Genomic DNA, 56,701 nt, shown 5'->3' on the forward strand with positions numbered 1-56,701 from the left:
GTGTTGCTGATCTTCGACGAGATCGCCACCGGCTTCGGCCGCACCGGCGAGCTCTTCGCGGCCGACCACGCCGGGGTGAGCCCGGACATCATGTGCGTCGGCAAGGCGTTGACCGGGGGATATGTCACCCTGGCGGCCACGCTGTGCAGCACCGACATCGCACACACCATCAGCACCGGCGAGGCCGGCGCGCTGATGCACGGGCCCACGTTCATGGCCAATCCGCTGGCCTGCGCGGTGTCGGCGGCCAGCGTCGAGCTGCTGCTCGAACAGGACTGGCGGGCGCGGGTCAACGAAATAGCCGGCGCCCTGGCGTCCGGACTCGAACCCGCCCGGGCGCTGCCCGGCGTGACCGACGTGCGGGTGCGCGGCGCGATCGGCGTCATCGAATGCGCCGGTCCGGTCGACCTGGCCGTCGCCACCCCGGCGGCGCTGGATCGCGGCGTCTGGCTGCGCCCCTTCCGCAACCTCGTCTATGCGATGCCGCCCTACATCTGTCCGGCCGGCGAGATCGCCCAGATCACCTCCGCGATGGTCGAGGTCGCGCGCCGCGTTGGCCAGCCGTGACGACCCGCAGCGCCCGGCTTCGCCGCGCGGGCGGTCGCCACTAGGTCAACGGTGACGACCCGCAGCGCCCGGCTTCGCCGCGCGGGCGGTCGCCACTAGGCTGATCGGCGATGAGGGCACCGATCGAGACGTCACCCCTGGCCTGGCTGGAGGCGGTGGAAAGCCAGCGCCGCGAGGCCGGGCTGCGCCGGTCGTTGCGGCCGCGGCCCGCCGTCGCCACCGAGCTCGACCTGGCCTCCAACGACTACCTCGGGCTGTCCCAGCACCCCGACGTGATCGAGGGCGGCGTCGCGGCGCTGCGCATGTGGGGCGCCGGGGCCACCGGCTCGCGCCTGGTCACCGGCGACACCGAACTGCACCAGAAGTTCGAGGCCGAGCTCGCCGAGTGCGTCGGCGCCACCGCCGGCTTGCTGTTCTCGTCGGGATACGCGGCCAACCTCGGCGCGGTCGTCGGCCTGTCGGGCCGGGGCGCGCTGCTGGTGTCCGACGCCCTTTCGCACGCCTCCCTGGTCGACGCCTGCCGGCTGTCGCGATCTCGGGTGGTGGTCACGCCGCATCGCGACGTCGAGGCCGTGGAGGCCGCCCTGGCGGCCCGCGACGAGGAGCGCGCCGTCGTCATCACCGAGTCGGTGTTCAGCGCCGACGGCGCCTTGGCGCCGCTGCGCGAGCTGCACGACGTCTGCCGCCGCCATCGCGCGCTGCTGATCGTCGACGAGGCCCACGGCCTGGGCGTGCGCGGCGGGGGGCGCGGGCTGCTGCACGAGCTCGGGCTGGCGGGCGCCCCCGACGTCGTGATGACCACGACGCTGTCCAAGGCGCTGGGCAGTCAGGGCGGCGCGGTGCTCGGGCCGGCGGCGGTGCGGGCCCACCTGATCGACGCGGCGCGCACGTTCATCTTCGACACCGGCCTGGCGCCCGCGGCGGTGGGCGCCGCGCAGGCCGCGCTGAGCGTGCTGCGGGCCGAACCGTGGCGACCCGAGGCCGTGTTGCGGCACGCCCGCACCCTGGCCGAGGTGTGCGACGTGCCGGGCGTCCCGCAGTCGGCGGTGGTGTCGGTGATCCTGGGGGACCCCGAGGTGGCCCTGGCCGCCGCGACAGCCTGCCTGGACGCCGGCGTGAAGGTGGGCTGTTTCCGGCCCCCGACCGTGCCGGCCGGAACCTCCCGGCTGCGGCTGACCGCGCGCGCGTCGCTGGACGCGGCCGAACTCGAGATCGCCCGACGGGTGCTCACCGACGTGCTCGCCGTGACGCGCCCTTGACCGTCCTGGTCGTCACGGGCACCGGAACCGGGGTCGGCAAGACCGTCGTCACCGCGGCGTTGGCATGTCACGCCCGTCAGGCCGGCATCGACGTGGCGGTGTGCAAACCGGTCCAGACCGGCACCGATTCCGGCGACGACGACCTGGCCGAGGTCGCCCGGCTGTCCGGCGCGACCGAGCTGGCCGGGCTGGCCCGCTACCCGCAACCCCTCGCCCCGGCCGCCGCGGCCGAGCAGGCCGGCGCGGCGCTGCCCACCGGCGACCAGGTGCTGCGGCTCATCGCCGGCCTGGATTGCCCGGGGCGGCTGACGCTGGTCGAAGGGGCCGGCGGACTGCTCGTCGAGCTCGCCGCCGCGGGCGTCACCCTGCGCGATCTGGCCGTCGAGCTGGGTGCCGCGGCGCTGATCGCGGTCACCGCGGAACTCGGCACCCTCAACCACACCGCGCTGACACTGGAAGCGCTTGCCGCGCACCACGTTCCGTGCGCCGGGCTGGTCATCGGCAGCTGGCCGGCACGCCCCGGACCGGTGGAGACCTCGAACCGCTCTGCCCTGGACCGGCTGAGTCCGGTGCGGGCCGCGCTGCCCGCGGGGGCCGGATCGATGGACGCCGCGGCATTCGCGGCCATGAGCGCCGCGGCCTTCGACCGCGACTGGGTCACCGCGCTGGTCCGCTGATGGTGCACTCCATCGAGCTGCTCTTCGACGGCGACACCGAGGCGACGCTCCGGGGGCTCTGGGACGCGCTGGCCGGCGCCGGGATTCCCAGCCAGGCACCGGCCGGGCGGCCACACGTCACGCTCGCGGTCGCCGACCGCATCGCCGACGAAGCCGACGCCGCGCTGCGGCCGCTGACCAAGCGGCTGCCGCTGGGCTGTGTCGTCGGTGCGTCGTTGCTGCTGGGGCGGTCCAACGCGATCCTGGCCCGGCTCATCGTGCCGACGGCGGAGTTGCTGGATTTCCACGCGGAGGTGCACCGGCTGTGCGGCGAACACCTGGCCCCCGGCCCCGCCCCCACCAGCCTGCCCGGTCAATGGACACCGCACGTCACCCTGGCCCGCCGCGTCGGGGGACCTGCGCTGAGCCGGGCGCTGCGGATCTCCGGGCGGCCCCAGCTCGTCGAGGGCAGCTTCGCCGGCCTGCGGCACTGGAACGGGGAGAAGAAGGTCGACTACCTGATCGGCTAACCGCCGAACAGCAGGTACAAGCCGGTGAAGGTGTAGCCCACCATGACCAGCATCATCGTCAGCTGGCCGGTGAGCTGGTGGCCGCTCGGCAGCAGCCGCAGGGCCTTGTCGTGAGCCGCGATCACCGCGAGGATGTGGCCGGTCACCACGCACGCCACCTTGATCCCGGCCAGCACCGGGGGGTGGGTGGACAACACGTAGGCCACCTGTTGGTGTGCCAGCCCCAGCAAATTCCAGCCGCGGCCGAACGGGTCGGCCAGCGCGAACACGGCCTGTTGGCCGCGCTCGACGAGGTAGGTCAGGTAGTGGGCGAAGATGTAGCCGACCACGATCGGGATCAGGGAATGCGCCATCTGCCCGGGCAGGGCGCGGCGCCGCTCGGAGTCCACGCCGCCCGTCGCGCGTGCGGCGAGCGAAAACGTAACGGCGACAACCGAAATGAAAACGATCAGCCCGACCGTTCGCAGCAGCGACGACGCCGGCGTCGGCGCCAGTCCGATGCCGCGGGAGACGCGGTCGGCGAAGCCGCGCCACGTCGGGGACGACGAGAAGCTGTCGAACGCCGTGGACCCGAGCAACACCGCGAGCAGCACGACCACCCCGGGCCGCACGGGCAGCGACGGCAAATGGTCGAGGGGATTGACGACGACGATCTTCCCGCTGTCCGGGTTGCGGCGAAACGGGGACAGGCAGGACACCGCCATGCTGTAAACCCCGAACGGATCGGCCCGGGCCAGCCAGCGCTGGCCGCACAACCAGGCGCCCACCAGCATGACCACGGCATAGACGGCCAGCCACGCCCGCACCCACGGCAGCGACGCCGGGTTCGGGCTGGCCAGTTCCATCCAGACGAATGCGAACAGGCCCAGCGCGGCCGGCCGGTAGCCCCAGCCTTCGGGATAGGCCAGCCGGGGCCGGTGCAGGCGCTCCGGCGTCGCGCGTCGCAGCAACAGGTAGACCGTCCGCATCGGCGAAATGACCCGCCAAACCGGCCCGATCGCCAGCGACAGCGCCACCAACCCCACCCACAGCAGCACGTAGAACACGCCGAGCAGGGCATTGGTCTCCGACCGGGGGCCCCACACCCCGGCCGCCACGGCCCACGCCGCGAAGATCAGCGCCAGCCCGGCGGCCGTCCACCGCGTTGCCCGCGCATCGACCACGGTGGTCAGCACCGAAGGCAGCGCCCGGCCGGGCTTGAGCGGATCGAACCGCGGCCGCCGCCAGGCGAACGCGACCAGCGCGAAGGTGAACGTCAGCGCCCACGCCGCACCGACCATCGCGTACATGTAGGGCACCGGAAGGTCGCCGGATCCGCCGAGCCCGTGCGCGAGCACCACGGTCGCGCCGCCGGCCCTCACGGTTGGACTTGGATCGTCGCAATCGTGCGATCCAGGTGGTGCAACTCCACCTCGACGTTGCCGGGCACGTCGGCAGTGAACTGGAACGTCTGGTCGGGCGCGGCCGCCACCGCGAACTTGTGGTCGGGCGTCGAGTGCACGTGTAACTCGTCGGCGGAGTCGCTGGTCACCTTCACCGTGATCTGCTGGTGCACCTTGGCTTGTAGGGCGGCGTTGGTGGGAGTCACCTGCCCCTTGGCGATGGTGACATCGATCGTCGGGCCGGCGCCGGCCGACTGCGGCTGGTTATGCGAGCCGCCGCAAGCGATCAACGCCCACGCCAGAGCCCCCACCCACGCCGCGGCCAGGGCGCTACGCATCCTCATCGCTCACGCCGCCCTGGGCGTGCCGGGCACAGCGTGCTTTTCTTCCTCCGGCCGCTTCGGGAGGCTTTCGTGGTTGTTGATCCGGCCGGCGCCCCAGGTAAGGGCGGTGATCACCATCAGCGTCAGGAAGAGCACCACGATCCCACCGGCGGTGAACAGCCAGGCCGGCGCGCTCTGGTCGCGTTCACGCTGCAGGATGGTGACCTCCAGGACGAACGGCCGCGTACTGGAGGCCAGCGCGGGGACCTCGGGCGCGGGGATGGCGTCGTCCGCCGGCTCGTAGATCGGCACGGCCGTCATCGTGCGGCCGTCCTGCACGCGCAACAGGGTCTTCCAGTCGCCCCACACCGGGACCGGCTGGGTGGACCGGTAATGCCCCGGCCCGACCTTGGCGAGCGTGTCGATCATCAGGCCACGGTTGTTCTGCATCCGTCCCTGCCAGGACAGGATCGTCAGCCAGTCCGGATGGTCACTGACCATGGTGGTCGGTGAGATCATCACGTCGGCCGACACCATGCGCTGCCCGGGCGGGCTGGGCTGGTCCGTCAGCGTCACCGTGGCGGTGTTCTGCCGCGGCACGGTGATGTGCAACCCGTTGGCCACCGCGACGCCGATCACCAGCACCGTCAGCGCGACGACGGCGATGCCGAGCCGGCGACCCGGCAAGCGCCAGCCGGTGAGGACCAGGCCGAACAGCGCGCCGCACACCCCGGTCAGTGCCGCCACGGGCACCGCCATCGCCAGCGCCTCGCCCCACATGCTCGTCGGCCACGGGTAGTGGTACACCGCCCCGATCCACAGCGATTCCAGCCACAACCCCACCGTGGCGACCGCGATGCCGGAGACGGCGCCGAAGGCCACGGGGCGCTTGATCAAGGGGGTCAGCGCCACCAGCTCGACGACGAGGGCGGGACCCAGGTACAGCGGGAACCAGTTGATCGGGGCGCCCAGGATGGGGCCGACCAGCACCGCGACCGCGCCCCGCAGCGCGATGGCGAACACGGCCGCGATGATCGCGGCGCCGCGCCCCATCGTCAGGCGGGCGGCGACGGCCGCCAGCGCGGCCGCCGCGGCGATCAGCATCGGCTGAAACACCAGCCGGAACTGCGGCACACCGAAGTCGAACTCGATCTGGTAGACGGACAGGCCGATGAACAACCCGCCGAAAGACAGGTAACGCAGGAAGGTGATGAACGCCCCGTGGGTTACCTCTTCGGCGTCGTGCGCCTCGCCTTCACGCTCCAGCATCAGCACGGAGAAGAGCGAGAAACATGCCCCGCCGATCATCATCAAATGCGTTGGGCCCCAAAGCGTCACATCTTGGCCGAAGATCCGGTGCCAGATGTCGTCGAGCGGGAACCCGATCATCGCGTACATCCCGCAGCCCGCCATCAGGAGGCCGCCGACGGGGGCGTACCAGTTGCGCGTGATGCGCACCGCCGCGGGCCCCGGCTTGTCGAACGGCAGCACGACCGAGACCATGCCGGCGACGAAGATTCCGAACAGGCCGATGATGATGAAGTAGTGCGCGGGGTTGGCCAATGGGCCGGGGTCGCGTCCGTTGCCGATGTGCCAGCTCACGTCCCAGATGAACCCGAACAGGGCGCAGATGATGAATGTCGTGAAGATGAGGACTGGTAGCGCCACCCAATTGGGCCGGTGGAATTTTTCGCCCAGCTTGTCGGCGATCCGGGTCAACCACTGGATGCGGTGGGTGCGGTGGGCGTGGCCGACCCACAGCATGAGCGCGGCGATCACCACTGCGGCGACCGACAGCCCGATCACCTGGTTCAGACCGGCGCCGCGCGCCGGCGCCTCGGCAACGAATGTCAGTTCCGTCGAGTTCATCGTCAAAACCTCCGAACACAGCTGGGCACGAGCTGTGATCCAGCTCGCAGGAAGCGGAATGCCCAAATCGGCGGCCGGTCAATCACCGTTGTTCGTCGGTCCGGCTGCCGGCGTCCTCGGGCTCGCCGGGTGAACGGCGGTCTTTCAGCGCGACGTACAAGATCACGCCGACGACCACGATCGCCGGGAGGAACGCCGGGATCGCCAGCAGGATCATGTGGTGGGCCACGTACGTGACGTGCGGATCGGTCATGGTGGTGAGATACCCCGGCGGACGGCATGTACTGCGGCCGTTACCCTACTTTGAACACTTTTATCCAGGCCACCACGACACGTGGGGCAGGGCGGCCGCGTGCGCGGCGCCCGTTTGATGCAGGGGAGTACGGGTGACTCAAGCGGCGACTCGACCGGCCACCGGCGCCAACGACGCAGACATCTCGGCGGTTGCCCGCGAACAGGTGCTCGAGCGCGGCGAGGGACTGAGCCGGGACCAGGTGCTGCGGGTGCTGCAGCTGCCCGACGACCGGCTCGACGACCTACTGGCGCTGGCTCACGAGGTGCGGATGCGCTGGTGCGGGCCCGAGGTCGAGGTCGAGGGCATCATCAGCCTGAAGACCGGCGGCTGTCCGGAGGATTGTCATTTCTGCTCGCAGTCCGGGTTGTTCGCCTCGCCGGTGCGCAGCGCCCGGCTGGACATCCCCAGCCTGGTCGAGGCCGCCAAGCAGACCGCCAAGTCGGGTGCCACCGAGTTCTGCATCGTGGCCGCCGTCCGTGGGCCCGACGAGCGGTTGATGGCCCAGGTCGCGGCCGGCATCGAGGCGATCCGCAACGAAGTCGAGATCAACATCGCCTGCTCGCTGGGCATGCTGACCGCCGAGCAGGTCGAGCAGCTGTCGGCGATGGGGGTGCACCGCTACAACCACAACCTGGAGACCGCCCGCTCGTTCTTCACCAACGTGGTGACCACCCACACCTGGGAAGAGCGCTGGCAGACCCTGTCGATGGTGCGCGACGCCGGCATGGAGGTGTGCTGCGGCGGCATCCTGGGCATGGGCGAGACGCTGGAGCAGCGCGCGGAGTTCGCCGCCGAACTGGCCGAGCTGGGGCCCGACGAGGTGCCGTTGAACTTCCTCAACCCGCGTCCCGGCACGCCGTTCGGCGACCTCGAGGTGCTGCCGGTGGCCGAGGCGCTGAAGTCGGTGGCCGCTTTCCGCCTGGCCTTGCCGCGCGCGATGCTGCGGTTCGCCGGCGGCCGCGAGATCACCCTGGGCGACCTGGGCGCCAAGCAGGGCATCCTGGGCGGCATCAACGCCGTGATCGTCGGGAACTACCTGACCACGCTCGGCCGCCCGGCCGAAGCCGATCTGGAACTGCTCGACGACCTGCAGATGCCGATCAAGGCGCTCAACGCCACACTGTAGGAAACTTGGAGACTGTGGTTCGTGATCTGGGCGCTCCGGTCGGCGCCGGCGTCTACAACGTCTACACCGGGGAATTGGGGGGCACCGCAGTGCCGACGGCGGCGCAGTTAGGCCTCGAGCCGCCCCGGTTCTGTGCCGAATGCGGACGCCGGATGATCGTGCAGGTGCGCCCCGACGGCTGGCGGGCGCAATGCTCGCGACACGGTCAGGTCGACTCCGCCGACCTGGAGGACCAGCGGTGACCGAGCCCGCGAACACGCCGTCGCCCGCCACCGCCCCACGCAAGCCGCGGGCGCGCGCCCTCGTCGTCGCCGCGCTGGGGCCGGTCGTGGCCGGTGTGTTGTTCGGCGGGCTGTGGGCGTGGATCGCGCCGCCGATCCACGCCGTGGTGGCGCTCACGCGGGCGGGTGAACGGGTCCACGACTACCTCGGCAACGAATCGGAGCACTTCTTCGACGCGCCGTGCCTGATGCTGGGCCTGTTGACCGTGCTGGCGGTGGTGGCGCCCGTGCTGGGGTGGCAGTGGCGCAAGCACCGCGGGCCGGGGATGGTCGCCGCGCTGTCCACCGGCCTGGTGACCGCGGCCGCCGCCGCGACGGCGACCGGTACCGCGCTCGTCCGGGTCTTCTACGGCGCGTTGAACTTCGATGCGGTGCCGCTGTCCAAGGCCCCATCGGTGGCGTACGTCATCCAGGCGCCCCCGGTGTTCTTCGCCCAGAACCCGCCGCAGGTCGCGCTGACCCTGCTGTGGCCCGCCGCTATCGCCGCGCTGGTCTATGCGGTGCTGGCGGCCGCCGACGCCCGCGACGACCTGGGCGCGCTTCCGCCGGGCGACCGGTCGTCCGGCGCGCTGCCGGTGGGAGCCGGGGGTGCCGCCGAAGCGCCCGTGTCATAGCGGGCGGCGGTGAATGCTCCGGCCGAAGATGACCTTGGCCGCGATCTTGGTCAGCCGGGCCATCCCGACATAGGTCATCGGATGGAACATCGTCGGCCAGGTGGTCCGGATCAGGTGCTCGGTCAGCGGCCGGCGGTCGAACCGGTCGGTGAGCCAGCGCAGCGTCATCGGCGCCGACAGCGGATGTAGCAGCATGTGCTCGTTGAAGGCGTCCCGGTGATAGGTCACCCGCGCGCCGCCGGCCGAATAGGCGTCGGCGAGCACGTCGATGTCCTTCACGTCGATGAGGTAGTCGTGGACGGCCTGCACGATCAACACCGGCGGCGTCGGTACGGCCGCGCCCAGCTTGATGTTCTCGAAGACGTGCATCACCTCGGGCGTCGACAGGATGCTCTCGAGCGGCTCGTCGAGGTAGTCGCCCATGTTCTTGCCGGCCATCCGGACGACCGCCTCCACGGTGGTCATCTTCTCGAGCGACTCGAGCAGGGCGCGGCCCTCCTCGTTGCTGTGCTCTTTGATCACCCTGTCCAGCTCCGGGTAGATGTGGGCGAGCGCGGCCACCACCAGCGCGGGCAGACCCGAAAGAAAACTGCCGTTGAGCCTGCGGAAGGTGTTGCCGAGATCCCCGACCGGTGAGCCGAGCACCGCCCCGACGATGTCCAACTCGGGCGCGTATTCGGCGCACACTTCGGCCGCCCACGCACTGGCCAGCCCGCCACCGGAGTACCCCCACAGCCCGATCGGCGCCAACGAGGACAGTCCCAGGCGTTCCGAACCCAGCGCGGCCCGGATGCCGTCCAAGACGCGATAGCCCGGCTCGTACGGCGCGCCCCACAGGCCCTGGAGCCCCTCGTGGTCCGGCACGGAGACGGCCCAGCCCTCGGCGACCGCGGCGGCGATCAGGAAGAGTTCGAACTGGCCGATCGACCCGAGCGCCTTCGCCCGGCGCCGCAGCGCGTAGGACGGGAAGCAACGGGACGACACGGCGTCGATCGCGCACTGGTAGGACAACAGCGGGCACGGGCGTTCCGGAGCGAGCTCGGCGGGGACGATCACGGTGGTCGCCGCCGCCTCCGGCTCGCCGTTCATGTCCATCGTCCGGTAGAGCAACTGGACCGCCTTGACCGGCTGCGGGATCAAACCCAGGAACGCCAGTTCGACGTCGCAAGAACGCAGCACCGTCCCCGGCTCGGCGTGCTGGAAGCCCAATGGCGGCTGGTAGAACGGGTCGTCCGAGGGCAGCAGCGGGCGTACTTTGCGCTGCAGTTCCTCGTGCGGCGGCCGGGCGATCCACTCCGCGCCATGCGTGCCTGCCAGATTGCCGAGCTCAGCCATTCAGGCTCCCTTCTAGGCCATCCGGCATTGTCGCGCACGAACGGCAGGTAACCAAAACGTAATCGCCGCACTGTGAGCGACTTCTTGCCGGCACGTCAGAGTCGGACGCGCCACTAGCACCGATTTACCATCGCGTCACCCGAAAGACGCTTTCCCCGAGCCTAGCCGGGGGGCCGCAACGCGGCGAATTCATCGGTGACCCGCAGGCGGGAGTCGATGAAGTGGTAAAGGGCCGCCGGCCGCCCGCCGCTGCGGCCCGACTGGGCGATGGTGCCGGTCTGGCTGATCACGCCGCGCCGGACCAGCACCCGCTGCAGGTTCGTAGCGTCGACCTGGTAGCCCAGCGCGGCGCCGTAGATGTCGCGGAGCGTAGAGAGAGCGAATTCCTTTGGCGCCAAAGCAAACCCGAGGTTGGTGTACGACAGCTTGGCGATCAGCCGGGCGTGCGCGTGGGTCACCATCGGGCCGTGGTCGAAGGCCATCGGCGGCAGGCAGCTCACCGGATGCCAGCGGGTGTCCGGCGGCAGCTCGGGGGTGGCGGGGGAGGGCACCAATCCCAAGAAGGTCGACGCGATCACCCTGGCGCCCGGCACCCGGTTCGGGTCGGAGAAGACCGCCAGCTGTTCGAGGTGCGCGAGTTCTTTGAGGTCCACCTTCTCGGCCAGCTGCCGCAGCACCGACGTGGTCATGTCCTCGTCGCTGCGCAGCTGCCCGCCCGGCAGCGACCAGGCGCCGCGTTGCGGATCCTTGGCACGCTGCCATAACAGCACGTTAAGCTGCGGTTTCTCCGTGGGGCGGCCCTTCGTAGCCTGCTCGGTGACATGGCGAACCTGGAATACGACCGCGAGCACTTCGTGGGCGGTGTTACCATGGGCCATGTTTTCGATTATAAGTCGAAAACCTCCCGGGCTGAAAGGAGCCGCCGTGACGGTTGTAAATCGCATGGACACGCTCGCCGAAGGCATGATGGCCGACGTCACGAATTCACCCGCCGGCTACGCCGGTGTCGAGGGCGACGAACAGTGGGCCGCCGAGATTCGCCGACTGGCGGAGCTGCGCGGCGCCACCGTGCTCGCGCACAACTACCAGCTGCCCGCCATCCAGGACGTCGCCGACCACGTCGGGGATTCGCTGGCGCTGTCGCGGATTGCCGCCGAGGCGCCCGAGGACACCATCGTGTTCTGCGGGGTGCACTTCATGGCCGAGACCGCCAAGATCCTCAGCCCCGACAAGACGGTCCTCATCCCGGATCAGCGCGCCGGCTGCTCGCTGGCCGACTCCATCACCCCCGACGACCTGCGCGCCTGGAAGGACGAGCACCCCGGCGCCGTCGTGGTCTCCTACGTCAACACCAGCGCCGCGGTGAAGGCGCTCACCGACATCTGCTGCACCTCGTCCAACGCCGTCGACGTGGTCGAGTCCATCGACCCCGACCGCGAGGTGCTGTTCTGCCCGGACCAATTCCTCGGGGCCCACGTGCGCCGGGTGACCGGCCGTACGAACATGCACGTGTGGGCCGGTGAATGCCACGTCCACGCCGGGATCAACGGCGACGAGCTGTCCGAGCAGGCCCGGGCGAACCCCGACGCCGAGCTCTACGTGCATCCCGAATGCGGTTGCGCCACTTCGGCTTTGTACCTCGCCGGCGAGGGCGCCTTCCCGGCGGATCGGGTGAAGATCCTGTCCACCGGCGGCATGCTCGACGCGGCGCACCAAACCCAGGCCCGCAAGGTGCTGGTCGCCACCGAGGTCGGCATGCTGCATCAGCTGCGCCGGGCGGCCCCGCAAGTCGACTTCCGCGCGGTCAACGACCGGGCGTCCTGCAAGTACATGAAGATGATCACGCCCGCGGCCCTGCTGCGCTGCCTGGTGGACGGGGCCGACGAAGTCGACGTCGACCCGGAGATCGCGGCGGCGGGCCGCCGCAGCGTGCAGCGCATGATCGAGATCGGTCAGCCGGGCGGCGGCGAATGATCGCCCGTCCGGCCTGGACCCATAGCGCCGACGTCGTCGTCATCGGTACCGGCGTCGCGGGATTGGCCGCCGCCCTGGCCGCCCATCGCGCCGGCCGCCGCGTCGTGGTGCTGAGCAAGGCCGACCAGGCGAAGGGGGGCACCGCGACCCATTACGCGCAGGGCGGCATCGCGGTGGTCCTGCCCGGCAACGACGACTCCGTCGAGGCCCACGTCGCCGACACCCTGACGGCCGGCGCCGGCCTGTGCGACCCCGACGCGGTGTATTCCATCGTTGCCGACGGGTACCGGGCGGTGTCCGAATTGGTCGGTGCCGGAGCGCGATTCGACGAGGCGCCCACGGGCCGCTGGGACGTGACGCGCGAGGGCGGGCACTCGCGGCGGCGCATCGTGCACGCCGGCGGCGACGCCACCGGAGCCGAGGTGCAGCGGACGCTCGACCACGCCGCGGCCAGGCTGGACATCCGCGCCGGCCACGTGGCCCTGCGGGTGCTGCACAACGATGCCGGCGTGACCGGGGTCCTGCTGGGCAGCGTGGACGGCTACGGAATCATCAACGCGCCCTCGGTGATCCTGGCCTCCGGAGGGCTCGGGCACCTCTACGGCGCGACCACCAATCCCGGAGGCTCCACCGGCGACGGCATCGCGTTGGCGCTGTGGGCCGGCGTCGCGGTCAGCGACCTCGAGTTCATCCAGTTCCACCCGACCATGCTTTTCGCCGGCACCGCCGGCGGCCGGTGCCCGCTGGTCACCGAGGCCATCCGCGGCGAGGGCGCGATACTCGTTGACCGGCAAGGCAATTCAGTGACGGCCGGTGTTCACCCGATGGGCGATCTGGCGCCGCGTGACGTCGTCGCTGCGGCCATCGACACCCGGCTGAAGGTCACCGGCGACCCGTGCGTCTTCCTCGACGCGCGAGGCATCAAGGGTTTCGCGGCCCGGTTCCCGACCGTGACCGCCGCGTGCCGCGCCGCCGGCATCGACCCCGTCCGCCAGCCCATCCCGGTCGTGCCGGGGGCGCACTACAGCTGCGGTGGCGTCGTCACCGACGTGCACGGCCAAACGGAATTGCCCGGGCTGTTCGCCGCGGGCGAGGTGGCGCGCACCGGACTGCACGGCGCCAACCGGCTGGCGTCCAACAGCCTGCTGGAGGGTCTCGTCGTCGGCGGCCGCGCCGGCAAGGCCGCGGCCGCGCACGCGATGGCGGCGGGGCGCGTCCGGGCTGTCGAGCCCGAGCCCATCGCCCACACCGCTCCTGAGCGCGGCGCATTGCAGGCCGCGATGAGTCGCGACGCCTCGGTGGTGCGCGACGCCGCCGGGCTGCACCGGTTGTCGGACACGCTGTCGGGGGCGCGATCGCGCGCCATCGCCGGCCGCCGCGACTTCGAAGACGTCGCGTTGACGGTGGCGGCCCGCGCGGTGACGGCCGCGGCCCTGGCCCGTGACGAGAGCCGGGGCTGCCACCATCGCACCGAATACCCGGACCCCGCACCGGAACAGGCCCGCAGCAGCCTGCTGCGGCTGGCCGACGACCAGAACTCGGTGCTGGTGGAGGCGCTGGCGGCGGTGGGCTGATGATGCTGCCCGACGAACGAAGCGCCGCTCAAGACACCATCCGGCGCGCTCTGGAAGAGGACCTGCGCTACGGGCCCGACATCACCACCCTCGCGACGGTGCCCGCCGGCGCGGTGGCCACCGCGTCGATGGTGCCCCGGGAGGCCGGCGTGATCGCCGGCGTCGAGGTCGCGCTGCTGGTCCTCGACGCCGTCCTCGCCGGGGGCTACCAGGTGGTGCACAGCGTCGAGGACGGCGCCCGGCTGCAGCCGGGCGAGCCGGTGCTGACCGTGCGGGCCGACACCCGCGGCCTGCTGACCGCCGAGCGGACCATGCTGAACCTGGTGTGTCACCTGTCGGGCATCGCGACCACGACGGCGGCCTGGGTCGACGCCGTGGAGGGCACCAAGGCCAAGGTCCGCGACACCCGCAAAACGCTGCCCGGGCTGCGGGCGCTGCAGAAGTACGCGGTGCGGGTCGGCGGCGGCGTCAACCACCGGCTGGGGCTCGGGGATGCGGCGCTGATCAAGGACAACCACGTGGTGGCCGCCGGATCGGTCGTCGACGCGCTGCGGGCGGTCCGCGACGCGGCGCCGGACCTGCCGTGCGAGGTGGAGGTGGACTCCCTCGAGCAGCTGGACGAGGTGCTGGGCGAAAAGCCCGAACTGGTCCTGCTGGACAACTTCCCGGTGTGGCAGACACAGATGGCCGTGCAGCGTCGCGACGCGCGCGCCCCCGCCGTCCTGCTCGAGTCCTCCGGCGGGCTCAGCCTGGAAAACGCCGCCACCTACGCGGCAACCGGGGTGGACTACCTGGCCGTCGGCGCGCTGACGCACTCGGTGCGCGCGCTCGACATCGGCCTGGACATGTAGGCCGCACACTCGTCTGGTTCCACGACACATAACCCACGCACACGACACGCCGAGGGGCGTCGCCGTGGTTTATGTCCCGACGCCGGCCTCAGGCGATATCGCCGACGAACACGCCGATCCGGCGCAGCTGCACGCGGGCCATCTGCGGCAGCCGGTCCGCGTCCGGGCCCTCGGAGCCGGCAGGCAGGATCCGCGGGTTCGTGATATGCACCACGCGGTTGCGGCCGAACGCTACGTCGGCTTCGCCGGCCGCCAGGACGTTCTTCACCCAGTTCGTCTTGCCGTGGCCCAGCGCGATGGCCAGCAGGTTGCCCTTGCGGTAGGGGGTGACGACGGTCTCGTACGGCGTCCCGGACTTGCGGCCGCGGTGCCTGATGGTCGCCGTGCCGGGCAGGAAGCGGGCGATCGGCTTGACCACATTGTTGAGGTATTTGACCTGAAGGTTCTCAAACCAGACCGGAAAAACCATCGGAACGCCCGGAGCGTTGTTTGGGTGATCCTTTTTGGACATGACGGCACTGTACCGGCCGGATAACAACTTGAGCTGCTCTGGGACAATGGACACCGTGACCCCCACCCCACCGTCGCCGATGGCCCGCATCGACCTGCGGGGCGTCGAGCTGACGGCTGCCCGATTGCGGACCGCGCTGCCCCGCGGCGGCGCCGACGTGGAGAGCGTGCTGCCCAAAGTGCGGCCGATCGTGCAGGCCGTGGCCGAGCGCGGCGCCGAGGCGGCGCTGGAGTTCGGGGCGTCGTTTGACGGTGTGCGGCCCGCGGCCGTCCGGGTGCCCGAGGCGGCGCTGGAGGCGGCGCTGGCCGGCTTGGAACCCGACGTCGTCGACGCCCTGCGGGTGATGATCGAACGCGCCCGCGCCGTGCACGCCGACCAGCGTCGCGCCGACGTCACCACCACGCTCGGCCCGGGCGCGACGGTCACCGAGCGATGGGTGCCGGTCGAGCGGGTGGGCCTGTACGTGCCCGGCGGGAACGCGGTGTACCCGTCCAGCGTGGTGATGAACGTGGTGCCCGCGCAGGCCGCCGGCGTCGATTCGCTGGTGGTGGCCAGCCCGCCGCAGGCGCGCTCGCAGGGTCAGTTCGAAGGTCTGCCGCATCCGACGATCCTGGCCGCCGCCCGGCTGCTGGGGGTCGACGAGGTCTGGGCCGTCGGCGGCGCGCAGGCCGTCGCGCTGCTGGCCTACGGCGGCACCGATAGCGACGGCGCCGAGCTGGAACCGGTCGACCTGATCACCGGGCCCGGCAACATCTACGTCACCGCCGCCAAGCGGCTGTGCCGCTCGCGGGTCGGCATCGACGCCGAGGCAGGGCCCACCGAGATCGCCATCCTCGCCGACCACACCGCCGACCCGGCGCACGTGGCCGCCGACCTGATCAGCCAGGCCGAACACGACGAAATGGCGGGCAGCGTGCTGGTCACCCCGAGCGAGGCCACCGCCACCGCCACCGCCACGGAGGTGGCCGCCCAGCTGCGCACCACGGTTCACCGCGACCGGGTGGCCGCCGCGCTCGGTGGCCGCCAGTCGGCGATCATCCTGGTCGACGACCTCGACGCCGCCATCAAGGTGGTCAACACCTACGCCGCCGAACACCTGGAGATCCAGACCGCCGATGCGCAGCAGGTCGTCGGCCGAATCCGCTCGGCCGGAGCCATTTTCGTCGGGCCGTACTCGCCGGTGAGCCTCGGCGACTATTGCGCCGGATCCAATCACGTGCTGCCGACCGCGGGCTCCGCCCGCCACTCCAGCGGCCTGTCGGTGCAGACCTTCCTGCGCGGCATCCACGTCGTCGACTACACCGAGGCCGCGCTCAAGGACGTCTCGGGTCACGTGGTCACGCTGGCCAAGGCCGAAGACCTGCCGGCGCACGGCGAGGCGATCCGGCGGAGGTTCGAGCGATGACGGAAAACCCGACGCTCGACGACCTACCGCTGCGGGACGACCTGCGTGGCAAATCACCTTACGGCGCACCACAACTGGCCGTCCCGGTGCGGCTGAACACCAACGAGAACCCGCACCCGCCCAGCTGGGCGCTGGTGGACGACGTGGTGCGGTCCGTGGCCGCCGCGGCCGCCGACCTGCATCGCTACCCCGATCGCGACGCCGTCGAGCTGCGCCGCGATCTGGCCGGCTATCTCACCGCGCAGACCGGTGTGCAAATCGGGGTGGAAAACGTCTGGGCCGCAAACGGATCCAACGAGATCCTGCAGCAGCTGCTGCAGGCATTCGGCGGGCCGGGACGCACCGCGATCGGGTTCGCCCCGTCCTACTCAATGCACCCGATCATCGCCGACGCCACGCGCACGGAATGGTTGGAGGGCGTCCGTGCCGACGACTTCAGCCTCGACGTGGACCGAGCGGTCGCCGCCATCGCCGAACATCAACCCGATGTGGTGTTCATAGCCAGCCCGAACAACCCGTCCGGGCAGAGCGTTTCGCTGCCCGCCCTGCGGCGGCTGCTCGACGCGGTGCCCGGGATCTTGATCGTCGACGAGGCCTACGGCGAGTTCTCCTCCGAGCCCAGCGCCGTGGGGCTGGTGCGGGAGTATCCGACCAAGCTCATCGTCACCCGCACCATGAGCAAGGCGTTCGCCTTCGCCGGTGGGCGGCTCGGCTACCTGATCGCCACGCCCGCGGTGATCGACGCGATGCTGCTGGTCCGGCTGCCGTATCACCTGTCGTCGGTCACCCAGGCCGCCGCCCGGGCCGCGCTGCGGCACGCCGACGACACGCTGAGTAGCGTCGCGGCCCTGATCGCCGAACGCGAACGCGTCACCAAAGCACTGAGCGGCATGGGCTTTCGGGTGATCCCCAGCGACGCGAACTTCGTGCTGTTCGGGGAATTCGCCGACGCCCCGGCCACCTGGCAGCGCTACCTGGACGCCGGCATCCTGATCCGCGACGTCGGGATTCCCGGCTACCTGCGCGCCACGACGGGACTGGCCGAGGAGAACGACGCGTTCCTGCGGGCCAGCGCCCAGATCGCCGCCACCGAACTGGCACCAGCCACCCCAGTAGGAGCCCCGTGACCACAATTGCGACTCGGCGCGCGCGTATCGAGCGCCGCACCAAGGAATCCGACATCGTCATCGAGCTCGACCTCGACGGCACCGGTCAGGTCCACGTCGACACCGGCGTGCCGTTCTACGACCACATGTTGACGGCGCTGGGCACCCACGCCAGCTTCGACCTGGACGTCCGCACCAAGGGCGACGTCGAAATCGAGGGCCACCACACCATCGAGGACACCGCCATCGCGCTGGGGCAGGCTCTCGGCCAGGCGCTCGGCGACAAGAAGGGCATCCGCCGGTTCGGCGACGCCTTCATCCCGATGGACGAGACGCTGGCCCACGCCGTCGTCGACGTGTCCGGCCGGCCCTACTGCGTGCACACCGGTGAGCCGGATCACCTGCGGCACACCACCATTGCCGGCAGCTCAGTGCCATACCACACCGTGATCAACCGGCACGTGTTCGAGTCGCTGGCCATGAACGCCCGCATCGCGCTGCACGTTCGGGTGCTGTACGGGCGCGACCCGCACCACGTCACCGAGGCGCAGTACAAGGCGGTGGCTCGCGCGTTGCGTCAGGCCGTCGAGCCCGATCCCCGGGTGTCGGACGTGCCGTCCACCAAAGGTGTTCTGTGACAAAACCATCCGTCGTCGTGCTGGATTACGGCTCGGGCAACCTACGGTCGGCCCAGCGCGCGCTCGAACGGGCGGGCGCATCGGTCGAGGTGACCGCCGACGCCGATGCGGCGGCCGCCGTCGACGGGCTGGTGGTGCCCGGTGTCGGCGCCTTCGAGGCCTGCATGACCGGGCTGCGCAGAGTCCACGGACACCGCATCATCGCCGACCGGGTTGCCGCCGGCCGCCCGGTGCTGGGAGTCTGCGTCGGCATGCAGATCCTGTTCGCCGGCGGCGTCGAATTCGGTGTGCAGACAACAGGTTGCGGGCAGTGGCCGGGCGAGGTCACCCGGCTGGATGCTCCGGTGATCCCGCACATGGGCTGGAACGTGGTCAAACCCGGGGGAGGCACCACCCTGTTCAAAGGGCTGGACGCCGACACGCGGTTCTACTTCGTGCACTCCTACGCCGCGCAGGAATGGGAGGGCTCGCCCGACGCCGTACTCACCTGGGCGACCCACGGGGTGCCATTTCTGGCCGCCGTCGAGCAGGGGCCGCTCTCGGCCACGCAGTTTCACCCCGAAAAGAGCGGGGACGCGGGTGCGGCCGTGCTGCGCAATTGGATTGAGGCACTGTGACGAGCGGCTTGGGAGGGAATGTGTTGATCTTGTTGCCCGCGGTCGACGTGGTCGACGGCCGCGCCGTGCGGCTGGTCCAGGGCAAGGCGGGCAGCGAAACCGAATACGGTTCGGCGCTGGACGCGGCGCTGACTTGGCAGCGCGACGGGGCGGAATGGATCCACCTGGTCGACCTGGACGCGGCGTTCGGGCGGGGCTCGAATCGCGAGCTGCTGGCCGAGGTGGTCGGCAAGCTCGACGTGCAGGTGGAGCTGTCCGGCGGGATCCGTGACGACAACTCCCTGGCCGCGGCGCTGGCCACCGGCTGCGCCCGGGTCAACCTGGGCACGGCGGCCTTGGAGAACCCGCTGTGGTGCGCCCGCGCGATCAGCGAGCACGGCGACAGGGTCGCCGTGGGGCTGGACGTGCAAATCCTCGACGGGCAGCACCGGCTGCGCGGACGCGGCTGGGAGACCGACGGCGGCGACCTGTGGGAGGTGCTGGAACGCCTTGACGGCGAAGGCTGTTCACGCTTCGTCGTCACCGACGTCACCAAGGACGGCACGCTGGGCGGTCCTAACCTCGACTTGCTGGCCGCCGTCGCCGACCGCACCGACGCCCCCGTGATCGCCTCCGGCGGTGTGTCGAGCCTGGACGACCTGCGCGCGATCGCCACCCTGACCGGCCGCGGGGTCGAGGGGGCCATCGTGGGTAAAGCCCTCTATGCCGGGCGGTTCACGCTGCCGCAGGCGCTGGCCGCGGTCGCGGAGTAGGGCCGCGATGGACCTGGCCGCATTGGTGGAGAAGGCGTCGGCGATCCTCGACGACGCCACCGAGCCGTTCCTCGCCGGCCATCGCGCCGATTCGGCGGTCCAGAAGAAGGGCAACGACTTCGCCACCGACGTGGACCTCGCGATCGAGCGGCAGGTGGTCGGCGCGCTGACCGAGGCCACCGGAATCGGTGTGCACGGCGAGGAGTTCGGCGGCACCGACGTCGACTCCGAATGGGTGTGGGTGCTCGACCCCGTCGACGGCACGTTCAACTACGCGGCCGGATCCCCGATGGCGGGCATCCTGCTGGGCCTGCTGCACCACGGCGACCCGGTCGCCGGGCTGACCTGGCTGCCGTTCGTCGGCCAGCGCTACACCGCGGTGCTGGACGGCCCGTTGATGAAAAACGGTGTCGCGCAACCGCCGCTGGCTCCCGTCGACCTGGCCGACGCCCTCATCGGCGCCGGCTCGTTCAGTGCCGACGCGCGCGGCCGGTTCCCGGGGCGCTACCGGATCGCGGTGCTGGAGAACCTGAGCCGGGTCTGCTCGCGGTTGCGCATGCACGGTTCCACCGGACTCGACCTCGCCTACGTCGCCGACGGAGTCCTCGCCGGCTCAATCAGTTTCGGTGGCCACGTGTGGGACCACGCCGCCGGCGTCGCGCTGGTGCGGGCGGCGGGCGGCGTCGTCACCGACGTCCAGGGGGAACCGTGGACCCCCGCGTCGGATTCCGCGCTCGCCGCCGGGCCGCGCGCCCACGCCGAGATACTCGGGATCCTGCGCAGCACCGGCCGGCCGGAGGACTACTGAGATGTCCTTCGGCAACGGCCTTGCGGTGCGGGTCATTCCGTGCCTGGACGTCGACGCCGGGCGGGTGGTCAAAGGGGTCAACTTCGAAAACCTGCGCGATGCGGGCGACCCGGTCGAACTCGCCGCCGCCTACGATGCCGAGGGCGCCGACGAGCTCACCTTTCTCGACGTGACCGCGTCGTCGTCGGGCCGGGCCACCATGCTGGACGTGGTGCGCCGCACGGCCGAACAGGTTTTCATTCCGCTGACCGTCGGCGGGGGGGTTCGCACGGTGGCCGACGTCGACGTCTTGCTGCGCGCGGGGGCCGACAAGGTTTCGATCAACACCGCCGCGATCGCCCGGCCCGACCTGCTGGAAGAAATGGCGCGGCAGTTCGGGTCGCAATGCATCGTGTTGTCGGTCGACGCCCGCACGGTCCCCCCGGGATCGGTGCCGACACCGTCCGGCTGGGAGGTCACCACCCACGGCGGTCGCCGCGGGACGGGGATCGACGCCGTCGAATGGGCTTCCCGCGGAGCAGATCTGGGCGTGGGGGAGATCCTGCTGAACTCGATGGACGCCGACGGCACGAAGGCCGGCTTCGACCTGCCGATGCTGCAGGCGGTGCGCTCGGCGGTCACGGTGCCGGTGATCGCCAGCGGTGGGGCGGGCGCGGCCGAACACTTCGCGCCCGCGGTCGCCGCGGGCGCCGATGCGGTCTTGGCGGCCAGCGTCTTTCACTTCCGGGAGCTGACCATCGGCCAGGTGAAGGCCGCGATGGCCGCCGAAGGGATCACCGTGCGATGACGCTGGACCCACGGATCGCCGCGCGGCTGAAGCGAAACGCCGACGGCCTGTTCACCGCCGTCGTGCAGGAGCGTGGCACCGGCGATGTGCTGATGGTCGCCTGGATGGACGACGCGGCGCTGGCCCGCACGCTCGAAACCCGTGAGGCGACATACTATTCGCGGTCCCGCGACGAGCAGTGGGTCAAGGGCGCGACGTCCGGCCACACCCAGCACGTGCACTCGGTGCGTCTGGATTGCGACGGCGACACCGTGCTACTGACCGTCGATCAGGTCGGCGCCGCCTGCCACACCGGCGACCACAGCTGCTTCGACGCCGACGTGCTGCTGCAACCCGAGAGCTAGGTGCGGCGCCCACCTAGGCGACCGCCCGCGGGCCTAATTCGCGGCGCGGCGCTGACGCCGGGCGGTGGCCAAGAAGTCGACCCAGGACACCACGTCGGAGTGCTGCCTGAGCAGGGCGCGTCGCTGGCGTTCCGTCATCCCGCCCCAGACGCCCCACTCGACCCGGTTGTCGAGCGCCTCGGCGCCACACTCCAGGACCACCGGGCAGTGCCGGCAGATCGCCGCGGCTTCTCTCTGGGCGGCGCCCCGGACGAACAACCCGTCCGGGTCGCCGCTCCGGCAGAGCGCCCTGGAAATCCACGCATCCCGATCCCCGTCCTTCGCACTGCGGAGATGGTTGCGGAGTGGACTGTTGGTGCCGCTTTCAGCGGTGATCCGAGTGACTGACACCGCTTCCCCCTTCGCGTCGGCCACGCTGACAGTTCAGCGTTCGGATATTCCTGTCTTGACTTCGCTTCGGCCGAGCCCGTGTAAACCTGAGGCGAATGTTGTGACCGTATGAAACACCGTCCGGCGAACGTAGGGGCTTTTGTCGCAACCGTCTGAGGACTTTCGGCTTGAGGAACGTTGCACTAGGTCTGAAGTCGCCCGACCGCGGGCCGTGGATGAGAATGGCGGGCGATGTTGAGACGGGTGTCGTGGACCGCGGTCGTACCGCTGCTTGCCGTCGCCGTGCTGGCCGTGATCTGGGGCGAGAAGCTGGGCCCGGCGCTGGTAGCGCTGGCGGCGGCACTGCTCATCGGCGCCGTGCTTTCCGCGGTGCATCACGCGGAGGTGGTCGCGGCCCGGGTCGGTGAGCCGTTCGGCTCGCTGGTGCTCGCGGCCGCGGTGACGGTGATCGAGGTGGCCCTGATCGTCTCGCTGATGGCGTCCGGCGGCAACGAGGCCGCGACCCTGGCCAGGGACACCGTGTTCGCCGCCGCGATGATCACCACCAACGGCATCGCCGGGTTGTCGCTGCTGCTCGGCTCCCGGCGCTACGGCGTCACGCTGTTCAACGCCGAGGGCAGTGGCGCCGCGCTGGCCACCGTCACCACGCTGGCGACGATGAGCCTGGTGCTGCCCGCGTTCACCACCAGCCAAGTCGGCAGGGAGTTCTCCCCGGGCCAGCTGACCTTCGCGGCGGTTGCCTCGCTGCTGGTCTACCTGGTCTTCGTCTTCACGCAGACGGTGCGCCACCGCGATTTCTTCCTGCCCGTCGCGCAGAAGGGTCAGAAGACGCGGCTGTTCGAGGACGAAAGCCACGCCGAGCCGCCGAACCGCGGCGCCGCGCTGGGCAGCCTGGGGCTGCTGCTGGTCGCCCTCGTCGCGGTGGTGGGGCTGGCCGAGGAGGAATCGCCGGCCGTCGAGCGCGCGGTGACCGCGGTCGGGTTCCCGCAGTCATTCGTCGGCGTGGTGATCGCCGCGCTGGTGCTGCTGCCGGAGACCCTGGCGGCCGCGCGCGCGGCGCGCCAGGGCCGCATCCAGACCAGCCTCAACCTGGCGTATGGCTCGGCGATGGCCAGCATCGGGCTCACCATCCCGGTGATCGCGCTGGCCTCTATCTGGCTCAAGGGGCCGCTCGTCCTCGGTCTGGGCCCCATCCAGCTGGTGCTGCTTGCGCTGACCGTCGTGATCAGCATGCTGACGGTCGTCCCCGGGCGCGCCACCCGGCTGCAGGGCGAGCTGCATCTGGTGCTGCTCGCCGCCTACGTGTTCCTGGCGATCAGCCCCTGATCCTCAGCGGGCGCGCAGCGTCTCCAACGCCTTGTCGGCGTGGGTGTTCATGTTGAGCTCGCTCGAAATGACGTTGAGCACCTTGCGGTCGGTGTCGATGACGAAGGTGGTGCGCTTGACCGGCATCAGCTTGCCGAGCAGGCCGCGCTTGACGCCGAATTGTGCGGCGACGGCTCCGTCGGTGTCCGAAAGCAGCGGGTAGTCGAACTTCTGCATGTCGGCGAACTTGGCCTGTTTCTGCACGGCATCGGCGCTGATGCCGACCCTGTTGGCGCCGGCGGCCGCGAATTCCGCGGCCAGGTCCCGGAAGTGGCAGGCCTCCTTGGTGCAGCCCGGCGTCATCGCGGCGGGGTAGAAGAACAGCACCACCGGTCCGCCGGAGAGCAGCTCGCTGAGCTTGCGCGGCGTCCCCGTCTGATCGGGAAGTTCGAAGTCCGCGACGGTGTCACCAGGTTTCATGCCGCGAGCGTAACGCCACCGCGAATTTCGAGGCTGAAAAGCGCAGCCTCGTTACGCTCGCGAACCCCCGACGCTTGTCTGCGAGGATGGTTCAGTGCACGCCCACCTCGCCGCGACGACCTCACGAGAGGACTTCCGCCGGCTCGCAGCCGAGCATCGCGTGGTTCCGGTGACCCGCAAGGTGCTGGCCGACAGCGAGACGCCGCTGTCGGCCTACCGCAAGCTCGCCGCCGATCGTCCGGGCACGTTCCTGCTGGAATCCGCCGAGCACGGCCGATCCTGGTCGCGGTGGTCGTTCGTCGGCGCGGGCGCGCCCTCGGCGCTGACCGTCCGCGGCGGGGAAGCGGTCTGGCTGGGCGCCGTGCCGCAGGACGCGCCCACCGGCGGCGACCCGTTACTCGCGCTGCGGTCCACGCTCGAGCTGCTGGCCACCGGCACGCTGCCCGGGCTGCCGCCGTTGTCCGGCGGCATGGTCGGCTTGTTCGCCTACGACATGGTGCGACGCCTGGAACGCCTGCCCGAACTGGCCGTCGACGACCTGCACCTGCCGGACATGCTGCTGCTGCTGGCCACCGACGTGGCGGCCGTCGACCACCACGAGGGCACCATCACGCTGATCGCCAACGCGGTGAACTGGAACGGCACCGACGAGCGGGTCGACGAGGCCTACGACGACGCCCTGGCGCGGCTGGACGTGATGACCTCGGCGTTAGGCCAGCCGTTGCCGTCCACGGTCGCCACTTTCGACAGGCCCGAGCCGCGGTACCGTGCCCAGCGCACCGTCGAGGAGTACGGGAAGATCGTCGACTACCTCGTCGATCAGATCGCCGCCGGCGAGGCGTTCCAGGTCGTTCCGTCCCAGCGCTTCGAGATGGACACCGCTGTCGACCCGATCGACGTGTACCGGATGCTGCGGGTCACCAACCCGAGTCCCTACATGTACCTGCTGAATGTGCCGAATGGCGCTGGTGGGACCGATTTTTCGGTCGTCGGGTCCAGCCCGGAGGCGCTGGTCACCGTCAGCGAGGGCTGGGCGACGACGCACCCGATCGCCGGCACCCGGTGGCGCGGGCAGACCGAGGAAGAGGATCAGCTGCTGGAGAAGGAACTGCTGGCCGACGAGAAGGAGCGCGCCGAGCACCTGATGCTGGTCGATCTGGGCCGCAACGACCTCGGCCGCGTCTGCGCGCCGGGCACCGTGCGCGTCGAGGATTACAGCCATATCGAGCGCTACAGCCACGTCATGCACCTGGTGTCGACGGTGACCGGGATGCTCGCCGAGGGGCGGACCGCCCTGGACGCGGTGACGGCCTGCTTCCCGGCCGGCACGCTGTCGGGCGCGCCGAAGGTGCGCGCGATGGAGCTGATCGAGGAGGTGGAGAAGACGCGCCGCGGCCTCTACGGCGGCGTGGTCGGCTACCTGGACTTCGCCGGCAACGCTGACTTCGCGATCGCCATCCGCACCGCGCTGATGCGCGACGGCACCGCCTACGTGCAGGCCGGCGGCGGGGTGGTGGCCGACTCGAACGGTCCGTACGAGTACACCGAGGCCGCCAATAAGGCGCGCGCGGTGCTCAACGCGATCGCGGCCGCCGAGACGCTGACCGCCCCCGCGGCCGACTGCCATGACTGAGGCCCGCCCGGGTCGGCGGGCGCGGCTGGTCGTCGGGGTGGCCCAGGTGTTGCTGGTGCTGGCCGCGGTGGCGCTGTGGGCGGCGTCCCGGCTGCCCTGGGTGGTGATCCGGTCGTTCGACGGGCTGGGCCCGCCGCGCGAGGTAACGCTGTCCGGCGCCTCGTGGTCGACGGCGCTGTTGCCGTTGGCGGTGCTCATGCTGGCGGCGGCCGTGGCGGCGATCGCGGTGCGCGGCTGGCCGCTGCGCGTGCTGGCGGGGCTGCTGGCGGTGGCCAGCCTCGCGGTCGGATATCTCGGCGTCAGTCTCTGGGTGCTCCCGGACGTCGCCGTGCGCGGTGCCGATCTGGCGCACGTCGCGCTGATGTCGCTGGTGGGCAGCGAGCGGCGGTACGCCGGCGCGGGCATCGCGGTGGCCGCGGCGGTCTGCACCCTGATCGCGGCCGTGCTGTTGTTGCGGTCGGCCGGCGATTCCGGATCGGCCCGGTTCAGCGCGGAAAAGTACGCGACGCCGGCGACGCGCCGCTCAAATGCGCTACGCGAGGACGCCGATGGCGCGATGCTGGAGAAGCCGGAGACGCCGGAAATGTCGGAGCGGATGATCTGGGACGCGCTTGACGAGGGCTGTGACCCAACGCGGGACCAGACCGATCGGCCCCGCGGGTCGGACACCGAGGGTCGGTGACGGGCCGCGAGCCGTGGGCCGCTACCCTTCATTCACGTCGTCGCGATCGGCTGGAATTTGTCGGATTGGCCGTGGGGTGACGATGGGTAACCGCGCGAAGGGAAGCATCAGGCATGAGTCCGGCTACCGTGCTTGACTCCATCCTCGAGGGAGTCCGGGCCGACGTTGCGGCGCGCGAAGCCCTCATCAGCCTCTCCGAAATCAAAGCCGCCGCTGCCGCCGCGCCGCCGCCGCGCGACGTGATGGCCGCCCTGCGCGAGCCCGGCATCGGTGTCATCGCCGAGGTCAAGCGAGCCAGTCCGTCGGCGGGTTCCCTGGCGACCATTGCCGATCCGGCAAAACTGGCCCGGGCGTACGAGGACGGCGGAGCCCGGATCATCAGCGTTCTGACCGAGGAGCGACGCTTCCGCGGCTCCCTCGACGACCTCGACGCCGTTCGGGCCGCGGTCTCGATACCGGTATTGCGCAAAGACTTTGTCGTGCAGCCATATCAGATCCACGAGGCCCGTGCCCACGGCGCGGACATGCTGCTGCTCATCGTCGCCGCGCTGGACCAGTCGGCTTTGGTGTCGATGCTGGACCGCACCGAATCACTGGGCATGACAGCCCTTGTCGAGGTGCACACCGAGGAGGAGGCCGACCGGGCGCTGAAAGCCGGGGCCAACGTAATCGGGGTCAACGCGCGCGATCTCGCGACGCTGGAGGTGGACCGCGATTGCTTCGCGCGGATCGCTCCCGGGTTGCCCAGCAACGTGATCAGGATCGCCGAGTCCGGCGTCCGTGGCACCGGGGACCTGTTGGCGTATGCCGGCGCCGGCGCGGACGCCGTCTTGGTCGGCGAGGGTCTGGTCAAAAGCGGTGACCCGCGCGCCGCGGTCGCCGACCTGGTCACCGCGGGTACCCACCCGTCCTGCCCGAAACCGTCTCGCTAGTCGTTAAGTCAGTTGAAGAGTCCCGGCGCTGAAACGTTGAACCTGATGAGCCGTCCCCGCGTAGAGCCTTGGTGATGGTTAACCTGTCCCGCCCGGACCTTCCCCTTCCGAGCGCAGCCGTCGCCGAAACCACCCGCCACGAACCCGACGCGGGTGGCCATTTCGGTTTGTACGGTGGACGCTACGTCGCTGAGGCGTTGATGGCGGTGATCGAAGAGGTCACCGCCGCGTACGAGAAGGAACGCATCAACCCCGATTTCCTGGCGACCCTCGACGACCTGCAGGTCAACTACGCCGGCCGGCCGTCGCCGCTGTACGAGGCCACGCGGCTGTCCGAGCATGCCGGCTCGGCGCGCATCTTCCTCAAGCGAGAAGACCTGAACCACACCGGTTCTCACAAGATCAACAACGTCCTCGGTCAGGCGTTGCTGGCTAAGAGAATGGGCAAGAACCGGGTCATCGCCGAGACCGGCGCCGGCCAGCACGGCGTCGCCACTGCCACCGCGTGCGCGCTGCTCGGCCTGGAGTGTGTCATCTACATGGGCGCGGTGGACACCGCGCGCCAAGCGCTCAACGTGGCGCGGATGCGGCTGCTGGGCGCGGAGGTGGTGTCGGTCCAAAGCGGGTCGAAAACGCTCAAAGATGCCATCAACGAGGCGTTTCGGGATTGGGTGACCAATGCCGACAGCACCTACTACTGCTTCGGCACCGCGGCGGGGCCGCACCCCTTTCCGGCGATGGTGCGCGATTTTCAGCGAATCATCGGCTTGGAGGCACGCGTGCAGATCCAGGCCCAGGCCGGCCGGTTGCCCGACGCGGTCGTGGCTTGTGTCGGGGGCGGATCCAACGCCATCGGCATCTTCCACCCGTTCATCGACGACCCCGGGGTGCGCCTGATCGGCTTCGAGGCGGCCGGCGACGGCGTCGAAACCGGCAGGCACGCCGCAACGTTCGCGGGCGGTTCGCCGGGGGCTTTCCAGGGGTCGTTCTCCTACCTGCTGCAGGACGAGGACGGCCAGACCATCGAATCCCATTCGATCTCAGCGGGTCTCGATTATCCGGGGGTGGGCCCCGAGCACGCGCATCTCAAGGAGATCGGGCGGGCCGAATACCGGCCGATCACCGACTCCGAGGCGATGGATGCGTTCGCGCTGCTGTGCCGCACCGAGGGGATCATCCCGGCCATCGAATCGGCCCACGCGGTCGCCGGCGCGGTCAAGCTGGGTCCCGAGTTGGGGCAGGGCGCGATCATCGTGGTGAACCTGTCGGGTCGGGGCGACAAGGATGTGGAGACGGCCGCGAAATGGTTCGGTTTGATGGGGCCCGGCCAGCGATGACCGTAGGACAAGGACAAGCCAGCAGGCTCGGGCCGGTTTTCGACATGTGCCGCGAAGGCAATCGCGCGGCGCTGATCGGTTATCTGCCCACCGGTTATCCCGACGTGCAGGGTTCGGTGGACGGCATGCGCGTCCTGGTCGAATCCGGTTGCGACATCATCGAAGTCGGGGTGCCCTATTCGGATCCCGGCATGGACGGGCCGACCATCGCCCGGGCCACCGAGGCCGCTTTGCACGGGGGAGTGCGGGTGCGGGACACCCTGGCCGCGGTCGAGGCGATCAGTGCGGCCGGTGGGCGCGCGGTGGTGATGACCTATTGGAACCCGGTGCTGCGGTATGGGGTCGACGCGTTCGCGCGGGATCTCGCGTCGGCCGGCGGGCTGGGCTTGATCACCCCGGACCTCATCCCCGACGAAGCCGGCCAGTGGCTGGCGGCAGCTGAGGAGCATCGGTTGGATCGCATTTTTCTGGTGGCGCCCTCGTCGACGCCCCAACGGCTGGCGATGACGGTCGAGGCATCGCGAGGGTTCGTCTACGCTGCTTCCACGATGGGGGTAACCGGGGCGCGTGACGCGGTGTCGAACGCCGCGCCCGAGCTGGTGCGACGGATAAAGGCGGTGTCGGACATACCCGTCGGCGTCGGGCTCGGGGTGCGGTCGCGAGAGCAGGCGGCGCAGATCGGCAGCTACGCCGACGGCGTCATCGTCGGCTCCGCGCTGGTATCGGCGCTCGGTGAGGGCGGGTTGCCCGCGTTGCGAGCGCTGACCGAGGAACTGGCCGCCGGGGTTCGGCAGAAGGTGTCCGCCTGATGACGATGTTGCCGACTTATTTTCCCAGCCCGCCCCAGGGTGTTTGGCACCTCGGGCCGCTGCCCATTCGCGCCTACGCGTTGTTCATCATCACCGGCATCGTGGTGGCGCTGCTGATCGGTGACCGGCGCTGGGAGGCCCGCGGCGGACAGCGCGGAGTGATCTATGACATCGCGTTGTGGGTGGTGCCGTTCGGATTGGTGGGCGGCCGGCTCTATCACCTGGCCACCGACTGGCGGACCTACTGGGGGCCGGGCGGCGCCGGACTCTCTGCGGCGGTTCGCATTTGGGACGGCGGCCTGGGGATCTGGGGCGCGGTAGCCCTCGGCGGCGTGGGCGCGTGGATCGCGTGCAGGCGGCACGGCATCCCGCTGCCGGCCTTCGCCGACGCGATTGCGCCGGGAATCATCCTGGCGCAGGCCATCGGCCGGCTCGGCAACTACTTCAACCAGGAGCTCTACGGCCGGGAAACCACGCTGCCGTGGGGGCTGCAGATCTTTTACCGCCGCGACCCCTCGGGATACATCGACCCCCATTCGCTGGACGGTGTGTCGACGGGGCAGGTGGCCCTCGTCGTTCAGCCGACGTTCCTGTACGAGTTGCTCTGGAACGTCCTGGTTTTCGCCCTGTTGATCTACGCCGACCGACGATTCACGTTGGGTCACGGGCGGCTGTTTGCGTTGTATGTGGCCAGCTACTGCGTCGGGCGCTTCGGTGTCGAGTTGCTGCGCGACGACACCGCCACCCACATCGCGGGCATCCGGATCAATTCGTTCACATCGACTTTCGTGTTCATCGGGGCCGTGGTGTACATCATGGTGGCGCCGAAGGGACGCGAGGCCCCCGAGAGCCTACGTGGCAAGGACCACGCTGCCGAGGAGTCCCCGCAACCGGATTCGGCGGACGAGCTTGCGGCAGTCGCCTCGGGTGAGGCAGCGACCGTCGCGGTCGTGGGGAGCGCCGGCGAAGACGACGACAAATCCGCGGAATCGGCGGAAACGGGCGAGGCTGCCCCTGTCGACGAGCCGGAGACCGCGCAGGCCGAGACGGTCGAAGCGGAGGCGGCCGAGCCGGAGCCGGAAGAACCCGAAGAGCCCGAGACCGAAGCCGAGGAGCCTGAAGCGGAAGAGCCCGAGGCGGAAGCCGAGGAGCCGGAAACGGAAGAGGCCGAGGAGCCAGAAGCCGAAGAGCCCGAGGCGGAAGAGCCCGAGGCCGAAGCGGACGAGTCGAAACCCGAAGAGCCCCAAGAGCCCGAGGCCGAAGCCGAGAAACCCGACGACGAAGAGCCCGAACCCGAAGCCGAAGAGGCCGACGAGGAAGAACCCGAAGCCGAAGCCGAAGCCGAAGAGCCCGACGAGGAATCCGAGCCAAAGCCGGTACATGACTCGGCCGAACCGGCTTCGGTCGCTGAGCCGTATAAGACAGCACGCCGCCGGTGGCGACTGCGGAGGAATCGGTCGTCGAACCCCTAGAAGCCGCGCGGTCTGGCATGCTGAACACGTGACGCAAGCCAATTCCGCCGGACAAGCGACGGAACAGTGTCACGGCCGGCGCCGGTACGTCGCGGCCGGTACCGCCGTCCTGTTCGGCGGTGCGCTCGGCTACGTCGGCCTGGTCGACCCGCACAACACGAATTCTCTGTATCCCCAGTGCCCCTTCAGATTGCTCACCGGCTGGAACTGCCCCTTCTGCGGTGGCCTGCGGATGACGCACGATCTGCTGCACGGCCACGTGGTCGCCGCCGTCAACGACAACGTTTTCCTGTTGGTCGGCATCCCGATGCTGGCCGCCTGGGTGCTGATGCGCCGCGGCAGCGGCAGATCGGCGCTCTCGACGCCGGCCTGGCTGACGATGGTGCTGGCCATCATCGCCTGGACGGTGCTGCGTAACCTGCCCGGCTTCCCGCTGTTGCCGGCGATTCAGAGTGGTTAACCACTCACATCGCGACACCCCGTTTGGTCGGACCGCGGCGGACCCACGCGACTATGCTGGGTCGGCGTGAGTAGACGCGGGAAGATCGTCTGCACCCTTGGCCCTGCGACCAATTCGGACGAGCTGATTCTGGCGCTGGTCGAGGCGGGAATGGACGTCGCCCGGTTGAATTTCAGTCATGGCGACTACTCGGACCACAAAGCCGCCTACGAACGGGTACGGGCCGCTTCCGACACCACCGGCCGCGCGGTCGGTGTCCTCGCCGACCTGCAGGGCCCGAAGATCCGGCTGGGGCGGTTCGCCACCGGGGCCACGTATTGGGCCGAGGGCGAAACCGTTTGCATCACCGTCGCCGACTGCGAAGGCACCCACGACCGCGTGTCGACCACCTACAAGAAGCTGGCCGCTGACGCGACGGTCGGCGACCGGGTGCTGATCGACGACGGCAAGGTCGGCCTGGTCATCGAACGCATCGACGGCGACGATGTCATCTGCACCGTCGTCGAGGGCGGCCCCGTCAGCAACAACAAGGGCATCTCGCTGCCCGGCATGAACGTGTCCGCACCGGCCTTGTCCGAGAAGGACATCGAGGACCTCACGTTCGCGATGGATCTCGGCGTCGACCTCGTCGCGCTGTCATTCGTGCGCTCGCCGTCCGACGTCGAGCTGGTGCACGAGGTGATGGACCGGATCGGGCGGCGGGTGCCGGTGATCGCCAAGCTGGAAAAGCCGGAAGCCGTCGACAATCTGGAAGCGATCGTGCTGGCCTTCGACGCCATCATGGTGGCCCGTGGCGACCTCGGCGTCGAGCTGCCGCTGGAAGAGGTGCCGCTGGTGCAGAAGCGGGCCATCCAGATGGCCCGGGAGAACGCCAAACCCGTCATCGTGGCGACCCAGATGCTCGACTCCATGATCGAGAACTCCCGACCGACGCGCGCCGAGGCTTCCGACGTCGCCAATGCCGTGCTCGACGGCGCGGACGCGGTGATGCTGTCCGGCGAGACGTCGGTCGGAAAGTACCCGCTGGCTGCCGTGCGGACCATGTCGCGGATCATCTGCGCCGTCGAAGACAACTCGACCGCCGCTCCGCCGCTGACGCATGTGCCGCGCACCAAGCGCGGGGTGATCTCGTACGCCGCCCGCGACATCGGCGAGCGCTTGGACGCCAAGGCGCTGGTCGCCTTCACCCAGTCCGGAGACACCGTCAAGCGGCTGGCGCGCCTGCATACCCCGCTGCCACTGCTGGCCTTCACGGCCTGGCCCGAGGTCCGCAGCCAACTCGCGATGACGTGGGGCACGGAGACGTTCATCGTCCCGATGATGACGTCGACCGACGGCATGATCCGCCAGGTCGACAAGTCGCTGCTGGAACTCGGTCGCTACAAGCGCGGTGACCTGGTGGTGATCGTGGCCGGCGCGCCACCTGGCACAGTAGGGTCGACCAACCTGATCCACGTGCACCGGATCGGGGAGGACGACGTCTAAACCCCGCCTGCCGACGATGCGAGCCGCAGCGCGGCTTGAGGAGAAGGCGGCAATCAAATTGAGCCAAGGAGAGGCCGCGATCAGCACCGATTCCGATTTCAAGGAACTGCTTGCGACCCTTGACCTCAATCGGGTCGCCGACGACCGCTTTCTCGGGTCTCATCCCAGCAAGAACCCGATGCGGACGTTCGGCGGCCAGCTCATGGCTCAATCGTTCGTCGCCGGCAGCCGCACGCTGGTCCGCGACGACCTGCCGCCCAGCGCGCTCTCGGTGCACTTCATCAACGGCGGCGACACCGCCAAGGACATCGAATTCCACGTCACCCGGCTGCGTGACGAGCGGCGCTTCGCCAACCGGCGCGTGGACGCGGTACAGGACGGCATGCTGTTGTCCTCGGCGATGATCTCCTACATGTCCGGCGGCCGTGGCCTCGAACATGCCGTCGACCCGCCGCAGGTGGGCGAGCCGGAAACGCAGCCGCCGATCAGCGAGCTGCTCCGCGGTTACGAGCAGACGGTTCCGCACTTCGTCAACGCGCTGCAGCCGATCGAGTGGCGCTACACCAACGACCCGGCCTGGGTGATGCGCGAGAAGGGCGACCGGCTCCCGCACAACCGGGTGTGGATGAAGGCCGGCGGCACCATGCCCGACGACCCGGTGCTGCACACCGCGACCATGGTCTACTCCTCGGACACCACGGTCCTGGACTCGGTGATCACCACCCATGGGCTGTCGTGGGGTTTCGACCGTATCTTCGCCGCGTCCGCCAACCATTCCGTGTGGTTTCACCGGCAGGTCGACTTCGACGCCTGGGTCCTGTATTCGACCTCGTCGCCGGTGGCTGCGGATTCGCGCGGGCTGGGCACCGGTCACTTCTTCGATCGCTCCGGGCAGCTCCTCGCGACGGTGGTGCAAGAAGGGGTGCTGAAATACTTTCCGCCCGCCCGCCGATAGACAGGGCGGAATACCCGCAGGAGATCGTTGTGAAATCGGCCCGTCAGGGCCGGTGTCGCGCGTAAGTTTTTAGCTGCCGGGTATTCGGTGCAGAGGCGGCAAACAGCCGCCCAGCTGGAATTTCAGCGCATCGGGAGGTGAGTGTGAGCGGCCCTTTGGTCGACGTCTCCGCGAAGGCCCGCGCGCGCGAACGCGTGGTCGTCTCGGTCGATTCGCGGGCGGCCCGGTTGATCGGTGCCCTGGCGCTGTTGAGCGCCACCTGCTGGTTGGCCGAAATCCTCGTTCGCCACCACCACCACCCGGCGTGGCACTACACCGATCGGTTGGCCTGGTCGCTGACGGTTCTGGTCGCGGTGGCGTGGATCGCGCGCGGCATCTTCCTCGGTCGTCCCGTGACGGCCATGCACGCCGTCGCGGCGTTCTTCTTCGTGCTGGCGGGCCTGGGGCTGCACGTGCTGTCCTTCGATCTGCTAGGCGACCTGGTGATCGCGAGCTCCGGCATGGTGCTGATGTGGCCGACGTCGTCGCATCCGCGTCCAGAAGATCTGCCCCGGGTGTGGAAGTTGATCGAGGCCACCCGGGACGATCCGCTGGCGCCCTTCGCGATGCAGACCGGCAAGAGTTATCACTTCACCGCGGACGGCAGCGCGGCGCTGGCCTATCGGACGCGCCTGGGTATCGCCGTGGTCGGCGGCGACCCGATCGGTGACCAGTCCCGATTCGCCGAGCTGGTCGCCGACTTCGCCGCCATGTGTCACACCCACGGCTGGCGAATCGCGGTGGTCGGTTGCGGCGAGCGACGGCTCGAATTGTGGAGCGACGCCTCGGTGCTCGGGCAGTCGTTGCGCGCGGTGCCGATCGGGCGCGACGTGGTCGTCGACGTCTCCGGTTTCGACATGGTGGGACGTAAGTTCCGCAACCTGCGGCAGGCGGTGAAGCGTTCCCACAACTGCGGCATCACGACCGAGATCGTCGCGGAGCAGGAACTCACCGATGAGCAACTGGCCGAGCTGACCGAGGTGGTCCGTGCGTCGAGCAAGGGGGCCCACACCGAGCGTGGATTCCACATGAACCTCGACGGTGTGCTGGAAGGCCGGTTCCCCGGCGTCCAGCTGATCGTCGCCCGGGACGCCTCGGGCAAGGTGCAGGGATTCCACCGGTACGCGACGGCGGGCGGCGGCAGCGACATCACCCTCGACGTGCCGTGGCGCCGGCGCGGAGCCCCCAACGGCATCGACGAACGGCTCAGCGTCGACATGATCATGGCCGGCAAAGAGAATGGCGCACGACGACATTCCCTCGCGTTCGCGGCGTTCCCGGAAATCTTCGACGAGAAGAATCGCAGCCGCCTCCAGCGCGTCTTCTATCGGTTGATCCATGTCCTCGACCCGCTGATCGCCCTCGAGTCGCTGTACCGCTACGTGCGCAAGTTCCACGCGCTGGACGCCCGGCGGTATGCACTGGTGTCCCTGACTCAGATCGTCCAGTTGTTGATCGTGTTGCTGTCCCTGGAGTTCATGCCGCGCCGGCGGCATCTCTGAGCGCATCGACGCGCAGTTCGCGACAGCCAGTGTCGTTCGGTAAGTAGTGGGTGGCCACCACCACGGTCCGATCGGCGGACATCAGCGCGGAATTCGGTCCCAGCAGGTCGCGGAGTATCGGTTCGGCGTCGGCAGCGTCGAGGTGCTCGGTGGGCTCGTCAAGCAGCACGATCCGGGCAGGTGAGAGCATCGCCCGTGCCAATAGCAGCCTCCTGCGCTGACCGCCGGAAAGCGCCTGCGCACCACCGGTCAAGACCGTCGACAGGCCGTCGGGTAGACCGGCGAGCCAGGCGCCGAGCCCGACCGCGTCCAGCGCGTCGGCCAATTCGTCGTCTCGGCAGTCTCCGCGCGCCACCAGCAGGTTGTCCCGCACGGTCGTAGCGAAGATGTGCGCGTCCTCGGCGAAAAAGCTGACGGCGCCGCGCAAGTCGTCTTCGTGGAAGTCGAGCAGGTCGGTGCCGTCGATCGTCACCCGTCCCTCCAGTGGGGGCAGCAGCCCGGCGAGCGTCATCAACAGCGTGGTCTTGCCGCACCCGCTGGCGCCGGTGACGGCCAGCCGGGCACCCGGCGGGAGGTCCAGCGTGATGCGGTTCGAGCGGCTTGCGTCGGCGTGGCCGGACCGGATGTCGGCGGACAGCGCGGCGGCGGCGGCCGGTTTCGGTGGGCATCCCGCCGGCTGCTCGGGCCGGTCCGAATGGTCGGTCGTCAGGTCGAGCAGCCGGCGCGCGGCGATGCGCGACCGCGTCAGCTGGACCGCGGCGGCCGGCAACGGTGTCATCGCCTCGAACGCGGACAGCGGCAACAACATCAGGACGGCAAGCGTGGTGGGCGCGACCGAAGGCGCCAGTCCGATACCGGCCACCACCGCGCCCAGCACGCTGGCCCCGATCGCGGCGGTGGGCACGGCCTCGGCGATGGCGGCCGGCTGGGCGGCCGCGTCGAGCGCGGCGCCCCATTCGCGTTGGCGGCGTTGCGATTCGGCGATGACGCGGGGAAGCAGGCCCGCGACGCGAAGCTCGGGCGCGTGTTCCAGGGCGATCATCGCCGACGTATCACGGTCGGAATGGTGCTGCCGGGCAAGGCTTTCCTGCCTGACCGCGGCCTTTCCCGCGAGCCGCGGCGCGACGAGTCCCGCGACCAGCAGGCAGATTGCCAGCACCGCCGCGGCCGGCGGCGAGATGGCCGCGACCACCGCGGTCGCCGCCAGCCCCAACACCGCCGCGACCCCGATCGGCACCACGGCACGCACCAGCACGTTCGCCAGCTCTTCGACGTCCGAGCCCACTCGGGTGACGAGCTCGCCGCTGTGCAGACGGACGGCTGCCGCCGCCGGCCCGTGCGCGAGCCGGTGATAGATCTCCGCCCGGGCGGTGCCTGCCGCGCGCAGCGCGGCGTCGTGGGTGACCAGCCGCTCGCAGTAGTGCAACACCGCCCGTGAGATCGCGAAAGCGCGTACCGCGACGGCCGCGACCGACAGGTCGAGCACCGGCGGCATCTGCCAGGCCCGCGTGATGAGCCAGGCCGATACGCCGGCCAGCGCCAGCGCGCTGCCCAGCGACAGCACGCCCAGCGTGATGGCCGCCAATAGCCGGGGGAGCTTCGGCCGCAGCAGCGGCGCGGCGGCCAGCAAGGGATCAGACTGGGGCATGACGCGCTCCACTGTCGGCGCCCACCTCCACGACGCGGTCACCGATGGCCAGAACCGGTGCTCGGTGCCCGACGACGACGACGGTCGCACCGGAGCGGGCGCGCGCAACGATGGCCCGCAACACGCGTTCCTCGGCGTGGGTATCGAGGTGCGCGGTGGGCTCGTCGAGCAGCAACACGGGCGCGGACGATCCGAGCGCTCGCGCGAGGCCGAGCCGTTGCCGCTGCCCCAGCGACAGGCCGACGCCGCCGCGGCCGAGCATCGTGTCCAGCCCGTCCGGCAGGTCGGCTAATACCCTATCGAAATCTGCCGCTGTGCAAGCCCTTTCGAGGTCGTCCAAGTCGCCGAACAGGACCAGGTTGTCCCGGACCGTGCCCGGGACGAGCGCCGGGCGCTGCGGAAGCCACGACAGCTGCCGCCACCAGGCGCCCGGATCGAGATCGGCGACGTCGATGCCCGCCACGGTGACCCGGCCCGACGACGGCAGGGTGACTCCGGTGATTGCCTGCAGGGCCGTGCTTTTGCCGGCACCGTTGCGCCCCGTCAGCACCGTCACCGAGCCCGGCTCGATCAGCGCGGTGAGGCCACGCGGCGCGTGGCCGTCGCGGCCGGCGACGCTGAGGTCGTACAGGCGGATCTCCGCGCCGCGGGCGGTGACCGTCTGCCCCTGGGTTTTCGGTGGGGAAGGCTCGCCGATCAGGCCGAAGGCCTTGTCGGCGGCGGTTCTTCCGTCTTGCGCGGCGTGGAATTCGACGCCGATGCGGCGCAGCGGCCAGTAGACATCGGGTGCCAGCAACAGCACCGTGAGGCCGGTCGCCAGCGTCATCTCGCCGAACACCAGGCGGAGTCCGATCCCGACCGCGATCAGCGCCACGCCCAGCGTCGCCAGCAGTTCCAGCACCAGTGCCGACAGGAAGGCGATCCGGAGCGTCGCCATGGCCGAGCGGCGATGTGCGGCAGCCAGTTCGGCGATGCGGCCTTCCGGACCCCGACCGCGTCCCAGCGCCCGCAGCGTCGGGATGCCGGCGATGAGATCGAGCAACCGTCCCTGCAGCGTCGTCATGGCGGCCAGGGCGGCGGCCGACCGGTCGGCGGTTGCCAGGCCGATCAGGACCATGAAAACCGGTATGAGCGGCAGGGTGATCCCCACGATCGCCGCTGATTTCAGGTCGTAACTGGCGATGACGGCGACGGTCGCCGGGGTGAGGATCCCGGCGAGCAGCAACGTGGGCAGGTACCCGGTGAAGTAGGGGCGCAGGCCGTCGAGGCCTCGGGTGACCACCACCGCGGCGGCATCCCGTTGGTCGGCGAGCTCACCGGGCTGGCGGGCGGTCACCGCTGTCAACACCTGACCGGACAGATCAGCGATGACCGCGCTGGCGCCGCGTTGACCCAACCGGGCCTGCAACCAGTGCGCCAGCGCGCGAATCATCCACAGCAGCAACAGGATCGACAGTGGCCCGAGCCAGGCGCGCAGGCCGTGCGCCGAGCGATCGCTGACCGCGCGGGCAACCACGCTCGCGAGCACGATCGCCGACCCGATCGCGCAGCCGGAAATCACCACTCCGCAGCACACCGTCGCGGTCAGGTAGCGGCGCAGGGCGGTCGATGCCCGCCACAGTCGCGGGTCCAGTGGGCCCCGCGCTCTTGGCCCGGGCGGCAACTCGGTCGCGCTCAGGACACCCGCCTCGCCAGGCCGATGGACGGCGGAATGCGGTCCGCCGAGATCCGTTGCCGGAAAACCCAATACGTCCAGGCCTGGTACACCACCGTCAGCGGAGCCATGAACGCGGTCACCCACGTCATGACCTTGAGGGTGTAGGGCGTCGACGAGGCGTTGTAAATGGTCAGGCTCCACTGTTTGTTCAGCGTCGAGGGCACCAGGTTCGGGTACAGCGAGCCGAACAACAGGATCACCACCGCGAGCACGACGGTCGCCGTGCACGCGAACGCCCAGCCGTCGGAGCCGCGCCGCCACACCAGCAGCACCGCCGCCAGCTGCGCCACCACCGCGACAGCGAGCACCAGCCAGGTCCAGTCCTTGCCGTAGGCCAGTTGCGTCCAGATCCCGAAGGCCGCAACCAGTCCGGTCACCGGAAGCGACAGCCACACCGCCAGCCGGTGGGCGTCGTCGCGGATGGCGCCGGACGTCTTCAGCGAGATGAACACCGCGCCGTAGAGCAGAAACAGGCCCGCGGTGGCCAAACCGCCCAGCACTGTGTAGACGTTGAGCACGTCGGTGATCGACAGGTGAACCTGGCCGCGCGCGTCCACCGGGAGGCCGCGGACCAGGATGGCGAACGCCACTCCCCAGAGAATGGCCGGCAGCCACGATCCCGCGGCGATGCCGAAATCGGCCCAGCCGCGCCACCTCGTGTCGTCGATCTTCCCGCGCCATTCGATCGCCACGGCGCGCAGGATCATCCCGAACAGGATGGCCAGCAGCGGCAGATAGAGCGTGGAGAACACGGTGGCGTACCAGCCGGGGAAGGCCGCGAACATCGCTGCGCCGCCGACGATCAGCCACACCTCGTTGCCATCCCAGATCGGACCGATGGTGTTCAAGGCCGTGCGCCGGATGGGTTCCGGCTCACCGATGCCGACGCGGGCCAGCGGTTCCATCAGCATGCCCACGCCGAAGTCGAAGCCCTCCAGAACGAAGAAACCGAGGAACAGCAACCCGATGATGCCGAACCACACCTGCTGCAGTCCCATCGGTCAGCTCCTTTCTGAGTTCGTGGTCGCGGCCTAATAGGCGAACGAAAGCGGCGCCACCTCGTCCTCGCCGGGAGCCGGCGGGGGAGCCGGTTCGGCATCGTGTTCCCGCGGCCCTTCGGTGATGTAGCGCTTGAGCAGGAAGAACCAGATCACCGCCAGCACGGCGTAGACGAGGGTGAAGGTGACCAGGGACGTGACGACCATGCCGGGCACATGGTGCGAGACCGCCTCATGGACGGTGAACCGAACCTGTTGGTCGCCGGTCGGATTCGGCGCGACGATCCAGGGTTGCCGCCCCATTTCGGTGAATACCCACCCGGAGATGTTCGCCAGGAACGGCGTGGGGATGGTCAGCAACGCCAGCCAGGAGAACCACCGCTGGTTGGGCACCCGGCCACCGCGGGTGAGCCACAGCGCCGCGAGGGCGAACAGAATGGGTACGGCCAGGAAGCCGATCATCGCGCGGAACGACCAGTAGGTGACAAACAGGTTGGGCCGGTAGTCGTTCGGGCCGAATCGCTGCTCGAAGTCCTGCTGGATATTGCGCACGCCCTGCAACGTCACGCCGCTGGTGCGGCCCTCGGCGAGGAACGGCAGCACGTAGGGGACCTCGAGCACCCGGGTGACGCTGTCACAATTGTTGTGCGTGCCGACGGTGAGGATCGAGAAGTCCGGGTCGGTTTCGGTGCCACACAACGACTCCGCCGACGCCATCTTCATCGGTTGCTGGACGAACATCAGCTTGCCCTGACGGTCACCGGTGAAGAACAGGCCGACGGCCGCGAGCAGCACCACCCAGCACCCCAGGATGGCGGCAGGCCGAAACATGCTGCGCGCATCCGATTCCGCGGCCGGGGAGGCGGTGGTCGGGCGGCGGGAACGGACCAGGAACCACGCGCTGACGGCCGCGACGAACGTCGCAGCCGTCAGCAACGCGCCGGCGACCGTGTGGGTAAACGCCCACCGCGCAGTGTTATTGCCCAGCAGCGCGGTGATGCTGTCGAGCTCGGCACGACGCGTCGCGGGGTTGTAGTGCGCGCCAACGGGATGCTGCATGAACGAGTTCGCCACGATGATGAAGAAGGCGGACACGTTGACACCGATCGCGACGATCCAGATGCAGGCCAGGTGAATCAGCTTCGGCAGCCGGCCCCACCCGAAGATCCACAACCCGATGAAGGTGGACTCGAAGAAGAAGGCGAACAAGCCCTCCATCGCCAGCGGCGCGCCGAAGATGTCGCCGACGAACCGCGAATACTCGCTCCAGTTCATGCCGAACTGAAATTCCTGGACGATTCCCGTCGCCACGCCGATGGCGAAGTTGATCAGGAACAACTTGCCGAAGAACTTGGTGAGCCGGTACCACGCGGTGTTATCCGTGACCACCCACACCGTCTGCATGACCGCGAGCAGGGGTGCCAAACCGATGGTGAGCGGCACGAAGATGAAGTGGTAGACGGTAGTAATACCGAACTGCCACCGCGAAATATCGACGACATTCATCTGTCATCTCCCGGGACTGCGGAGCCGTACGACACGGCTACTACGAAGTGTAGTAGAAGGGCCAGGGGCGGCGCTACCGAGAGCCGCCTCAGGGGGTGAGGGTCTTCGAAGCCTTCCGGATGCCGAAGGACGACACGATTTCGAAGATGCCGAGGACCACGAACCAGACCCCGACCACGAGCGCCAGCGTGACAATCGATTCGAGCGGCGACGCGAGGACGACGATGCCGGCGAGCAGACTGATGACACCGATGAAGATCGCCCATCCCCGCCCCGGCAAGTGCGGGTCTTGGATGGCCGAAACCGTCGTGGCGACGCCGCGGAAGATGAATCCGATGCCAATCCAGATGGCCAGCAACAGGATTGCGTTGCCGAAATGGCGAAATGCCAAGATTGCCAGGATCAGCGATGCCGCCCCGCTGATGAACAACAGGATCCGGCTGCCCGCCGAGACGTGCAGACTGAACGCGAAGATCACCTGCGCAATACCGGTGATCAACAGGTAGGCGCCGAAGAAGATGGCGGCAACGAGGATGGTTCTTCCGGGCCAAGCCAGGATCAGGACGCCGAGGGCCAGCGACAGAAATCCCGACAACAGGGTCGATTTCCACAGATGCGGCAACAAACTTGGAGCAGGGGGAGATCCAGGTGTGGTTTGCATGGCCGCAGTCTGACACAAACGGCGCCTTGGGTATAGGGCACTTCGGGCTACACGTGGGCCGTGCGCGAATCCTTTGCCAGCAGCTCGGTGGTGGCTTCCTCGGTGGCCCTGCGCCCGATCAGATACCAGGTGCGCATGAGGCCCTTGCCTTTGACGTCGATGTGGCCGCGCTCCTGCAACACGAATTCGTGCTCGAGGCGTTCGTACATGGCCTCCGGCACCTGAATTCGGCCCACCGAGTCGGTGGATTCCATCCGGGACGCGACGTTGACCGCGTCACCCCAGACGTCATAGAAGAAGCGCCGGGAACCCACCACGCCGGCGACTACCGGTCCGCACGCCATGCCCACCCGCAGCGGAACCGCATCGCCGTGCGGATCCCGCAGTCCGGCCGCGACATTGGCCATGTCGAGCGCGAAGTCCGCGAGGGCCTGCGCGTGGTCGGGCCGGACGCGCGGAACACCGCTTACCACCATGTAGGAGTCGCCGCTGACTTTGATCTTCTCGAGGCCGTGCTTGTCCACCAGTGCGTCGAAAGCGCTGTACAACCGGTCGAGGAAGCGCACCAGGTCGGCCGGGGCCATGCCGCTGGCCCGCTCGGTGAATCCGACGATGTCGGCGAACAGGACAGACGCGTCGTCGAACTTGTCGGCGATGACGCTGCGGTCGGGGTCCTTGAGCCGCTCGGCGATGCTGGCCGGCAACATGTTGGCCAGCAGCGCCTCCGAACGCTCGTACTGCGTCTCCATCATGGCCTCGGCGCGCGCGGTGTCACGCAGGGCGAACCACACCGTCACGACCACCATCACGACGCTGGAAATCGCCGTGACGACAAATCCGGTCGTCTGGGCCCAGGCCGGCTGTAGCCCGGTGTCGCGGGGGATCAGGAACTCGACGGCAACGATGAGGCCGGCGGCGACGGCGGCCAGTGCGGATGCCAGGACGATGTGTTCGATCCCCAGCAACAGCACGACGATGCAAGCGCCCACCAAGAAGAAGAACTGGGCCCCCGAACCCGTGCCGACGTCCACGCAGCTGGCGAAGACGGACACGTAAGCCGCGCCCATAAAGGTAAGCGGCGCAACGAGTTCGCCGAATCGCTGCAGCCAGGGGACCATCGCAAAGACCATCGCGCCGAGGATGTTGATCGAGCTGACCTGCCACAGCCAGGTGCCGCCGAGGATCTGCACGAGCACGAAGCTCACGCTCACCATGACGGCCAGCCATGCGGTGATGGTGAGGATCCGGGCCCGGCGCGCGGCGCTGGCGGCGTAGTGCTGATTGCGGTCACGCGACTGCGCCCGCACCGCGGCTACGCAGTCCGGGCGTCTCGACGAGCCAGCCGACACGGGTGGGGCGCCGCATTTCTTAGCCGCCACATTCGAAAGCGTAACCCGCTGAGCTCGGGTTGTGGGCCAGTCAACGGGCGAATCGGGATCCCGACGACGCGCCGGATGCCCGGCGATGGTTGGCATTACCGGACCCCCGAAAAATAAAAAAGATTTTCTGCTGAAGGGGTTATACAAAATTTTCCGACGTGTTATTAAACATATGTCGGGCTGTGATGTGGGTCATGTGTTCCTCTAATGCGGGGGTGCGGTGTGGCAAGTCTCAGCAGCAGGATCGGGATCGCGCTGATACTGGCGTGCACCGCGGCGGCAACGCCCGCGTGTGGGGTGGGATGTGGCGGGGCGGCCTCGTTGTTGCGGGTGGCCACCGACTCGATGCAGAACGATCCGATGCAGGTCAACGTGGTGCACTCGGAAGAACAAGTGTGCATAAGCCGCTAACGCGGCAGTCGCAACCCGCCCGCGCTTGGGTCGCCACAAGTGGTTGATTGGCGCTTCGGTGAGGCCCACGGAAATGGCATGAATTCATCGCGTAATCGGCGTGATTCTATTTGAATGCAACCGCGAAGTTTATTGCGCGCAGTATTTAAATTAGCCGATCTCATACCTTTGGCATGGATTTCGGGTATTCAACAAACCTGGGCCTTGGAGTCGCCGGTTCGCCGGGAGGGCGGGATCACCGGCGGACGGCATCGGTATGCGAGCCAAACCGACCGGGGGGCCACCGGTACGCCCCGACAGGCCGTTGCCTGTCAGTCCTACCTGTGTGCCCTCGGTGGGATTCGAACCCACACTGGACGGGTTTTGAGTCCGTTTCCTCTGCCAGTTGGGATACGAGGGCTTACCCGGCCTCCTACCTTAGAGGCAGCCTCCCACCATAGAGGATTCAGCGTAGACACCGATCTCACCGCCCCGAGGTCGCTGGTCTCGGACGTTCACGAGAGAATGTCCGTCATGACAGGCCCCACGACCGACACCGACGCCGCTGTGCCGCGCCGGGTCCTGATCGCGGAAGACGAAGCGCTGATCCGCATGGACCTCGCCGAGATGCTGCGGGAAGAGGGTTACGACATCGTCGGGGAGGCCGGCGACGGTCAGGAAGCCGTCGAGTTGGCCGAACGACATCAGCCCGACCTCGTGATCATGGACGTGAAGATGCCTCGCCGCGACGGCATCGACGCTGCGTCCGAGATCGCCAGCAAGCGCATCGCACCGATCGTGGTGTTGACCGCGTTCAGCCAGCGCGACCTGGTCGAGCGTGCCCGCGATGCCGGGGCGATGGCCTATCTGGTGAAGCCCTTCACGATCAGCGACCTGATTCCGGCGATCGAGTTGGCGGTCAGCCGCTTCAGCGAGATCACCGAGCTGGAAAGCGAAGTGGCTACGTTGTCCGAGCGGCTGGAGACCCGCAAGCTCGTCGAACGCGCCAAGGGGCTGCTGCAGACCAAGCAGGGCATGACCGAGCCCGAGGCGTTCAAGTGGATTCAGCGCGCCGCCATGGACCGGCGGACGACGATGAAGCGGGTCGCCGAAGTCGTCCTGGAGACCCTCGGCGCCGACGCGGAGTAGCGCTCGGCCGTCGAGTGTGCGCTCAAGGCTTTGAGTGTGCACTCAGGGCGGCGACACGCCGAAGGAGGCCGCCGTGGCCGCACACTCGATGAACGAGCACACCTAGCGCGCCACGATCACCGACGAGCCATGCCCGAACAGACCCTGGTTGGCGGTGACGCCGACCGTGGCGTTCTCCACCTGCCGGCCGGTCGCCTGACCGCGCAGCTGCCAGGTGAGCTCGCAGACCTGCGCGATGGCCTGCGCGGGAATGGCCTCGCCGAAGCAGGCCAGCCCGCCCGACGGGTTGACCGGGACCTTGCCGCCGATGGTGGTGGCGCCGCTGCGCAGCAGCGCCTCGGCTTCACCTTTAGGGCACAGCCCGAGGTGCTCGTACCAGTCGAGCTCCAGCGCGGTGGACAGGTCGTAGACCTCGGCCAGGCTGACATCCTCGGGTCCGATGCCCGCCTCGGCGTAGGCGGCATCCAGGATCTGATCCTTGAACACCCGGTCCGGTGCGGGCACCGCCGCGGTGGAATCCGTTGCGATGTCAGGCAATTCGGGCAGGTGCTGCGGGTAGCGGGGGGTGACCGTGCTGACCGCGCGGACCGACGGAACGCCATCGAGCGAGCCGAGGTGCTTGCGGGCGAACTCGGCGCTGGCCACGATCAGGGCGGCAGCGCCATCTGAGGTGGCGCAGATGTCGAGCTGTCGCAACGGGTCGGCCACCACCGGGCTGGCGAACACGTCCTCGGCCGAAGCCTCCTTGCGGTAGCGGGCATTCGAGTTCTGCAGGCCGTGCCGCGAGTTCTTCACCTTCACCTGGGCGAAGTCCTCGGCCGTCGCGCCGTAGAGGTCCATCCGGCGGCGCGCCAGCAGCGCGAAGTACACCGGGTTCATCGCGCCGATCAGGTGGAACCGCTGCCAGTCGGGGTCGTTCTTGCGTTCCCCGCCGACGGGGGCGAACGCGCCCTTCGGGGTGGTGTCGGCGCCGATCACCAGCGCGACGTCGCAGAAGCCGGCGAGGATCTGGGCGCGGGCGCTTTGCAGCGCCTGGGAACCGCTCGCACACGCGGCATAGCTCGAGCTGACCGGCACGCCGTTCCAGCCCAGCTTCTGGGCGAACGTCGATCCGGCGATGAAGCCCGGGTAGCCGTTGCGGATGGTGTCCGCGCCGGCGACCAACTGGATCTGCGTCCAGTCCAGGCCGGCCTCGGCCAGCGCGGCGCGCGCGGCCACCACGCCGTATTCGGTGAAGTCTCGGCCCCATTTGCCCCACGGGTGCATTCCGGCGCCCAGGATGTACAGCGGTTCGGGTGTGCTCATGACGGGATCCTCCACGCGTGCACGATGCGCTGTACGCCGTCGTCGTCGGTGAACAGCGGCATGGTGGTCAGCTCCATCTCCATGCCGACCTTCAGATCAGCCGCCAGCGTGCCCTCGACCACCTTGCCCAGCACGATCAGACCCTCGTCGGCCAGTTCGACCGCGGCAATGGCGAACGGCTCGAAGGGATCCGGGGCGGGGTAGGGCGGGGGCGGCGGATACCGGTTCTCGGTGTAGCTCCACAGCGTTCCCCGGGTCGATAACGCGACGGACTCCAGTGTGTCGCTGGCGCAGCCGGGGTTCGGGCAATTGTTCTCGCGCGGCGGGAAGACGTAGGTGCCGCACTCGGGGCATTTGCTGCCGATCAGGTGCGGGTGGCCGGCTTCCTCGGTGGCGAACCATCCGTCGATCGCGGGTTCTTGGCTGGTGACCTCTGGCACTCGGCCAGCCTACCCAGGCCCCACCCGAAACTGAAACGTGTTGCAGTTCTGCGGCAGCGCCTGGCTCGTCGGTCGGGGTGCCTAGAGTGATAGCCGTGCCCGCCGCGATCGAGGAACAAACCAAGCCGACACTGATGTTGCTCGATGGCAATTCGCTGGCATTTCGGGCGTTCTACGCGCTGCCCGCCGAGAACTTCAAGACCCGCGGCGGCCTGACCACCAACGCGGTCTACGGCTTCACCGCCATGCTGATCAACCTGTTGCGCGACGAGGCCCCCACGCACGTCGCCGCGGCGTTCGACGTGTCCCGGCAGACTTTCCGCTCCGAGCGGTACCCGGAGTACAAGGCGAACCGCTCGTCGACGCCCGACGAGTTTCACGGCCAGATCGACATCACCAAGGAAGTGCTGAACGCGCTGGGCATCACGGTGCTGGCCGAGCCCGGCTTCGAGGCCGACGACCTCATCGCGACGCTGGCCACCCAGGCCGAGAACGAGGGCTTCCGCGTCCTGGTGGTCACCGGGGACCGGGACTCCCTGCAGTTGGTCAGCGACGACGTGACCGTCCTCTACCCGCGCAAGGGCGTCAGCGAACTCACCCGGTTCACACCCGAAGCCGTCGTCGAAAAGTACGGGCTGACGCCCCGGCAGTACCCCGACTTCGCCGCCCTGCGTGGCGATCCCAGCGACAACCTGCCCGGCATCCCCGGCGTCGGGGAGAAGACCGCGTCGAAGTGGATCGCCGAATACGGCTCGCTGCAAGGTCTGGTCGACAATGTCGATTCGGTGCGCGGCAAGGTCGGCGACGCGCTGCGGGCCAACCTCGCCAGCGTGATCCGCAACCGCGAGCTCACCGACCTGGTCAAGGACGTGCCGCTGGCCCAGACCCCGGACACGCTGCGCATGCAGCCGTGGGATCGCGACCAGATCCACCGCCTCTTCGACGACCTGGAGTTCCGGGTGTTGCGCGACCGGCTGTTCGAGACCCTGGCCGCCGTCGAACCCGAGGTCGACGCGGGTTTCGACGTGCGCGGCGGCGCGCTGCAGCCGGGTGAGCTGGCGGTGTGGCTGGCCGAGCACAGCTCGGGCAAGCGGTTCGGCCTGGCCGTCGTCGGCACCCACCTGGCCTACGACGCCGACGCCACGGCGCTGGCCATCGTGTCCGCCGACGGGGAGGGCCGCTACATCGACACCTCCACGCTGGAACCCGAGGACGAGGGGGCGCTGGCGTCCTGGCTGGCCGACCCGGGTCCGCCCAAGGCGCTGCACGAAGCCAAGCTGGCGATGCACGACCTCGCCGGGCGCGGCTGGACGCTGGCCGGCGTCACCTCCGACACCGCGCTGGCCGCCTACCTGGTGCGGCCCGGGCAGCGCAGCTTCTCCCTCGAGGACCTCTCGCTGCGCTATCTGCGTAGGGAGCTGCGCGCGGAAACGCCCGAACAGCAACAGCTTTCGCTACTCGACGATTCCGACGGCACGGACGATCAGGCGGTGCAGACGCTGATCCTGCGGGCCGTGGCGGTGCTGGATCTGGCCGACGCGCTCGACGAGGAGCTGGCCCGCATCAACTCCACGTCGCTGCTCGCCGGGATGGAACTGCCGGTGCAGCGCGTGCTGGCCGGGATGGAACACACCGGTATCGCAGTCGATTTGGATCTGCTCGGCGAGCTGCAGAGCGATTTCGCCCACCAGATCCGCGACGCCGCCGAGGCGGCCTATGCGGTGATCGGCAAGCAGATCAACCTCGGCTCGCCAAAACAGTTGCAGGCGGTGCTCTTCGACGAGCTGGAGATGCCGAAGACCAAGCGCACCAAGACCGGCTACACCACCGACGCCGACGCGCTGCAGTCGCTGTTCGACAAGACCGGCCACCCGTTCCTGCAGCACCTGCTCACCCACCGCGACGCCACCCGGCTCAAAGTGACCGTGGACGGACTGCTGAACTCGGTGGCCTCCGACGGGCGCATTCACACCACGTTCAACCAGACCATCGCGGCGACGGGTCGGTTGTCGTCGACCGAGCCGAACCTGCAGAACATCCCGATCCGCACCGAGGCCGGGCGACGCATCCGCGATGCGTTCGTGGTCGGTGACGGTTACAGCGAGCTGATGACCGCCGACTACAGCCAGATCGAGATGCGGATCATGGCGCACCTGTCCCGGGACGAGGGCCTCATCGAGGCCTTCAACACGGGGGAGGACCTGCACTCGTTCGTGGCGTCGCGGGCGTTCGGCGTGCCGATCGAAGAGGTCACCGCCGAGCTGCGCCGCCGGGTCAAGGCGATGTCGTACGGGCTGGCCTACGGGTTGAGTGCCTACGGCCTGTCGCAACAACTGAAAATCTCCACCGAAGAGGCGAAGGAACAGATGGACGCCTACTTCGCCCGGTTCGGTGGGGTGCGCGACTACCTGATGAACATCGTGGAGCAGGCCCGCAAGGACGGCTACACCTCGACGGTGCTGGGCCGCCGCCGCTACCTCCCCGAGCTGGACAGCAGTAACCGCCAGGTGCGGGAGGCCGCCGAACGCGCGGCCCTCAACGCCCCCATCCAGGGCAGCGCCGCCGACATCATCAAGGTGGCGATGATCGAGGTCGACAAGGCGATCAAAGAGGCCGGACTGAAATCCCGCATGCTGCTGCAGGTACACGACGAACTCTTGTTCGAAATCGCTCCGGGCGAACGGGGCCAGGTCGAGGCGCTGGCCCGCGAGAAGATGGGCGGCGCCTATCCGCTCGACGTCCCGCTGGAGGTTTCGGTGGGTTACGGCCGCTCATGGGACGCCGCAGCGCATTGACTGGCGCATTGGTGCCCGAGGATGATCGAGCCCAGATAAAATTGGCGGGAAATTCGCGTTGCCGTCACTTTCGCGGTGGGCAAATGCCCGGTTGTCGCGCAAGTGGCGCGCCGCCCGGGTTTGGCCAGCGTGTACGCAGTCGAGTAACCTCAATAGATAAATCCCAGTTTTGTCCCTACGACCCAACCTGTCCGGAGCAACCCACCACATGCCGAGTCCCACCGTCACCTCGCCCCAAGTAGCCGTCAACGACATTGGCTCCAGCGAGGACTTTCTTGCCGCAATAGACAAAACGATCAAGTACTTCAACGATGGCGACATCGTCGAGGGGACGATCGTCAAAGTGGACCGGGACGAGGTGCTCCTCGACATCGGCTACAAGACCGAGGGCGTCATCCCCGCCCGCGAGCTGTCCATCAAGCACGATGTCGACCCCAGCGAGGTCGTTTCCGTCGGCGATGAGGTCGAAGCTCTTGTTCTCACCAAGGAGGACAAAGAGGGCCGCCTGATCCTGTCCAAGAAGCGCGCGCAGTACGAGCGCGCCTGGGGCACCATCGAGGCGCTCAAGGAGAAGGACGAGGCCGTCAAGGGCACCGTCATCGAGGTGGTCAAGGGTGGCCTGATCCTCGACATCGGCCTGCGCGGCTTCCTGCCCGCGTCGCTGGTCGAGATGCGTCGTGTCCGCGATCTGCAGCCGTACATCGGCAAGGAGATCGAGGCCAAGATCATCGAGCTGGACAAGAACCGCAACAACGTCGTTCTGTCGCGCCGGGCTTGGCTGGAACAGACCCAGTCCGAGGTGCGCAGCGAGTTCCTCAATCAGCTGCAGAAGGGCGCCATCCGCAAGGGTGTCGTCTCGTCCATCGTCAACTTCGGCGCGTTCGTCGACCTTGGTGGTGTCGACGGCCTGGTGCACGTCTCCGAGCTGTCCTGGAAGCACATCGACCACCCGTCCGAGGTCGTCCAGGTCGGCGACGAGGTCACCGTCGAGGTGCTCGACGTCGACATGGACCGTGAGCGGGTTTCGTTGTCGCTCAAGGCAACCCAGGAAGACCCGTGGCGGCACTTCGCCCGCACGCACGCCATCGGCCAGATCGTGCCGGGCAAGGTCACCAAGCTGGTTCCGTTCGGTGCGTTCGTCCGCGTCGAGGAGGGCATCGAGGGCCTGGTGCACATCTCCGAGCTGGCCGAGCGCCACGTCGAAGTGCCCGACCAGGTGGTGGCCGTCGGCGACGACGCCATGGTCAAGGTCATCGACATCGACCTGGAGCGCCGCCGGATCTCGTTGTCGCTCAAGCAAGCCAACGAGGACTACACCGAGGAGTTCGACCCGGCGAAGTACGGCATGGCCGACAGCTATGACGAGCAGGGCAACTACATCTTCCCCGAAGGCTTCGACGCCGAGACCAACGAATGGCTTGAGGGGTTCGACAAGCAGCGCACCGAGTGGGAGGCCCGCTACGCCGAGGCCGAGCGCCGGCACAAGATGCACACCGCGCAGATGGAGAAGTTCGCCGCTGCCGAGGCGGCCGGGCACGCCGAGCCCCCTGCGGGCAACGGCGCGCCGGCGGAAAAGGCGGCCGGCGGGTCGCTGGCCAGCGACGCCCAATTGGCGGCTCTGCGGGAGAAACTCGCCGGCAACGCCTAATCGCGTTCACGCATGCTCCGTATCGGGTTGACCGGTGGCATCGGCGCCGGCAAGTCGGCGCTGTCGGCCACCTTCGCGAAATGCGGTGCGGTCATCGTGGACGGTGACGTCATCGCGCGCGAGGTGGTCCAGCCGGGCACCGACGGATTGGCCGCGCTCGTCGAAGCGTTCGGTGACGACATCCTGCTTCCCGACGGATCGCTGGATCGTCCGGCTTTGGCCGCCAAGGCCTTCCGGGACGACGAGGCGCGTCAGCGGCTGAACGGCATCGTCCACCCACTGGTCGGCAAGCGCCGCGCCGAGATCATCGCCTCGGTGTCCGAGGATTCGGTGGTCGTCGAAGACATCCCGTTGCTGGTGGAGTCGGGGATGGCGCCGCTGTTTCCGCTCGTCGTCATCGTGTACGCCGACGTCGAGGTGCGGCTGCGTCGGCTTGTCGATCAGCGGGGCATGCCCGAAGAGGACGCCCGCGCCCGCATCGCCGCACAGGCCAGCGACGAGCAGCGCCGTGCCGTCGCCGACATCTGGGTGGACAACTCCGGCAGCCCGGAAGACCTGGTGCGGCGGGCCCATGACGTGTGGGACCACCGGATACTGCCATTCGCGCACAACCTGACCCAGCATCAGGTCGCGCGGGCGCCGGCGCGGTTGGTACCGCCCGATCCGAGCTGGCCGGATCAGGCGCGGCGGATCGTCAACCGGCTGCAGACCGCCTGCGGCCACCGGGCGATTCGGGTGGACCACATCGGTTCGACCGCCGTGCCGGGCCTTCCCGCCAAGGACGTGATCGACGTGCAGGTCACGGTCGAATCCTTGGCTGTCGCTGACGAACTCGTCGAGCCGCTGTTGGCCGCCGGCTATCCCCGCATCGATCGCATCACCTCCGACGTCGCCAAGCGCGATGCCCGCAGCGCCGTCGAGTGCTATGACCACAGTGACGATGCGGCGCTGTGGGACAAGCGGATTCACGCCTCCGCCGACCCGGGTCGCCCGACCAACGTGCATATCCGGGTCGATGGCTGGCCAAACCAGCAGTTCGCGCTGTTGTTCGTCGCCTGGCTGTCGGCCGACCCCGCGGCGCGCGCCGATTACCTGTCCGTCAAACAGTCGGCCGAAACCCAGGCCGGCGGCGACACCGCGTCCTACGTCGACGCCAAGGAGCCATGGTTTCTTGACGCCTACCGGCGCGCCTGGGCGTGGGCGGATTCGACGGGCTGGCGACCCTAGCCGGGCGACGATGCGGCTCGCGCAGCGAGGTGAGGAGGAGTCGGGCAATCGACCCTAGCCGGGCGACGATGCGGCTCGCGCAGCGAGGTGAGGAGGAGTCGGGCAATCGACCCTAGCCCGGATCAGCCGGGCAGGGGTGCGCCGCACTGCAGCGCACCGTTGTTGGGATCGGCATTTCCGGGGGCCGGTTTGACCATTTGGTCGGCCTGGGTGAAAACGTTGTCGTCGACGTCGATCTCGCAGTGCACGTTCGCCGAATACGGGAAGCGAAGCACAATCCGCATGCCGGCCTGTTGCGGGTCGGGCAGCACCGTGTTGGCCTCGAATACGTTGCCGGGCATGGACGGAAGGTTGGTGGTGTTGGTCTGGCCGCCGTTGATGATGAAGGTGGCCTGACTGCCGGTTGTGAGCGCGTCGACGCGGGCACGGTAGGTAATGTTGTGCAGGTCCGCCCGCGCGGTCGCCGGACTCAGTTGGGAGCCAACGGCGATGATCGTCACCGCGATGATGGGCAGCAGCCTGTGGCCGGTGCAGCTCATAGTTGGTGACATTACGCTCAACGTGATCCCGGGACCAAGCGGTCAGGCCCCGGTCTCCCGTACCACCTCGCCGGCGTCCTTGTCGGTGCGGACGCCGAGGTAGCGCGGGTGGCGCAGCTTTCCGTCCCGGGTCCATTCGGTAAAACCGATCTGCACCACCAGTTCGGGACGCGCCCAATGGGCGCCGGCTTCGCGCACCAGGCCGCGGGTGAAGGGCGGCGTCTCCCGCGTGATCGCCGACAGCCGCTCGTGCAGGCGGCGCAGCGTAGCCTCGTCGAAGCCCGTCCCCACCTTCCCGGCGTAGACCAGGTCGCGGCCGTCGTAATAGCCCAGCAGCAACGCGCCCAGCTCCACCCTGCTGCCCTTGGGACTGGTGTAGCCGCCCACCACGAATTCCTGGTCGCGCACGCACTTGAACTTCAACCAATGCTTCGAGCGGCCGCCGTCGTAAGTCGACTCGGCCAGCTTCGCGATCACGCCCTCGTCGCCGCGCTCGCAGGCCGCACGATACGCGCTCAGTCCGTCGGCAACCCGGTGCGGGGTGTAGCGCAGCGGCCCACCGAATTCAATTGCATTGCGGAGCAGCCGCTTCCGCCACGTCAGCGGCGCGTCGACCGTGGCCCTGCCGTCGAGGTGCAGCAGGTCGAAGACGTAATAGAAGACGCGGACCGGCGATGCGCGGGCGACCTCGGGGTTGGTGATGCCCAGGCGGCCCTGCAGCCGGGCGAAGCTGGTGCGGCGCCCCTCGAACGCCACCACCTCGCCGTCGAGCACGAAACGGGTGGTGTGTTGCACGGCGAGCGCGTCGACCAGTTCCGGATAGGTTCCGTTGAGCGGCTGGCGATTTCGCGACAACAGCCGCACCCGGGCGCCGTCACGAAATGCCAGGCAGCGCATCCCGTCGAACTTGCGCTCGAAGACCCACCGTGGATCGGAGAACCGCTTGTCGGTCAGGGTGGCCAGCGTGGGGGATCGCCAGTCGGGCACCGGCTCATCGTGCAGCGCCTCACGCACCGCGCCGGGCAGAGCGCCGAAGGTCGTCATGACACTTCGCCCGCGTGCTCACGCATGCCAAAACCGTACCGTCCCCCTTGCCCCGGCGGGTATTACTCGTTTGGAGACGCCGAACGCGGTCGCCCGGTGGAATCGGTGCGCAGATACCGTTCTTCTACCGCGCGGATTAGTTCGTGCCGAATGCGTTCCACGTCGGCGGCATGACGCGCGAGTATCTCGTCCTCCCAGGCCGCCACCTGCTTGGCCAAGTCCTTGTCGGCAATGGTGCCGTCCAGCCAACGGGAAAAGTCCCCGCGGGCGAGGTGATATTGGAGTGCCCGGTAGTCGAGATGGCCTAAGGCGGCCTGAAATTCGTGCATCGTCGCGGCCGGCCGGACGGGTCGGCCTTCGACGGTATGGAAGTAGAACCGCCGCTCGTCGGGTAGCCGGATATCGGCGTATTTGTGGCGGTGCCGCACGTGCCCGGTCTGGCGCTCAGCGACGGTAAATGCGCGAGACGGGCCCCCTCCGAAGCTGATCGTGGCCCGGCGTACCGAGGTCATGTTCGCTTCGGCGGCCCTGGTGGTGAGTGTCAACACCACGTCGCTGTTGTCGATCTCCTGGGCGGGCAATGACGCCGGTGCGAATGACGACAGCACGTAGCCGCCGCGACGTGCCCAGTGCGCTTCCTCGTCGGTGCCCAACAGATGCGCCTCGTCGTAGATCACCCAATGCGGGAATCCGTGATGTTCGCGGTGCGCCTCGGCGGTCTCCCGCAGCCGGCGTACGTAGTCGGACTTGGCAGGCTCCGCGAGACCGGAGATGTCGATCACCACGCTCGAACCCGGATGGAGACCGTTGACCAAGTCGGTGGGTTCGGGAAGGTGGTGACGACCATCGATGATCTCCACCCCGGTGAGCTCGCGCAGCTGTAAGTGGTCGCCTTCGGGGTCGATGACCAGGACGCAATATGTCGCCTGGATCCATCTCTCCGCCAACAGCCCGACCAGGTGGCTTTTCCCCGACCCGGCAGGACCGGTGACGAGGACGCGGCCCTGGCTTCCCGGTATCCGGGTGGGAGTCTGGTCGTCGAAGGTGCCGATGTTGATCCACCGTCGCGTCGGGCACCAGCGTTGTGCCCCGCTGAGGTACGGGCCGGTCAGCAACTCGGCGACGCCGGCGCCATTCGGTTCATTGAGGACGAGGTCGGCGCGCCGGCGCGCGGACGAGATGGCATCGGCCACCGCGACACCGATCTCCGCGATACCGAAAAGCGACAAGTCGTTCTCGGCGTCCCCGACGGCGACGGTGTTGTGCGGCGAGAGATTCATCGCGGCCAGGGCCCCGCATAGCCCGGTGCCCTTGGTGACACCGGCAGGCAACACCATCAGGGCCGCCCGGTTCCGCACGACCTGGCAGTCCAGTCCGAGCTCGCCGATCACCTCGGCGACGGTCGCGGCGTGCTCGCCGCTGATCGCCACTATCGCCTCACCCCGACGGAATGGCACCCAGCGCTCGGCAAGTGCGTCATCAAGGCTGCTGTCCACGGGCTCTGCCAGGGCGCTTGCGTGCCCCTCGACCGCCATCACCGCGCCGTTTTCCAGCACCAGCGCGTCGAAGTGGTCCGCGATGTGGGGAAACTCCGTTTGCAGTTCCGCTCCGATGCGACCGGTGACCAACACGACTGTCAGCCCTTTGTGCCGAGCATCGTCTATGGCGGTCAGGGCCTTGGGTGACACCTGGCCGCGCGATGTCAGTGTGCCGTCGAGGTCGACCGCTATCACTTGGAAAAACGTCACGGCTTCCTCGGATCCGTTCGCCTGACGGCCATATGCGGTAAGCCGGCCCGTGGAAGGGTCAGTGGCTGGTGATGGCAGGCTGGGCGCAGATCGCTTTGACGAACTGGGCGATGGCGTGCTCGGGAAGGTGGCGGGCGATATCGGCTTCGCTGACGATGCCGACCAACCGATGGTTGTCGATCACGGGCAGCCTGCGGACCTGATGCTCCTCCATGAGGGTGAGCATCTCGTCGATACCGGCATCGGCTTCGACGTGGTAGGCACTGCCCTGCGCTAGTTCACCCACCTGCAAGGTGTCCGGATCATGTCCGGCCGCAATGCATCTGATCACGATGTCGCGGTCGGTGATCATTCCGTGTAGGCGGTCGTCGTCGCCGCAGATCGGCAGTGCTCCTACGCCCAGGTCGCGCATCTGCCGAGCCGCGGCCATCACCGTCTCATGTTCACCGGCACAGCTGGCGCCGGTGTGCATGATTTCACGCGCGGTGGTCATGCTCTTCTCCCTAAACAATTGCTGACACGGCACTGCCGAAATTAGGGCCACCGGTGCGCCGAGGATAGGGCCGTTAGACCTTGGTTCGGGCTGGAGCTCCGCCCCTACCTCTCGCGCCAGGTCAGCTCCATCCCGTACCCGGCCAGCCAGCGGGACAGGTCATAACCATTGCGGGCCAGCCCCGCGATGGCGTCCACGGCGCGAAGCACCGCCCGCTCGGCGACCTCGGGGGTCAACAGGCCGTGGCGGACGGCATCCAGCAACTCGTCGACGTCGGTGAGGTCCGCGCCGTCGCCGGTGCGGACCTCGATGTCGAGGTAGTGATCCTCGGAATGCCAGACGTTGGGGTCGGGCGTGTACTCCCCGACGTCGAGGTAGTAGTCGTGACCGCGTTCATGGCCCGGGTTGAAGTGAAAGACCGTGGCGCGCAAACCGACCGACGGTAGCAGCCATGACTCGAGGTAATGGAACTGGGCGCGGCCGGGGGTGGGCCGGGCTACGTAGAGGCCCCACGGGTGCACCGCGTAGTCGTCCACGGCCCGCACGATGCCTTTGGGATCGGTGTTGGTGCGGGCGTTCAGGTCGAACGTCTCGTGCTTCGGTGGATGGATGATGCAACTCTAACGCCGAAGCCGGATTTTCCACCGCACGAGTCCGGCATAGAACAGTGACAACGCCGCGAGCATGCCCATGTCGAGCAGCCAGACCTTCGGCGTGTGTTGCCAGAACCGGTCCTGGGACAGCAGCGAATCGGGCACCAGGTGCCGCAGGTCGACCGTCGACGCCGCCGCGGCGTAGCCCCACCGCGCGGGCATACCGAAGGAGAGCTGGTCCAGCCCGAGCCGGCCGGTCACGGGAACCATGCCGCCGCACAACACCAACTGTGCCATCACCGTCACGACGAACAGCGGCATGATCTGCTCGCTGGA

At 68.8% G+C, this 56,701-nt stretch carries 56 protein-coding genes, 1 tRNA gene and 1 pseudogene (2 of these 58 cut by a window edge); 34 read left to right on the forward strand and 24 right to left on the reverse strand.

Annotation, left to right across the window (positions count from 1 at the left end; genetic code table 11):
* From A5678_RS06475 to A5678_RS06490, 4 genes are all read left to right on the forward strand, one after another.
* Window positions 1–567, forward strand: the 3' end of a protein-coding gene (locus A5678_RS06475; protein ID WP_068040032.1) for an adenosylmethionine--8-amino-7-oxononanoate transaminase. 744 nt of this gene lie to the left of the window's left edge; the window shows 567 of its 1,311 coding nt (coding positions 745–1,311); its start codon lies off the left edge, out of view; it ends in the stop codon at window positions 565–567.
* A 110-nt stretch (window positions 568–677) separates the two neighbouring features.
* Window positions 678–1,826 (forward strand): 8-amino-7-oxononanoate synthase, encoded by a 1,149-nt coding sequence (locus A5678_RS06480; RefSeq protein WP_068040034.1) that lies wholly within the window; start codon window positions 678–680, stop codon window positions 1,824–1,826.
* A complete protein-coding gene (gene bioD / locus A5678_RS06485; protein ID WP_068040035.1) occupies window positions 1,823–2,503 on the forward strand; it encodes a dethiobiotin synthase in 681 nt (226 codons plus the stop codon). Before A5678_RS06480 ends, bioD begins: the two co-directional genes overlap by 4 nt.
* Window positions 2,503–3,012, forward strand: a complete 510-nt coding sequence (locus tag A5678_RS06490; RefSeq protein WP_068040037.1) for a 2'-5' RNA ligase family protein — start codon at window positions 2,503–2,505, stop codon at window positions 3,010–3,012. The genes bioD and A5678_RS06490 overlap by 1 nt, the downstream gene beginning before the upstream one ends.
* On the opposite strand, the gene A5678_RS06495 is transcribed toward A5678_RS06490, so the two are convergent.
* The 4 genes from A5678_RS06495 to A5678_RS27480 all read right to left on the reverse strand — a co-directional run bounded on the left by A5678_RS06495 (window position 3,009) and on the right by A5678_RS27480 (window position 6,839).
* Complete coding sequence (locus A5678_RS06495) at window positions 3,009–4,301, reverse strand: hypothetical protein (RefSeq protein ID WP_231983587.1); 1,293 nt, start codon at window positions 4,299–4,301, stop codon at window positions 3,009–3,011. The two genes, A5678_RS06490 and A5678_RS06495, sit on opposite strands and share 4 nt — an antisense overlap.
* Before the next feature lie 68 nt (window positions 4,302–4,369).
* Window positions 4,370–4,738 carry a hypothetical protein gene (locus tag A5678_RS06500; protein WP_068040041.1) on the reverse strand — a complete coding sequence of 123 codons (369 nt, stop codon included), beginning with the start codon at window positions 4,736–4,738 and terminating at the stop codon, window positions 4,370–4,372.
* A 3-nt stretch (window positions 4,739–4,741) separates the two neighbouring features.
* On the reverse strand, window positions 4,742–6,586 hold the full coding sequence (locus tag A5678_RS06505; RefSeq protein ID WP_068040043.1) for a hypothetical protein: 1,845 nt from the start codon (window positions 6,584–6,586) through the stop codon (window positions 4,742–4,744).
* A gap of 82 nt (window positions 6,587–6,668) precedes the next feature.
* Window positions 6,669–6,839, reverse strand: coding sequence for a hypothetical protein (locus tag A5678_RS27480; protein ID WP_197502052.1), 171 nt, complete (start codon window positions 6,837–6,839; stop codon window positions 6,669–6,671).
* Between the two features lie 133 nt (window positions 6,840–6,972).
* Between A5678_RS27480 and bioB the strand changes: the two genes are divergently transcribed.
* The 3 genes from bioB to A5678_RS06520 are packed head-to-tail and all read left to right on the forward strand — an operon-like array spanning window position 6,973 to window position 8,902.
* Entirely contained in the window at window positions 6,973–8,007 is a 1,035-nt protein-coding gene (gene bioB / locus A5678_RS06510; RefSeq protein ID WP_068040045.1) for a biotin synthase BioB, read from the forward strand.
* A gap of 14 nt (window positions 8,008–8,021) precedes the next feature.
* Entirely contained in the window at window positions 8,022–8,249 is a 228-nt protein-coding gene (locus tag A5678_RS06515; protein WP_068040047.1) for a hypothetical protein, read from the forward strand.
* Window positions 8,246–8,902, forward strand: a complete 657-nt coding sequence (locus A5678_RS06520; RefSeq protein WP_068040048.1) for a DUF2567 domain-containing protein — start codon at window positions 8,246–8,248, stop codon at window positions 8,900–8,902. The genes A5678_RS06515 and A5678_RS06520 overlap by 4 nt, the downstream gene beginning before the upstream one ends.
* Here the strand turns inward: A5678_RS06520 and A5678_RS06525 are convergent.
* A complete protein-coding gene (locus A5678_RS06525) occupies window positions 8,897–10,237 on the reverse strand; it encodes a lipase family protein (protein WP_068040049.1) in 1,341 nt (446 codons plus the stop codon). The two genes, A5678_RS06520 and A5678_RS06525, sit on opposite strands and share 6 nt — an antisense overlap.
* 161 nt (window positions 10,238–10,398) lie before the next feature.
* On the reverse strand, window positions 10,399–11,115 hold the full coding sequence (locus tag A5678_RS06530) for an NUDIX domain-containing protein (RefSeq protein WP_068040050.1): 717 nt from the start codon (window positions 11,113–11,115) through the stop codon (window positions 10,399–10,401).
* Between the two features lie 46 nt (window positions 11,116–11,161).
* Here A5678_RS06530 and nadA point away from each other — a divergent pair, with 46 nt between their 5' ends.
* The 3 genes from nadA to nadC are packed head-to-tail and all read left to right on the forward strand — an operon-like array spanning window position 11,162 to window position 14,636.
* Window positions 11,162–12,211 carry a quinolinate synthase NadA gene (nadA, locus tag A5678_RS06535; protein ID WP_068040051.1) on the forward strand — a complete coding sequence of 350 codons (1,050 nt, stop codon included), beginning with the start codon at window positions 11,162–11,164 and terminating at the stop codon, window positions 12,209–12,211.
* Complete coding sequence (locus A5678_RS06540) at window positions 12,211–13,785, forward strand: L-aspartate oxidase (protein WP_197502059.1); 1,575 nt, start codon at window positions 12,211–12,213, stop codon at window positions 13,783–13,785. The genes nadA and A5678_RS06540 overlap by 1 nt, the downstream gene beginning before the upstream one ends.
* Window positions 13,785–14,636 (forward strand): carboxylating nicotinate-nucleotide diphosphorylase, encoded by an 852-nt coding sequence (gene nadC / locus A5678_RS06545; protein WP_068040053.1) that lies wholly within the window; start codon window positions 13,785–13,787, stop codon window positions 14,634–14,636. The genes A5678_RS06540 and nadC overlap by 1 nt, the downstream gene beginning before the upstream one ends.
* 88 nt (window positions 14,637–14,724) lie before the next feature.
* On the opposite strand, the gene A5678_RS06550 is transcribed toward nadC, so the two are convergent.
* The gene (locus A5678_RS06550) at window positions 14,725–15,147 is read right to left on the reverse strand and encodes a nitroreductase family deazaflavin-dependent oxidoreductase (RefSeq protein WP_068040209.1); all 423 of its coding nucleotides are present in this window, start codon (window positions 15,145–15,147) and stop codon (window positions 14,725–14,727) included.
* A 46-nt stretch (window positions 15,148–15,193) separates the two neighbouring features.
* Here A5678_RS06550 and hisD point away from each other — a divergent pair, with 46 nt between their 5' ends.
* The 8 genes from hisD to hisI are packed head-to-tail and all read left to right on the forward strand — an operon-like array spanning window position 15,194 to window position 21,604.
* Window positions 15,194–16,552: a histidinol dehydrogenase gene (hisD, locus tag A5678_RS06555; RefSeq protein WP_068040054.1), complete on the forward strand. Its 1,359-nt coding sequence runs from the start codon at window positions 15,194–15,196 to the stop codon at window positions 16,550–16,552.
* On the forward strand, window positions 16,549–17,679 hold the full coding sequence (locus A5678_RS06560; protein ID WP_068040055.1) for a histidinol-phosphate transaminase: 1,131 nt from the start codon (window positions 16,549–16,551) through the stop codon (window positions 17,677–17,679). The genes hisD and A5678_RS06560 overlap by 4 nt, the downstream gene beginning before the upstream one ends.
* Entirely contained in the window at window positions 17,676–18,296 is a 621-nt protein-coding gene (hisB, locus tag A5678_RS06565; RefSeq protein ID WP_068040056.1) for an imidazoleglycerol-phosphate dehydratase HisB, read from the forward strand. The genes A5678_RS06560 and hisB overlap by 4 nt, the downstream gene beginning before the upstream one ends.
* The gene (hisH, locus tag A5678_RS06570) at window positions 18,293–18,913 is read left to right on the forward strand and encodes an imidazole glycerol phosphate synthase subunit HisH (protein ID WP_068040057.1); all 621 of its coding nucleotides are present in this window, start codon (window positions 18,293–18,295) and stop codon (window positions 18,911–18,913) included. The genes hisB and hisH overlap by 4 nt, the downstream gene beginning before the upstream one ends.
* Window positions 18,914–18,933: 20 nt before the next feature.
* A complete protein-coding gene (gene priA / locus A5678_RS06575; protein ID WP_068040058.1) occupies window positions 18,934–19,665 on the forward strand; it encodes a bifunctional 1-(5-phosphoribosyl)-5-((5-phosphoribosylamino)methylideneamino)imidazole-4-carboxamide isomerase/phosphoribosylanthranilate isomerase PriA in 732 nt (243 codons plus the stop codon).
* A gap of 7 nt (window positions 19,666–19,672) precedes the next feature.
* Entirely contained in the window at window positions 19,673–20,473 is an 801-nt protein-coding gene (locus A5678_RS06580; RefSeq protein WP_068040059.1) for an inositol monophosphatase, read from the forward strand.
* A gap of 1 nt (window position 20,474) precedes the next feature.
* Entirely contained in the window at window positions 20,475–21,260 is a 786-nt protein-coding gene (gene hisF / locus A5678_RS06585; RefSeq protein ID WP_068040060.1) for an imidazole glycerol phosphate synthase subunit HisF, read from the forward strand.
* A complete protein-coding gene (hisI, locus tag A5678_RS06590; RefSeq protein WP_068040061.1) occupies window positions 21,257–21,604 on the forward strand; it encodes a phosphoribosyl-AMP cyclohydrolase in 348 nt (115 codons plus the stop codon). Before hisF ends, hisI begins: the two co-directional genes overlap by 4 nt.
* A gap of 33 nt (window positions 21,605–21,637) precedes the next feature.
* Here hisI and A5678_RS06595 read toward each other — a convergent pair whose 3' ends face one another.
* A complete protein-coding gene (locus tag A5678_RS06595) occupies window positions 21,638–21,901 on the reverse strand; it encodes a WhiB family transcriptional regulator (protein ID WP_231983588.1) in 264 nt (87 codons plus the stop codon).
* Window positions 21,902–22,225: 324 nt separating this feature from the next.
* Here A5678_RS06595 and A5678_RS06600 point away from each other — a divergent pair, with 324 nt between their 5' ends.
* Complete coding sequence (locus A5678_RS06600; protein ID WP_068040062.1) at window positions 22,226–23,320, forward strand: calcium:proton antiporter; 1,095 nt, start codon at window positions 22,226–22,228, stop codon at window positions 23,318–23,320.
* Window positions 23,321–23,323: 3 nt separating this feature from the next.
* Here A5678_RS06600 and A5678_RS06605 read toward each other — a convergent pair whose 3' ends face one another.
* A complete protein-coding gene (locus A5678_RS06605; RefSeq protein ID WP_068040063.1) occupies window positions 23,324–23,779 on the reverse strand; it encodes a peroxiredoxin in 456 nt (151 codons plus the stop codon).
* Window positions 23,780–23,873: 94 nt separating this feature from the next.
* Between A5678_RS06605 and A5678_RS06610 the strand changes: the two genes are divergently transcribed.
* The 10 genes from A5678_RS06610 to A5678_RS06655 all read left to right on the forward strand — a co-directional run bounded on the left by A5678_RS06610 (window position 23,874) and on the right by A5678_RS06655 (window position 35,085).
* Window positions 23,874–25,412 (forward strand): anthranilate synthase component I, encoded by a 1,539-nt coding sequence (locus tag A5678_RS06610; RefSeq protein WP_068040064.1) that lies wholly within the window; start codon window positions 23,874–23,876, stop codon window positions 25,410–25,412.
* Window positions 25,405–26,094 (forward strand): TIGR02234 family membrane protein, encoded by a 690-nt coding sequence (locus A5678_RS06615; protein ID WP_068040065.1) that lies wholly within the window; start codon window positions 25,405–25,407, stop codon window positions 26,092–26,094. The genes A5678_RS06610 and A5678_RS06615 overlap by 8 nt, the downstream gene beginning before the upstream one ends.
* Before the next feature lie 113 nt (window positions 26,095–26,207).
* Window positions 26,208–27,026 (forward strand): indole-3-glycerol phosphate synthase TrpC, encoded by an 819-nt coding sequence (gene trpC / locus A5678_RS06620; protein ID WP_068040066.1) that lies wholly within the window; start codon window positions 26,208–26,210, stop codon window positions 27,024–27,026.
* A gap of 71 nt (window positions 27,027–27,097) precedes the next feature.
* Window positions 27,098–28,363, forward strand: a complete 1,266-nt coding sequence (gene trpB, locus A5678_RS06625; protein WP_197502053.1) for a tryptophan synthase subunit beta — start codon at window positions 27,098–27,100, stop codon at window positions 28,361–28,363.
* The gene (trpA, locus tag A5678_RS06630) at window positions 28,360–29,172 is read left to right on the forward strand and encodes a tryptophan synthase subunit alpha (protein ID WP_068040068.1); all 813 of its coding nucleotides are present in this window, start codon (window positions 28,360–28,362) and stop codon (window positions 29,170–29,172) included. Before trpB ends, trpA begins: the two co-directional genes overlap by 4 nt.
* Window positions 29,172–30,644: a prolipoprotein diacylglyceryl transferase gene (locus A5678_RS06635; RefSeq protein WP_068040069.1), complete on the forward strand. Its 1,473-nt coding sequence runs from the start codon at window positions 29,172–29,174 to the stop codon at window positions 30,642–30,644. Before trpA ends, A5678_RS06635 begins: the two co-directional genes overlap by 1 nt.
* A 28-nt stretch (window positions 30,645–30,672) precedes the next feature.
* A complete protein-coding gene (locus A5678_RS06640; protein WP_068040070.1) occupies window positions 30,673–31,104 on the forward strand; it encodes a DUF2752 domain-containing protein in 432 nt (143 codons plus the stop codon).
* A gap of 66 nt (window positions 31,105–31,170) precedes the next feature.
* Window positions 31,171–32,589, forward strand: a complete 1,419-nt coding sequence (pyk, locus tag A5678_RS06645; RefSeq protein ID WP_068040071.1) for a pyruvate kinase — start codon at window positions 31,171–31,173, stop codon at window positions 32,587–32,589.
* Window positions 32,590–32,668: 79 nt separating this feature from the next.
* Window positions 32,669–33,544 carry an acyl-CoA thioesterase II gene (locus tag A5678_RS06650; RefSeq protein ID WP_156746794.1) on the forward strand — a complete coding sequence of 292 codons (876 nt, stop codon included), beginning with the start codon at window positions 32,669–32,671 and terminating at the stop codon, window positions 33,542–33,544.
* Between the two features lie 143 nt (window positions 33,545–33,687).
* Entirely contained in the window at window positions 33,688–35,085 is a 1,398-nt protein-coding gene (locus tag A5678_RS06655; protein WP_068040215.1) for a bifunctional lysylphosphatidylglycerol flippase/synthetase MprF, read from the forward strand.
* Here the strand turns inward: A5678_RS06655 and cydC are convergent.
* The 6 genes and pseudogenes from cydC to A5678_RS06685 all read right to left on the reverse strand — a co-directional run bounded on the left by cydC (window position 35,019) and on the right by A5678_RS06685 (window position 42,994).
* Window positions 35,019–36,733: pseudogene (gene cydC / locus A5678_RS06660) on the reverse strand (thiol reductant ABC exporter subunit CydC). The gene A5678_RS06655 and the pseudogene cydC overlap by 67 nt on opposite strands.
* Complete coding sequence (gene cydD, locus A5678_RS06665; RefSeq protein ID WP_068040217.1) at window positions 36,720–38,333, reverse strand: thiol reductant ABC exporter subunit CydD; 1,614 nt, start codon at window positions 38,331–38,333, stop codon at window positions 36,720–36,722. The pseudogene cydC and the gene cydD overlap by 14 nt, the downstream one beginning before the upstream one ends.
* Window positions 38,334–38,407: 74 nt before the next feature.
* Complete coding sequence (cydB, locus tag A5678_RS06670) at window positions 38,408–39,448, reverse strand: cytochrome d ubiquinol oxidase subunit II (protein WP_068040072.1); 1,041 nt, start codon at window positions 39,446–39,448, stop codon at window positions 38,408–38,410.
* A gap of 33 nt (window positions 39,449–39,481) precedes the next feature.
* Window positions 39,482–40,954, reverse strand: coding sequence for a cytochrome ubiquinol oxidase subunit I (locus A5678_RS06675; RefSeq protein WP_068040078.1), 1,473 nt, complete (start codon window positions 40,952–40,954; stop codon window positions 39,482–39,484).
* Window positions 40,955–41,042: 88 nt separating this feature from the next.
* Window positions 41,043–41,633: an HdeD family acid-resistance protein gene (locus A5678_RS06680; protein WP_156746788.1), complete on the reverse strand. Its 591-nt coding sequence runs from the start codon at window positions 41,631–41,633 to the stop codon at window positions 41,043–41,045.
* Window positions 41,634–41,662: 29 nt separating this feature from the next.
* Window positions 41,663–42,994: an adenylate/guanylate cyclase domain-containing protein gene (locus A5678_RS06685; protein WP_068040082.1), complete on the reverse strand. Its 1,332-nt coding sequence runs from the start codon at window positions 42,992–42,994 to the stop codon at window positions 41,663–41,665.
* A 222-nt stretch (window positions 42,995–43,216) separates the two neighbouring features.
* On the opposite strand from A5678_RS06685, the gene A5678_RS06690 reads away from it, so the two are divergent.
* Window positions 43,217–43,405, forward strand: a complete 189-nt coding sequence (locus A5678_RS06690) for a hypothetical protein (protein ID WP_156746789.1) — start codon at window positions 43,217–43,219, stop codon at window positions 43,403–43,405.
* Window positions 43,406–43,731: 326 nt separating this feature from the next.
* Here A5678_RS06690 and A5678_RS06695 read toward each other — a convergent pair.
* Window positions 43,732–43,805: transfer RNA gene (locus A5678_RS06695), tRNA-Leu, on the reverse strand.
* 113 nt (window positions 43,806–43,918) lie between these two features.
* On the opposite strand from A5678_RS06695, the gene A5678_RS06700 reads away from it, so the two are divergent.
* Window positions 43,919–44,533, forward strand: a complete 615-nt coding sequence (locus A5678_RS06700) for an ANTAR domain-containing response regulator (protein ID WP_156746790.1) — start codon at window positions 43,919–43,921, stop codon at window positions 44,531–44,533.
* A gap of 102 nt (window positions 44,534–44,635) precedes the next feature.
* Here the strand turns inward: A5678_RS06700 and A5678_RS06705 are convergent, their stop codons facing one another.
* Both A5678_RS06705 and A5678_RS06710 read right to left on the reverse strand, forming a co-directional pair.
* Window positions 44,636–45,838, reverse strand: coding sequence for a lipid-transfer protein (locus tag A5678_RS06705; RefSeq protein ID WP_068040221.1), 1,203 nt, complete (start codon window positions 45,836–45,838; stop codon window positions 44,636–44,638).
* Window positions 45,835–46,278 (reverse strand): Zn-ribbon domain-containing OB-fold protein, encoded by a 444-nt coding sequence (locus A5678_RS06710; protein ID WP_068040088.1) that lies wholly within the window; start codon window positions 46,276–46,278, stop codon window positions 45,835–45,837. The genes A5678_RS06705 and A5678_RS06710 overlap by 4 nt, the downstream gene beginning before the upstream one ends.
* Window positions 46,279–46,412: 134 nt before the next feature.
* On the opposite strand from A5678_RS06710, the gene polA reads away from it, so the two are divergent.
* From polA to coaE, 3 genes are all read left to right on the forward strand, one after another.
* Window positions 46,413–49,073, forward strand: coding sequence for a DNA polymerase I (gene polA / locus A5678_RS06715; RefSeq protein WP_197502060.1), 2,661 nt, complete (start codon window positions 46,413–46,415; stop codon window positions 49,071–49,073).
* Between the two features lie 208 nt (window positions 49,074–49,281).
* Window positions 49,282–50,721 carry a 30S ribosomal protein S1 gene (gene rpsA, locus A5678_RS06720; protein ID WP_068040097.1) on the forward strand — a complete coding sequence of 480 codons (1,440 nt, stop codon included), beginning with the start codon at window positions 49,282–49,284 and terminating at the stop codon, window positions 50,719–50,721.
* A 12-nt stretch (window positions 50,722–50,733) separates the two neighbouring features.
* Window positions 50,734–51,948, forward strand: a complete 1,215-nt coding sequence (coaE, locus tag A5678_RS06725; RefSeq protein WP_068040100.1) for a dephospho-CoA kinase — start codon at window positions 50,734–50,736, stop codon at window positions 51,946–51,948.
* Window positions 51,949–52,070: 122 nt separating this feature from the next.
* Here coaE and A5678_RS06730 read toward each other — a convergent pair whose 3' ends face one another.
* From A5678_RS06730 to A5678_RS06755, 6 genes are all read right to left on the reverse strand, one after another.
* Entirely contained in the window at window positions 52,071–52,487 is a 417-nt protein-coding gene (locus A5678_RS06730; protein ID WP_068040102.1) for a hypothetical protein, read from the reverse strand.
* A 42-nt stretch (window positions 52,488–52,529) separates the two neighbouring features.
* Window positions 52,530–53,531, reverse strand: a complete 1,002-nt coding sequence (gene ligD, locus A5678_RS06735) for a non-homologous end-joining DNA ligase (RefSeq protein ID WP_068040104.1) — start codon at window positions 53,529–53,531, stop codon at window positions 52,530–52,532.
* Window positions 53,532–53,593: 62 nt separating this feature from the next.
* Window positions 53,594–55,279 carry an HAD hydrolase family protein gene (locus tag A5678_RS06740; RefSeq protein ID WP_068040107.1) on the reverse strand — a complete coding sequence of 562 codons (1,686 nt, stop codon included), beginning with the start codon at window positions 55,277–55,279 and terminating at the stop codon, window positions 53,594–53,596.
* A gap of 58 nt (window positions 55,280–55,337) precedes the next feature.
* On the reverse strand, window positions 55,338–55,772 hold the full coding sequence (locus A5678_RS06745; RefSeq protein WP_068040108.1) for a CBS domain-containing protein: 435 nt from the start codon (window positions 55,770–55,772) through the stop codon (window positions 55,338–55,340).
* A 104-nt stretch (window positions 55,773–55,876) separates the two neighbouring features.
* Complete coding sequence (locus tag A5678_RS06750) at window positions 55,877–56,317, reverse strand: DUF402 domain-containing protein (protein ID WP_068040111.1); 441 nt, start codon at window positions 56,315–56,317, stop codon at window positions 55,877–55,879.
* 75 nt (window positions 56,318–56,392) lie between these two features.
* On the reverse strand, window positions 56,393–56,701 hold the 3' portion of the coding sequence (locus tag A5678_RS06755; protein ID WP_197502055.1) for an FHA domain-containing protein. The gene runs 2,352 nt beyond the window's last position; the window shows 309 of its 2,661 coding nt (coding positions 2,353–2,661); the start codon falls outside the window, past its right edge; it ends in the stop codon at window positions 56,393–56,395.

This window comes from Mycobacterium sp. E2733 (assembly GCF_001667585.1).
Taxonomy (GTDB): Bacteria; Actinomycetota; Actinomycetes; order Mycobacteriales; family Mycobacteriaceae; genus Mycobacterium.

Excerpts from the sequence above, each read along its gene's own strand:
- A5678_RS06675 (WP_068040078.1), bottom strand. The coding sequence starts at position 40,954 with ATGAATGTCGTCGATATTTCGCGGTGGCAGTTCGGTATTACTACCGTC.
- A5678_RS06745 (WP_068040108.1), bottom strand. The coding sequence starts at position 55,772 with ATGACCACCGCGCGTGAAATCATGCACACCGGCGCCAGCTGTGCCGGT.
- A5678_RS06490 (WP_068040037.1), top strand. The coding sequence starts at position 2,503 with ATGGTGCACTCCATCGAGCTGCTCTTCGACGGCGACACCGAGGCGACG.
- polA (WP_197502060.1), top strand. The coding sequence starts at position 46,413 with ATGTTGCTCGATGGCAATTCGCTGGCATTTCGGGCGTTCTACGCGCTG.
- A5678_RS06605 (WP_068040063.1), bottom strand. The coding sequence starts at position 23,779 with ATGAAACCTGGTGACACCGTCGCGGACTTCGAACTTCCCGATCAGACG.
- ligD (WP_068040104.1), bottom strand. The coding sequence starts at position 53,531 with ATGACGACCTTCGGCGCTCTGCCCGGCGCGGTGCGTGAGGCGCTGCAC.
- A5678_RS06700 (WP_156746790.1), top strand. The coding sequence starts at position 43,919 with ATGACAGGCCCCACGACCGACACCGACGCCGCTGTGCCGCGCCGGGTC.
- A5678_RS06580 (WP_068040059.1), top strand. The coding sequence starts at position 19,673 with ATGGACCTGGCCGCATTGGTGGAGAAGGCGTCGGCGATCCTCGACGAC.
- A5678_RS06615 (WP_068040065.1), top strand. The coding sequence starts at position 25,405 with ATGACTGAGGCCCGCCCGGGTCGGCGGGCGCGGCTGGTCGTCGGGGTG.
- A5678_RS06600 (WP_068040062.1), top strand. The coding sequence starts at position 22,226 with ATGTTGAGACGGGTGTCGTGGACCGCGGTCGTACCGCTGCTTGCCGTC.
- A5678_RS06705 (WP_068040221.1), bottom strand. The coding sequence starts at position 45,838 with ATGAGCACACCCGAACCGCTGTACATCCTGGGCGCCGGAATGCACCCG.
- trpC (WP_068040066.1), top strand. The coding sequence starts at position 26,208 with ATGAGTCCGGCTACCGTGCTTGACTCCATCCTCGAGGGAGTCCGGGCC.
- A5678_RS06530 (WP_068040050.1), bottom strand. The coding sequence starts at position 11,115 with ATGGCCCATGGTAACACCGCCCACGAAGTGCTCGCGGTCGTATTCCAG.
- A5678_RS06525 (WP_068040049.1), bottom strand. The coding sequence starts at position 10,237 with ATGGCTGAGCTCGGCAATCTGGCAGGCACGCATGGCGCGGAGTGGATC.
- hisF (WP_068040060.1), top strand. The coding sequence starts at position 20,475 with ATGTCCTTCGGCAACGGCCTTGCGGTGCGGGTCATTCCGTGCCTGGAC.
- A5678_RS06505 (WP_068040043.1), bottom strand. The coding sequence starts at position 6,586 with ATGAACTCGACGGAACTGACATTCGTTGCCGAGGCGCCGGCGCGCGGC.
- coaE (WP_068040100.1), top strand. The coding sequence starts at position 50,734 with ATGCTCCGTATCGGGTTGACCGGTGGCATCGGCGCCGGCAAGTCGGCG.
- hisD (WP_068040054.1), top strand. The coding sequence starts at position 15,194 with ATGGACACCGTGACCCCCACCCCACCGTCGCCGATGGCCCGCATCGAC.
- A5678_RS06635 (WP_068040069.1), top strand. The coding sequence starts at position 29,172 with ATGACGATGTTGCCGACTTATTTTCCCAGCCCGCCCCAGGGTGTTTGG.
- A5678_RS06560 (WP_068040055.1), top strand. The coding sequence starts at position 16,549 with ATGACGGAAAACCCGACGCTCGACGACCTACCGCTGCGGGACGACCTG.
- rpsA (WP_068040097.1), top strand. The coding sequence starts at position 49,282 with ATGCCGAGTCCCACCGTCACCTCGCCCCAAGTAGCCGTCAACGACATT.
- A5678_RS06500 (WP_068040041.1), bottom strand. The coding sequence starts at position 4,738 with ATGAGGATGCGTAGCGCCCTGGCCGCGGCGTGGGTGGGGGCTCTGGCG.
- A5678_RS06480 (WP_068040034.1), top strand. The coding sequence starts at position 678 with ATGAGGGCACCGATCGAGACGTCACCCCTGGCCTGGCTGGAGGCGGTG.
- hisI (WP_068040061.1), top strand. The coding sequence starts at position 21,257 with ATGACGCTGGACCCACGGATCGCCGCGCGGCTGAAGCGAAACGCCGAC.
- trpA (WP_068040068.1), top strand. The coding sequence starts at position 28,360 with ATGACCGTAGGACAAGGACAAGCCAGCAGGCTCGGGCCGGTTTTCGAC.
- nadC (WP_068040053.1), top strand. The coding sequence starts at position 13,785 with ATGATGCTGCCCGACGAACGAAGCGCCGCTCAAGACACCATCCGGCGC.
- A5678_RS06730 (WP_068040102.1), bottom strand. The coding sequence starts at position 52,487 with ATGAGCTGCACCGGCCACAGGCTGCTGCCCATCATCGCGGTGACGATC.
- A5678_RS06550 (WP_068040209.1), bottom strand. The coding sequence starts at position 15,147 with ATGTCCAAAAAGGATCACCCAAACAACGCTCCGGGCGTTCCGATGGTT.
- cydB (WP_068040072.1), bottom strand. The coding sequence starts at position 39,448 with ATGGGACTGCAGCAGGTGTGGTTCGGCATCATCGGGTTGCTGTTCCTC.
- A5678_RS27480 (WP_197502052.1), bottom strand. The coding sequence starts at position 6,839 with ATGACCGATCCGCACGTCACGTACGTGGCCCACCACATGATCCTGCTG.
- A5678_RS06495 (WP_231983587.1), bottom strand. The coding sequence starts at position 4,301 with ATGTACGCGATGGTCGGTGCGGCGTGGGCGCTGACGTTCACCTTCGCG.